This window comes from Hymenobacter metallilatus (assembly GCF_003944705.1).
Lineage (GTDB): Bacteria > Bacteroidota > Bacteroidia > Cytophagales > Hymenobacteraceae > Hymenobacter > Hymenobacter metallilatus.
Map to the genome: position 1 here is coordinate 1 of NZ_RWIS01000014.1, position 57317 is coordinate 57317.

A 57317-nucleotide genomic window follows, 5' to 3' on the forward strand; every position below is an offset into this window, starting at 1 on the left:
CCGCTGCAAGCACTACTGGCTCACCCCGGACGACTATCGCACCGAGCAAACCCTACGCGACAAGCTCGACTACCTCATGCCCAGAGTCGGAACTGAGTATACGGTTACTTTTAGCTGACCACTTAATCGACGCTTACCGCATTTCCGCTCGGCGCGCCTGCCGAGTCATTGGTTTGCAGCGCGCGAGCTTCGCCTATCAAGCACGTGGACGCGATGATACCGTTTTGCGCCAGCGCTTGCGGGAGTTGGCGCAAGTGCGAGTGCGCTACGGCAGTCAGCGCCTCTATATCCTGCTACGCCGGGAAGGCTGGCTAGACAATCATAAGCGCGTGCATCGTCTTTACTGCTTGGAAGGCTTGAACTTGCGTAGCAAGCGCCCACGGCGCAATCGGGCCGCGGCCCACCGGCTAGAACGTCTCCCACTGGGCCGCCTGCATCAGAGCTGGAGCATGGATTTTGTGGCCGATAACCTCTTCGATGGCCGCAAAATCCGCGCCTTAACGATAGTCGATAATTTTAGTCGCCAGTGCCTGGCCATTCACGTGGGGCAGTCGCTGAAAGGTGAAGATGTCGTGGCCGTGATGCAGCGCTTACAGCAGCAGTTAGGCGTAGTACCTGAGCGCATCCAAGTCGACAATGGCAGCGAGTTTATCAGCAAGGCCCTCGACCGCTGGGCCTACGACCAGCACGTGACGCTGGACTTCTCTCGGCCGGGCAAACCGACCGATAATCCGTACATTGAGTCGTTTAACGGCAGCTTCCGCGATGAATGCCTGAACGTGCATTGGTTTCTATCGCTGACCGATGCGCAAGATAAAATTGAGCAGTGGCGCCAAGAATACAATGGCTTCCGACCGCACAGCTCGCTACAGAATTTAACGCCCGATGAGGTAGTGGCTGCGGCTACTACTGTCGAGCTTCAGAATGACCTCCTCCCAATAAACTAGACCATGCTAAAGTAGAGAAATCAGGCCCTTGTCGTATCTTAAACCAAGAGACATGTGCCATGAAAAAGACGAAGTTTACCGAAGCCCAGATCGTGTTTGCGCTGCGCCAGGCCGACACGGGCGTGGCCGTCGCGGAGGTCTGCCGGAAGATGGGCATCAGCGAGGCCACGTATTACAACTGGAAGAAGAAGTATGGCGGGCTGGGCGTGCCCGAGTTGCGCCGCCTGAAGCAGCTGGAGGAGGAAAACCTGCACCTAAAGCAGCTCGTGGCCGACCTGAGCCTGGACAAGCAGATGCTGCAGGACGTGCTCAAAAAAAAGTTCTGAAGCCCGTGCAGCGTCGACACGCGGCTCACCACCTGATCGACGCCTACCGCATCTCGACCCGCCGGGCTTGCCAGGTCGTGTCGCTGCAGCGCTCAAGCTGGTACTACCGACCGCACGGGCGGGACGACACGGTGCTGCGCCAACGCCTGCGGGAGCTGGCCCAGGTGCGGGTGCGCTACGGTTGCCAACGCCTATTCACGCTGTTAAGACGAGAGGGCTGGCCCGACAATCACAAGCGCGTTCATCGGCTCTACTGCCTGGAAGGGCTGCATTTGCGCAGCAAGCGGCCCAAGCGCAACCGGGCCGCAGCTCACCGGCTGGAGCGGGTCGACCTGCAGCGGCCGCACCAGAGTTGGAGTATGGATTTCGTGGCCGATCAGCTCTTCGACGGGCGTAAGATTCGCGCCTTAACGATAGTCGATAACTTTAGCCGTCAGTGCTTGGCCATTCACGTGGGGCAGTCGCTGAAGGGAGACGACGTGGTGGCCGTGATAAGCCAATTGCAGCAGACGTTGGCCATCGTGCCCGAACGCATCCAGGTCGACAACGGCAGCGAGTTTATCAGCAAGGCATTGGACAAGTGGGCCTATGAGCAGCAGGTCACGCTGGACTTCTCGCGGCCCGGCAAACCGACTGATAACCCATATATTGAATCGTTCAACGGCAGCTTCCGGGACGAGTGTCTGAACGTGCACTGGTTCTTGTCGCTGACCGATGCGCAGGAAAAAATCGAGCAGTGGCGCCAGGAGTATAATGGCTTCCGACCGCACAGCTCGCTGCAGAATTTAACGCCCGACCAAGTGATGGCTGCTGCCACTACTGTCGAGCTTCAGAACGCCTGATTGCCTACTTCTGGCCGGTCCAGCAATTGGGAGGAGGTCAAGAATGCCTGATGCTCCACTTTCAACCGGCCCAGTAAATGGGAGCAGGTCAGTTGCCGAAGCGATACGCAACAGACTGCGTCGCCACCCGCGAACTGGAATGCGCTCGAGAATGCTCCTCATGACTGACATGTATGGACCGGGCCTTGTCACGCCGGTGATGCTCAGCACGAACTGGCCAGCCCGTTTAGCTTTTGTGCCAACCTTTTACCCAAGGCCAAGTTTCGGACGCGGTGCTCGATGCGCCGGGCTCACTTATCATTCAGGAAGCGGGCAACCGGACGTTCTCGATGCAGACCTCGCTGCACGAGCTGCTAAAATAGCCAGCCTACCTACTATATTAAAGCGCCTGTCAGGCTGAGCTGGCGCAGCATTTTTTCGCGTGAGAAATCATATTTCTAACGGAAGATGCTGCGCCAGCTCAACCTGACAGGCGCTTTGAGCTACCAGATATGGACGACGTGCTTAAAACTCCTGCACCGTGGGGCGTAGCACAATTTCGTTGATATCTACCTCGGCGGGCTGCTCGATGGCGAACGCAATGGCCCGGGCCACTGACGACGCTGGAATAGCCTGTTTGTAGAACTCTACCACGCCCTTGGCACTTTCCTCGTGCGAGCTGCCGTGCTGTAGCTCCGACTCTACCGCGCCGGGCTCGATGCTGGTGACGCGAATGCTGCCGCCTACTTCGTGGCGCAGCCCGTCGGATATGGCCCGCACGGCGTATTTGGTGCCGCTGTACACGGTGCCGCCGGGGCTGAACACTTTGATGCCCGCCACCGACGAGATATTGATAAAGTGCCCGGACTTTTGCTGCTCGAACACGGGCAAGGCGGCCGCGATACCGTAGAGCACGCCTTTGATGTTGATGTCAATCATGCTGTTCCACTCGTCCACCTTGGTGGCACTCATGGGCGCAATGGCCATCAGGCCGGCGTTGTTGATGATAACGTCGAGGCGACCAAACGCTTCTACAGCCTTATCAACCAAGGCTTTTACTTCTTCGGCTTTGGTTACGTCGGTTTGCAGAATCTCTACCTTTCCGCCTGCGGCGCGAATATCGGCAGCAATTTTTTCCAGGTTTTCGAGGCGGCGCGCGCCTAGCACTACGGCGGCACCTTTGCTGGCCAAATGGCGAGCCGTAGTTTCGCCCAGCCCGCTGCTAGCGCCCGTGATGACGACTACTTTATTTTCGATATTCTCCATGATGTTCCTCGTTTGGCCTCGCTTTACTTAAGGCGATGTAGGGGAGAACCGGTAGCTACAGCAGTTGTTTCTTGGGTGGTGGTCTAATTTAAGGTGGGAGTGTAGTTATCGATAACGATTTTAATGCGGGCAGTATGGATTGCCAAACTTTTGCTAAAGGAGCAGGATTTGCGCACCAGCATACCGCACCGCTGCCGTAAGGAGCAATTACTAGCTTCGACAATACTGGTTTGCCCTTCGCCTTTCAGATACGGGCGGTGTCGCCAGCGGGGCAGCACGTTTGTATAGGCATTCCAGCGGTCGGTAAAATACCAGCAGTGGCGGCGGTAGCGACGCGGCAAGGCTTGCCACAGCCGCTGCGCCGTTTGAGCACTGCGGTTGCCCAAAACCCACGCCACGATGCGCCGACTGGCGCGTTCGACCGCAAGCCAGAGCCAGACCTTATGCGCTTTACAGCGTTTTTTCTAAAACTTCTTCCGCCGCAGTCGGGGCAGCGGGGGCGAAGCTGCCCGCGCTTTTTTTAGCAGCTTAGCCACCGTCACGCGCGCCACGCCCGTGGCGTGCACAATGCTACGTTGGGAGTTGCGTTCTACGTAACAGTTTTTCCACCTGGGCATATTGGGCGGCTTTGGCGACAGCAGCGGGCGTAAAACGCGCTTGGTAGCCACAGGCTTTACACTGATATTCGGCATGCCCTTGGCTCGGACCATTGCGCCGAATAGGTTCGCTGCCACATTGGGCACATAGATGTTGCGTGTAAACCATAATCCCTCCTACGCTTTTCACCTCTTAATGGGGTTCTTTTGCCAAAAGGGCGGATTTACACGCTAAGCCCGGTTAGCAAAAAGGGTTATAGTACTGCCTGAGAAAGACTGATTCTACGCTGTAGAGCGGGTGCGTGCTGCCTATCAACAAGGAACTCCTTTTTGATAACCTCCGATGCCCGCCAACCCGACCGACCAGCCCACCCGCGTGGCGCTCTATGCCCGCGTCTCCCCCCTCGACAAAGGGCAGGCCCGGGAGACGCAGCTGCGCCCCCTGCGCGAGTACGCCCAGCGCCGCGGCTTTGCCGTTGTCGATGAATACGTGGACTAGGCCTCGGGTACCAGCGAGGAATGAACTCAGTACAAACGGATGATGGTGGCGGCCAAGAACCGGTAGCTCGACGCGGTGCTGGTCCGGCGCTACGACCGCTTTGCCCGCTCGACCCAGGCGCTGGTCAACGCGCCGAAGGAATTCCAGAGCCTAGGGGTGGACTTCGTCTCCTACCAGGAAAATATCGACACCACCACGCCCACGGGCGAGTTGGGGTTCCACGTCATGGCCTCGCTGGCCCTGCTTGAGAGCACGCTCATCAGCCAGCGCGTGCGCGCCGGCATGGCCCGGGCCAAAGCCCAGGGCAAACACGTGGCCCGCCCCCCGCTGGCGCAGGTTAGGCAGGAGGCCATTGCGCAGCTTCTGCGCGAAGGCTTATCTATGAATCAAGTCATCAAGCAGTTAGACCTGGCCTATGGCACCGTCTACAATTACGCCCAGAAGCTAAAAAGTGCTTAGCGTGTAAATCCGCCCTTTGGGAAGAAGAACCCCTGTTAGCCATGGACTCGGAGGTTTTACCCTATTTGTTTAACAACACCCATCTACCTGAATAGCTTCGGGCCGGCCGAGGTGAAAGCCTACTTTCATGCCGAGGGCTTTCTGGGCGTGGTGTGCGCCCCCGAGGTACTACCCGCCTGGTTTCAGCGGCAGTGCCCCGGCGTCACGCTGGGCCACTGCTTCGGCCGGGAACTGGAGCCCTACCAGCCCTCGCCGGCGCCGGTGGTTGGCGGCCCCGATGACTGGATACCCGACTATCCGCCGCAGGATGAAGAGTAGGCTGGGGCTAAGTGCCGCCCTCGGGCGGCACTGACCAGACGCTCCGGGCCAGGGGTATGGCTTTTTCCCTTTTGTTGCCATTGCGACGAGCCAGCGCGTGGCCCAAGCTACTTAACGTAGGCCCACCATCTTGAGAAACAGCCCGCCCGGGTTCTTATCGGCCTTCACTTTGCCGGTTTTGTGCTTGTAGCAGAAGGAAAAAAGGGCATTTAGCTTCTTGGCATCCCCCAGAATCTGGCTCACCAGCTTGGGGTCCCGGATTTCCAGCTCCTCCAGGTTCAGCAGGGCCCGGCGCTGCTTTTCTTCTTCAGCGCCATCCTCGAAGGGAATCGGCAGCTGCTGGGGCACCTGGCCGTTGACGAAGAAGCGGATGCTGTGGAAGGAGCGGCCCTTCTTGATCAACTCGTAGTTGATGCGCAAGTCGGTGTGCTCGTTGATTTGGGTGGTGGCCACGTCGAGCACGTACTTCTGCAGGGCCGAAATCTTCTCGTACTGCTCCGGCTCGTGGCCCTTTGGGTCCTTGAGCGAGAGCATGATTTTGAACTCGTCCAGCGTGAAGGTTTTCGTTTCCCCGATGTCCTTCCACTGCGAGGCAATCTGGTAGATGCGCTTGGCGTACTTGCTCGACAAGCTGAAAACCGACTGCAGGCGGTAGGAGGTGAAGTTGTTTTTCAGGTCAATCAGGTAGCGCCGCATGCGCTCCGAGATTTCCAGCTCGATGATGCCTTCCCCCTTCACGTACAGCGCCGAGGCCAGCAAACCTACCTGCAGCACGTGCTTGTTATCCTCAATTACGTACTCGCGGCTGCGCAGATTGGAGGTGGCCTCCAACAGGCGCTGGTAGTTCCAGGAGCGCCCCGTCATTTGCTCCAGCTCCTTCACCCGGATGCGGTAGATGGTACCTGGCTTGTCCTCCTTGCGCAGCACCGAAAGCAAGGAGAAGACAATATCCATCTCAACGGCGCTCATCTCATAGCGCGCGGTGGTAATGGCGTTGTGCTGCCGGATTTCTACCCCCGTGGAGGGAGTGCTGGCGGTTACGGGGGTACTCATGCTAGTGGGAATAGGTAGAGCGTATGATCAAAGATAAGAGAGTTACAGACATTAAGGTAAGCCTTCCTTCAAGCTCTATCCTTTCGCTTACAAAATCTATCCATTGGGCTTACCATCCCTATCCTTTCGCTTACCGTTCCTATCCTTTCGCTTACAAAACCTATCCGTTGTACTTACCATCCCTATCCTTTCGCTTACCATTCCTATCCTTTAAGTGGTATAAAACTCGCAAAGTCAGTGACTTACGAGCCCTGCAAATAGAGTAAATACTTGACAAATAAAAAAACTCACAAATTTGTTGATGACGTCCGAACGAAAGGCTTTTAAAGGGTACAAAACGCTGGAACGGGACAAGAAGACAACAAAGGGGTGGAGTATAAGCTAGCATAAAAGTTTTGTACTATTTCAAGAATTTTTATACTTTTATTTACCTTATTGGCCTTTCCAGGCAGGTTAATGCGACTTACAAGATTACGACGCCCTTTTTTCTTAAGCTCAATTTACCTCTAAAAACCTGCTGTGTCGAGCGGAGCTTTGCCAAGTTTATAGGCAGCTACCCGCACCACTGCTAAATCATCAGAAGTACCCTACACCCGAAAGGATAGAAATGATGAGCGGACGTGACCGACGCGGCCGAAAGGATAGAAATGGTAAGTCAGCGGGTATTGATTGATGGCTAAAGGATAGAAATGGTAAGCATTTACAGCGCTTGGAGGCTGTTTTTACCTTTTCGGAGGGTGACCTACGCAGCCCGTCCCTGCAGAGTTGACTTACAAAACCTATCCTTTCCTTGGCTGGCCATATCACCCCGGCCCGATTTCCTAAACCGTTAGTCATAAGCGGTCCAAGGCTAAGGAGTTACCCTTTACAACTCACCCAGCGGATAGCTGCTAAAAAGATTTTGGCCTTGCTCAGCAGCCACCAGAGAGAGCTATTGGATAACTTACCATTTCTATCCTTTTCACTAACCCGGAACTATCTGGCCGCTACTTCCACTGGCGCTAGCCGTGCCCACGAGGCCCATTCACCCGGTACTGAGTGACTCCCTTCGATGGCCACTCCAGCAAGCACTGGCCAAATCATAGATCAGAGCTGAGCCACTGGAAAAACCACTTTTAATAAGTGAATAACGAGGGGAAGGAAATCCGGGAGACTGTTACTTTTAAGATGCAGTAAAAGCGCTTATAAATAAGCTAAAAAAGCAACTTTATTGCCTGCGCTGCTGTTTATTAATAACACCCCAATCCGTTCATAAATACCTGTCAGTCATGGATAAACCTGCTCCTAATAACCCTGAAATCGTTGAGGAAGGCTACATCATCCTGTTGCAGTTAGGAGGACGTCGGTTTCTGGCTATGACCGGGGCCAACCAACTACTGGCTGCCGGTCGCACGGCCACCAACCCCAACCCCTGGCTGCGCATGAATCTGCGCCGCAATGAGGCCGGCGTGAATCGGCTGAAGATTACGCTGATGCCCACCGATACCTACACGGTCGAGTTCTACCACCAGCAGTTGGTCGACTGTGAGGCAGTTATTACTCGCAAGCAAACCTTCGACTTGGTGTATGGGGAGGACCTGCCGGGCCTGTTCACGTCGGTGACCGGCTATGATACCCACCTGTAATGGCCAAGCCAATGAAAGCCACAGAAGCCCCCACCATGTGCCATCCGGACTGGAACAGGTTCCGCAGCCGGGTAATTGCCGCCGTGACCGACGTGGAAGCACAGATGCAGCAGCTGGGCAAGAGTCTGAACTACGAGGGTCTGACCTGCGAGGTAGCCCCGCGACTTGGGCTTGAGGTTGATACGCCGGACGATTTTGCCGTGCTCGAAAAGCTGGTGCGGGCCGTTCGCCCCATCGCCGAGGATGCTCTGCGCTGCACCCGGGAGGAACAGGGCGGACAATTCGCCTTGCTGTTGTTGTAGCGGGACCAGCCGTAGAACTGGTATGCTGCTACCGAATTGGTCGTGAATTACGCCGGGCCGTAATAATGCCAATTTAGCAACCTTTTTTTACGGCATGAAAACTCCGAAGTCAACCCCGCCCAGCGTGCACGTGCAGCCGTTGGAGCGCGAGCAGCTGCCCGTTGCCCCCGTTGCCTGTAGCTCACTGGCCGAGCTGATTCACTCGCTGGGTACCCGCAAAGAAGTAGCCGAAGCCTGGAAAGTGGTGCCTCGCACCCTGGCCCTGCGGATGCAAAAGCCCGAAACCGCTACCCTGGAGGAGCTGCAACGCCTGGCCGTGCTCGCCCGCCTCGACCTGCCCACGGTATTTGAGCTGGCCTACTACCAAATGCAGCACCCCGTGGCCGTGCCGGCGCCGCAACTGGGGCGCCCCAAGCAGCAGCATTAGGTTGCGGCCTGGCCCATAGAGGCACTTGCGGCGGGTGTCCGCGGAACCGTTCGCGTAGTCGTGGTGCATTTCGCGGCTAACTTTTTACCATTCGTCCTTTTTTCGCCCCGGGCCTGCCCGCAGCTGGTAGCTTCGCAGTGTCCACCTGGTCGCGAAGGCACCAGAAATTGTAGACCGTCGGTCGGGTTTGGGTGCTGCACGAGCTGCCGCAGTGCCTACCCTGACCCGCCTAATCCTGAACCCGCATGGAAGTTGAATGCCCGGTAGTAGCCCCGCTGCCCTTCCCCGACTTACAGCTGACCGTGACCTACGCTGAGGCGCTTTGCTACGCGCAGGGGCGGCTGAAAATGCTGGGCAACGGGGGCTTGAAGCCCTTTTGCGCGGCGCATCAGCTTACGTACCCCAACATCATCAACCTGAAAAACGGCAAGCTCAAACGCGAGGAACCGCGCCTGCTTCAACGGCTGCTGGGTTGCTTGGCGGTACCCACCGAGCTGCTGCACTATCCGCTGGCCAGCAAGACACCGTGCTTCCTGCTGCCGGATGCCGAAGCCCTGGCCAAGTTCCGCGAGCAGCTCCATTTTCTGACAAACGCCGAATAGGCCTCTTTGGGGAGCCTTTCGGTCAGTAAAAACGTTACTTACAGTGTACTCACGCGCTTAACCCACTATGCAAGAGCCCATCACCTATTCTGAGCGAGAGAAAACCCCGGCCCAGCGGCAGGAACTCATCGACAATGCCCGGGCCTGGAGTGTGGCGCAGGGAGCCGTGCCCAGTGCCCGTGCGGAAGAGCTGTATGCCCGCTACGTGGCGGGGGAGCTGACCTTGCAAGGCGTCACCGAGGAACTGCGACGCCAGGATGCTCCCCGCGTGGCAGCGGCAGCCGCCCAGGCTGCTTCCGGGGCGAGTGGCACTCCGACTACCATCCCGCGCCGCGCGGAAATGCAGCCGGAGCAGGACTTTCTGACCTAAGGCCCGCCAAGAACATCGAAACCCGTCCGGGCTGAACCCGGACGGGTTATTTTTTACCAACTCACCAGCAGCTTGTGGCTATTCAGGACGGATTCTTCAACGCCCGCGACCAGGTTATCTACAATCGGCTGGGTATTACCAACGCTGAGCAGCTGCGCCAGGTAGAAGCTGACTACTCCATTCCGATCATGGCCCAATTGCTGGTGGGCACGTTGGAGATAGCCGGCCAGTTCAACGCCGCGCACCTGAAGCAGATCCACCGGACCCTGTTTCAGGACGTGTATGACTGGGGTGGCCAAACCCGTGCCCATGGACCACAGGGGCCTTTTCAGGGGCAGAAGCCGGCCTATGTGCTTAATCCGCAAGGCGACATGATGCGGTATGCGCCCTACGCGCAGCTCGATCAGCGGCTGGATGCTATTGGCGCCCAGCTCCAGCAGGAAAATACCCTACGGGGCCTGAACCCGGCGCAGTTCGCGGAACGGGTGGCGTACTACTTTGACCAATACAACCATGCGCACGCCTTCCGGGAGGGCAACGGGCGCACGATTCAGGGGGTACTGGCCGTGCTGGGCCGGCAGGCCGGGTACCAGGTTGAATTGAAGCCGGCCGCAGCCGCTCAACTCAACAACGCGCGCGATTTGGCTATTATCCGTCCCCATGGGCCCGGGCAGCCGGCGAAAAATCTGGAACCGCTGACTTTACTCCTACGCTCGGGTATTACCCCACTGCCGGGCCCGGAAGCTGCTCACTGGCGCGACCCCAGCCAAGCTCGGCCGTTGGCCGAGCCCACATCCGATATGCAGCGCATGGAAGCGCAGCGGGTACTGCAGGCCAGTGCCTACGTCATCGGGGCGGCCTTGCGCGACATTGACCGGGGCGACACCACCCGAGGCAATCAGCTGTTGCAGCAAATGACGCTGGTGCTGCACGACCCTGCCCGGGCCGGGGAGCAGAGTGCAAGCTTGCAGCAGGCCGCCTTGGAGGTTTCCAAGCACCCGGTGTTGCGGCAGGAGGCGCCCCTCATGCAACAGGCCGTAGCCTTAGCTCAAAGCGTGCAGCAGTTGGTGAAGCTTGAGCAGCTTACCCAGAAAAATACGCAACAACAGTCTGCTAAGGTAGCGCCAAAACGCCGGTCACCGAAGCTGTAATGGGGTTCTTTATCCGACTGGGTAGATGATATGTTAAGCCCGATTGCCAGAAAGGGTCATATCCTTTTGGAAGAAAAACCTTATGACATGCAGCAAAAGTTGTTACTACACTACCCTAGCCGGATAAAAAAATAGCTCGGAACACATCTTACGTATCAACCATGATTATAACCAACTTGGGAGGTTGCTTTACCTTCTCAGTCAGCAAAATCGTGTAAGTCTCCGGTGCGCGATAGATGGCGGGTGTATTTGTCAAGCAGGTTTTTAGCATAAGGCTCACGCAGTGCTTTAACGCGGCGAAGGCCAAATGAGAAAAGACTTCCTGTAAGCATTGTTTTGCCCAATTTGTCGTTTAGCGAGAGTTTAGGCAATAGACCTTGAATTAACTCTTTTGGTAAGGTGCCTGGGACCGCCCGCAGGGCCAGCTGACACTCTCCCACATGTTGGTGTATCTTTTCATGAAGACCCTTTAGCTTATCAAATCGCTTAGCTAGGCCAACGTGCAAGGCAGCTGGCAGCGCCGCTGAAACATCAAGGGCCACCTCCCCTGTGGAGCTAAACATGGCTAAGTCCAGCACATCCAGATTCGTGACATGGGCTTTGGTGAGGCTTACTAACCCTATGGTTTGAGGGTCATCCGCAATGTATTCGATGACTCCCCGTGTTTTCCAGAAGTTAAAATCGTGCAGCTTTTTAATGCTAGCTTTCTGAAGTTGCTCAGTCAACAGCGCTTCCAAGTCCTGCTTAGAGGTCGTTCTAATTTTAAGTAGATGCCCTACTTCTGCTGACCGGCTGCCGTTGCTGCGTATCATCAAGTCGCAGGGTTGAGCCAGCAGCACGTATAATCCTTTCCCAGTCCCATCCGTGACCTCGAAAATGTCGCCGTTCTCAATAGGCTTGAATAAGCCGTTCACGAGATTAGCAGAAGCATAGATTTCCTGTCGTCGCAAGCTATACCGTTTCGTGTACGCTTCTACTGCTGTAACAGGAACAGGAATTTGCGACAACTCGGTGGCTTGTACGAGCAGCTTATTTAATTCAGGGATTAGATTTCGTTGGAGCAGTAACTCCTTTATCTCATCCTTGTAAATAATGTCAATGATGCGAAAGAGCGTTTCAGGCGCCCAGATTCCTTCAGTTGATGATGACTGTAATACCGTACGATTAAAGTCGTAGGTATCAAGGGATAGCAGCTTGGCTTTTGTCGACTGCAAAGCCGACTCTCCCAGCGAAATCGCCTGCACCTTTATTTGTTCGCAAGGCTCGTTCAGCAGCAGTTTTTTAATGCCATCTACAAAGTGCGGCAATTCCTCCAGCCGCTTTTTGGTGAGCACGAACAGGTTACTTGCATCAAGGTCTTTGTCGGCTATCAGGGTGGCTCTTTCGTCTAACTCTTGGCCCTCTTCGGTAACCGTATAGGTGAGAATACCTGTCAGAAAGACGAGCTTGTGGGGTGAGGATACAATTTCCTTTACCAAGTCAATACCTCTGGTCACAGCAAAACGCTCACCTGAGCGTTCAAGACGCTGGTCAAAGAGCACCAATGCTCTTTTGCCCGTAGGAACTTTGCTTGCAATCTCATCCCGTTGGGCATCCCACTCCACAGGGGATAAGCTGACCAACTCAGGCTTTTTTAGGTGTTCATCCTCGCGCAACTGCTGCAGCACGCGGGCTATGTCCAAGTTGGTGGCCAAGTCCTCGTCTTCGCCACTTGGAGTTAGCTCACAGAGCTTGCGCACATAATGCAACTGCTTGTCCGGCGCTGCCGCCTCCCATAACCCGGCGCTGTACTCGTCAAGAGCCGGGGCATTATCTTCAAAATCCAAGCCTTCGTCTAAGCTGTTCAGTACTTCAAGACCGGAGGTGACTTCTACCTTTCGAATAAGGCCAATGAAGTGCTCATAGGTCACACTGCCATCACCAATTGCGTCATCCACTATGTAAACGCTGGACACGTTTGCCAGCTCTAACAACTGGTGTAGCTGTTCTTTCATCCGAACTACTTAATCTTAATGCAATGATATTGAATACGGCAAGTTGAGGCGGCCTACGATTGAATAGCGGCGTCCAGATTAAGTTGAAAAATGTAACGCCGGTGCAGTGCGTTGCGCGTTTGCAACAAGAAAATATCACCGCCCATGGACTCCAGAAGCTGCTGAACAATGAACAATCCCAGCCCGCGACCAACCTCAGCAGGCTTCGCCGTAATGAATGGCTGAAAAAGGGTGTCTTCTAGGTTTTCCGCTACCCCGTAGCCATTGTCGCTCACGCGCACGACCGGTTCGTTGATTTCAACTTTGATTTCGGGCGAGAAATTGGGCTCGCTCTTTTGACGTTCCCGTAGCCAGTACTCTGCATTCAGGAAAAGATTGTCGAATATCTGCGTCAGCTTTCCCTTGTTTGCCACCACCGTGAAGTCTTTCCGGGTTTCAATGATGAGTTTGATGCCCGCAGTAGAAAACCGGGCGGTGTAGTAGTCGCGCACGGTCTCTACAAACTCATTCATGGAAAGAGTTTCGCGTTTCTCCCGATTGAAGCGCAGCGAAGGAGCCAAGTGAGTAAGCTGCTTTCGCAAGTCGCGTGAAAAGGAGCGCACGTATTCCATGAACTCGTAAACCGAGGCCGGCACGGAAGCACGGCCCAACTGCTTGTTGAAGTTGTCAGTATATGTGTTGATGCGGTCGAGCAAGAAGTAGATATCGTGGGTCAGGGCCTCCGCCGTTAAGCCCAGGCCAGCCAACTCAGTAAACTGTACCAGTTGGCTTTCCAGGTTCGCGACCTGCGTGCTGACATACGTGGCCGACTCCTCCCACTTCTTGGCCTTGTCCAGAATGACGTTTATTTCGGCGAATAGTTTGGCGCCTTCGCTAACCATGCCTTCTACTTCCCGGAGCAGCGGCAGCGAGGCCGTTTCCCCAGCCGCCGCAAATAAGGGTTCGTTCTGCAGGCGGTCTACCTGTTTCTTAACCGTAAGCGACAAATCGTTGAACTTGCGCTCAGCCTGGCGGCTACGCGCGTCTACTGCCGTGGCCTGCTGAGAGGTCTGTTTCAGCAGTGCTACCGGCTCAGCAATAGATTTAAAGCCAGTTACCCGCTCAGCAACGGTCTTTTTATAATCCAGGTAACTGCGCCGGGTACGTTCCAAGACTTCGCTCACTTCTTTTACCACCCGCTGCATCACCAGCATAAAATTGCGTGAGTAGGGCGAGTCGGTAAAGCCTTCACGGCTGGTCAATTCCTTGAGTTGGGCGTTGCCCGCCATTGAAATGGACACAAAGCCAATGACGTTGTTGGGCCGCAGTCCATAGAAGGACCCGCCCGAGGTCTGGCCACCGCCCAGGTTCAGCCAATCCTGACCGTCGAACCCATAGGGTTTGATGCCAAATCCGTCGCGAAAAACGCGAATACCCACCTGATTCTTCACCAAGCTCTGGTATTGCTTTAAACCCGTAAAAACCTCCTCGGTTGATTCGGTCCCACGCAAGTCATATTCGTCAATTTCTCCAAAGAACTCGCCCGGGTTGGCAACTACTAGTTCTCCCGCAGCATCCGATGCAAGGCTCTTCCCTGGGAAATCTTTGTCGAAGGAAAGCTGCCGGTGAAAAGAGAAGAAAGACTTTTTTTGCGGCTTAATACCAGTGAGAAAGTAACGGCGGTTGGCGGTCGAATCAGTTAGAAAGCTGAAAAAGTCCTGTCCTTGGTCCAGCAAGACAAATTTTTCAAATTCTTCCTTGCTTGATTGCCCGCGGAGCTTGCCTAAGCTTATCTGCCCGTCCACGAGTAGTTGGCCACCAACAAAGCGGAACTGGTAGCGGCCAATGGCCTGTGTCTGTAGGTCCTCGCTGATTTCATCCAGGTCGTGCTTTTGACCGTTGATGGTCAGGTAAACGGAGAAGGGGCGGTGCTGCTTGTAGGGAAATATGAGTTGTGATAGTTGTCCGCGGAACCTGTCGGCAGCTTCCTTCTTCCAAATGTCTTGATTGGCCAGCCGGGTGATGACGAGCTGGGTTCCTTTCTGCTTGGCTTTTTTGGGCGTAATCCGTTGCTGAAGCCGCACTTTTGTCAGGGGGACATGCGATTCGAAATCAGCCCAGTCGAATGCTAAGTGGTTCCATTCCTCACGGTCCGCCACTCCACTTATTAGTTCCAACTGCCGCCCCAAGCGTTGCGTACTCAGCCGGCCAACGCCTTTATCGCCCAGCGGCACCCGTCCCTTAGGCGTTGTTTCGTTGCGGGCCTTCATGTCCCGCTTGCTTGACAGGGAGATAACCAGCCATTTCGTGAGGATATCTTGGTAGGTCATCCCAGAGCCGTTGTCCTCCAGGGTGATGTAGCCCGCCGTACCGGCGTATACCATTCCCTCTGGCACCTGCCCCTCGGTACTGATGGTGATTTTCACCCAGTCGGCATCCGCATCATAGGCGTTTTTTACCAACTCCATGATGGCACTCACCTCGTCGGAAATCAACTCTTCGCCTAGGCGCTTCACGACCGTGGCGTCAATGTCAAAGTGTGGGAGTTCTAGAGGTTCGTCCACCGTTGGGGCCGCTTATTTCTTGCGGAAAATGAGTATTTCTTCCTTCGTCATGGTCGTCGTGCTCCTATTCCGAGCGGCCATCCGCTTGCTCTGAATCGAACGCTCGATTTTGTACACCTGCACTATGTTGTAGTGTGCTAACAAGTCTGCTAAAATCAAATTGTTGTGTATTTCAAGCCCACCTACCTTGCGATTGCCGATGGTCCACACCAAGTAGCCATTCGGCTTTACCGCTTGGGCACAACGCTTCAATACTTCGTTAAGGTCGCGAACGAAACAGACTACCTTCTTTACCTCCTTGGGCTTGGTTTTCACCAGCTCTTGGATGTTGGCAGCAAAAGCCGGGGAAAGGCGGCAGAACCGCTTCTGGTCCCGCGTGGTAACAGTGTTGCGCTGGCCGCCTAGGCTTCGGTTATCGATTTCGTGGGTAGTCGACAGGCAATCCGGCGATACTGCCGAGTCAATGTCGACAAAATCAATCCACTGCAGCGGCAAATAAGCATGCTGCCCATAGGGTACCGTCGTCCGGTTATCACCGTACGGTGGCGACGAAACGACGAGGTCGAACCCTGCTACAGCATCAGCCGAGGCAGCGGAAAGAGGCGTTCGTGCTACCGGCAACTTGATGCGTTTCGATGAGTCCAGTACGCTTATGTTTACGCGGCCAGTGTAGGCCTCCTCACGCAAATACCCTTGGCTGGAAAGCTGTTCGGCGTAAAGGGCAATGTCCTCAGTGTTCTGAGCAAACAGCTGCTCAAAAGTCTTGAGTGGAGAAGGGTCGCGTTTGGCTATATCCTCGGCAGACCTTGCGTGGAGCTTGAAGGTACTGGTGCGGTCGTTGGACGTAAGACGGACGGTTTCAGCCAGTGTTACCCAAAACAGACGCCGAGTGCTCAACCGCCGCTCCTGCCGAATAGCCCGTACCAACTTGGACAATTCTTGCGCTACTTTTTTCTCAAACCACTTATCGAGGTTAGGGAAATTGGCTGTAACCTCGGTGGACGTATCGGCTTTCACGCGCTTTCGCAGCCGCTCCGCTGCGCGCAGGTAAGCAGGCTGATTGAAGGCTTCGGCTTTCACTTTCGCCAGTAGAACTGACATCGGGTTTATGTCTTGCCCGTAGCAGTCTAACCCATTCAGCATACCTGCTGCCAAGGCCGTTCCTGAGCCCATAAAGGGGTCTAACAATGTCTGAGTTCTAGGAGCAGCCGACTTTATCAGTTGGATTATCTTGCGCTGTACTACTGGGAGCATCATCGCCGGATACTGAAAGAACCGGTGGCCAGCCCCACGCCGGTCGTATTCGAGCGGTTGGCTCCAAAAATTCTTTTCCTGCTGTGTTATAGCTTCGATGGCCTGAATTAACGCTTGGTCAGTAGCTTCCGGGCCACGCTGCATCACGGGGGGCAGGGTAGAGGATGAGGAGTTAGCGTAAGATGCTGCGGTTACCAAACCAATCTGATGTAAGGAAAATATGTGGGATAGTGCCAAAAGTAACGTAAAACCCTTCAACTAAGCTAGCGCGCCTGCTCATAAGTTTAGTATAAGCAGCCAGCGAGGGAGGCTTGACTGTCCGTTTTTTGATGGATGATGCTGTTGAAGGTGGCTGGTTATCTCTATATCAGAACCTTTCATCCAAATGTAGTTCCCCATTGATGTAAATTCTGGTCAGGTGCCCCGATAACTTCAGCTGGTGTGCGAAATCAGCCCGCTCGTGAGCATTCTGCAATGACGTTCCGGGAACATCAAATTCTTCCTCAACAAATGGGACCGGGCGAAGCTCATCAGGCAAGTGGGGACCATCTTCGCCGGTAATACGGATGTGATAAATCTGATAACCCTCAGGCAGCTGGTCTGTGGCATAAATAGCCTGAGTGCCGCATTTTCGGCAACGGACCGCTATTTCAATCATACCACCCGCCTGGTCTACCACCCGCCCGGCTGAATGAGGAGTGATTGCTTGGTCATGGATGCAATAGAGCTGAACGAAAGTGCCTGCACGAAACCCAGTGCCGGTAACTGCCAAGGACCCGGATCGCTTCTTCATCGGCTAACAGATTTGTGTTCAGCAAAGATAGGTGCTCAGGTAATCCACGATTCCTGTTTGTGGCCTATGGAGGCAGGTGAGTATAACACAGCACCTAATCAGCTTTCTGAGCGTTTAGTGGGGTATGAGTGACGTTCACAGCACCGCTACCAGAAGTTTTAACATGTCCCGCATCCGCGGCAGGGATACCAAGCCGGAGCTGCTGGTGCGGCAGTACCTGCACGGCCGGGGGCTGCGTTACCGGTTGCATGCGAAGCATCTGCCCGGCAAGCCGGATATCGTTTTTCCCGGACTCAGAACCATCATTTTTGTGCACGGCTGCTTCTGGCACCGCCATGAAGGCTGCCGCTATTTCGTGGTTCCGAAGACACGAACCGAATTCTGGTTGACCAAGATCGGCCGCAACGTAGCCAATGATGAAAGACAACAGAACGAGTTACGCTCAGCGGGGTGGCGCGTGCTGACGGTATGGGAGTGCGAGCTTAAGCCGGCGTTACGGGAGCGGACGCTGGAGAGGCTTTATTACTCCCTGACAGCCCCCGAGCCGGATGAACTGGACTATAATCCTGTGGTGCCATGATCGGCTTATTGTGGCAGCCGGCTAGGCAGAGAAGCCCCGCTGTTTTGCGTTTTCGAGGATCCGTTTGGCATTACGGGCCTGCTTGATGCTGATGCCGGCCGACCGTCGGAGCAATGAGCCGACATTGTAAATCAGGCGGCGGTCGAACGGAGTGAGTTCATTATTGCGGGCAGCCCATGAGGAAATCGCCAAGAAAGTTTCGGGAGAGGTTGCTGTTATTTCATCAAGCAGGTCCGACTCAGCCGGCGACAGGTTAACCGGCCCTGAAGGGCCGTCTACCGAGATGCGCTGGCGTACTTCGTCAATCTCGGCCTGTATGCCGGAAAGGTCCAGCGGTTTATCCTTGAGGGATTTCCAGCATTCCTGCTTCTTACACCATTCGCCGATATTACGAACCGAGGAGGGCGGGTTTGTCAGGTGGTCCCACACAATGGGAGTCATCTGAGCAATCAGCTCCCGGACCTGCCCCGGGACTGCCTGCTCCGACCAGATGCGGTTCAGGTCTAAGTGGCCTTCCGTTTTATAAGAAAGCCAGGCAAGAATGTAGGTGACCATGTTGGCCTTGTAACCCCCCAGCTTTCTGGCGTGAACATCCCGGTCGATCTGCTTGAACAACAGCGCCCGGGCTATGAGCTGGTGGTAAGCCTCCGGTGTAAGCGTATCCGCCGAAGCTGCCACCTGCTTTTCAAACAGCAGGTAGTTCTTCTCCGCGCCGGTGCTCACCTCGTTTGGCTTCTGAAGCCAGCTCATCTCGTACTTGGCCACGTCCACTTTGGTGAACTTCTGGCTTTTAGGGTACGACTTGTTGAACTTACGGCGGGCAGCCAGCCCTTCCTGCCTGGCTTCCTCGTCAAGATACTGCCCCCGCGTACGCTCGTAGTACCATTTCATATCCGACTTAAGGCCGGTGGTGGATGGTACGGCTTCCGACCTGGAGATTTTCTCCAGGTTGACATGATAGGCGCTGTTAGAGCTGAAATCCGAAGATTTGATAGCCGTCTGCTTGTTGGCAAACTGCGATATTTTAGGAATAATCGCCTCTGCTTCTTCTGTGGCGAGTATTTCACAGATCTTTAGCTGGACAAAAGCTCTGGACAGGTCAATGCTGCGGTCGGACGAAGCAGAATACAGGGAGGCCGTCGTTTGTCCTCCGTTCACGATTTGCCAGTCCTCTATTCTGGCGATGAAAACCCGCCCGTCTTCCTCCTGCGTTTCAACCTTTGCAGCCGTCGTGGAAATACCGTTGTTGTAGGCAAAAAACATGTCCGGCGACTTGCTGGCCGTATCTCGGATTCCACGGTTCGTATCGACCTTGAATTGCAGGAAAGTCCGCACGTTCCGTTCCAGCAGGCCCTGCTTGTGCCGCTTGTAAATGCGGGCCAGAACGCCGGCCGGCAGGATTGCCAGGTAGGCGTTGTATTTACCACTCACGTCTGTTGAACGAAGGCATTCCAGACGAAAATTATAGTCGCGCAGCAGGTCGACGACAACAGTCTGTTTTCCTGCATTGATGCGGTACTGCTGATACAACCGCTCAATATCCCACAACTCGCACGTCAGGACGGGGCCGTCGGGGATGTGATAGCTTGGCAGCGACTCTGCGGCGCTGATGCGATTGGTCAGCAGAAACAGGCGGACGTGCTGAATCTGCTGGCCATCTTGGCGGATCAGGTTGATGAGCTCCTGCACCGGCCCGCTCTCGGTGGCTGTTATCTTGCCCCCTGAGGCCGCTACCCAGAACCCATACGTTCGCTTGATGGCTTCCTGTACTTCGGTGTTTGTGATCTTGTTCAGACCCGGCTCCGGACTGAATTCTGAGGTGAACAGATCAAGCGTCAGCGATTCATCATCAAAGTCAAAGGCATCTACCCTGGCGCCCCGGGCCCGGTAGGTACCGGTTACCGGCTCCACTACCTCGCCCGACAGGCGCAGGTAATCCAGCGCTTCCTCGGTAAAAATGTCTTCGGCAGGACGTTCTTCTTCCGCTGCCGTCAGTACAATGTTCTGGGTGAGCTCACCCGCAAATTCCTGAAGATCCATCAGTAGGACAAAAGTATTTAGCAATAATTGCCCGTTCTGATTCAGGCTTCAGCTGTGCTGGGCGCGAATCTGCCGGCAAATCCAAACGACGGATTAGTCAGTGAGCCGTGCAGCATACCCCGGTCGAGGAATCCGTTCATGGCCTCGCAGCTGGTTTCCGGCAGCAGGGAGCAGGCGTGGCACGCCGCCAAGTTCAGCGACTGGAACCCCTGACCGCGCGAATCCAGACACAATGGGTCGGAGGAACACCACTCTGAATTTCTCAGCGCCTTGCGTATAATAAGCTCTAGACTACCGGGCCGGCCCAGGGCCACAAGTCCTCCCATGGTTCCTTCGGCATCGGATGCTGCTGTATAGATCAGAATGCCATCCATCTGGTCTCCGGGATTCCCACAGTAGATGATCTCGCGCAGGGAAGCAGAGTTGTAGCCTGAATCCATTGCCAATTCGCGGATCAGCTGATGCGAAATAGTGTGCAGAAGTATGTACCGGGCTGATTTCGGGGTGAACCCTTCCAGCCATTCCTCTTCCGGCGCGCCGTTAAGTCGTTGCCGCTTCATGTAGGCGGTGCGGTGATTCTCGTAGATCATCTGGTAGCGCTCCCGTATCTCCGGTTCGGCTTCCCATTCCGCCAGCACGTCAGAGCGGAAACGAATGAAGATTCCTTCGCCCCGCACTTCCGAAGCTGGCAGGAAGTCACAGGTATCCGGATCACGACGTGGATCATTAATGCGGCCGTATTCCTGTAACAGGGCTCCCCGCAGGTTTGCGGGGCTGCTGAAGATCAGGTCCTGGGTCAGCAGAGGCATCACCCTGGTAAATCCGCGGAAAACACGCAGCTCGTTGAGCTTTTCCAGCAGAACCACCGTCTCAATATTATCCGCAATGGCACCCGAATACTTTTCACCCGGGATAATCATAGATTTATACCAGAAATCACCGGTGAAGGGGTATGGCTTCAGGAAGAAGTCGAATTCCTCCCTGCGCAGCTGGATTGCCTTGTCGGTTTCCGTTTCCTCTGCTTCGTTGCCGGAAGGCTCGGGCGAATAGGCAAGGGTTATTATTTCCCTAGCAAGTTCATTTGAAAGCTGACTGCCAGTGTATTTGTATCCCAGATGTAGCCGGTCTAATAAGGATTGCTTAAGTGTACCGGCTCCATGCTCAGGACCATTTATGATGTTATGGAAAAAATTTATGCTCTGATCTGCACTCATGGCCAGCCCTACCATAGAAGTAATTCCGTCCAGTATGGTCTTGATATCCGCAACGCGGTTAAAAAGTTCGTTGGCCAGTTCCGAGTAGCCCCCGCCCGCTGCCTGTTCAGGTAACCTGATGCTGCTCCAGATAATGGGGAAGTACACATTTCCTGCACCGCGCTGCAGGGCCCGCGGAGTCACCCCCATTGCAACATTGCTGCGCAGGAAGCCTCCCTGAGCATTTCTGCCCTGCCAGGGCTTGGGCATCAGATTGTCGACAAAATCCAGATACCTGTCATTCGGATTGTTGAACACAGTGGAGCGGCCGTCGTCATCCGTGCTGAATATTTCCGCCAGTGACTCCCGGCAGATCAAGGCTCCATTGTCGCCGAACTCGTGAAGCGATACGCTCAGGTCCGCAATAGAGGCCGAACGACCGGCAGCATCCAGACGAAGGACAAGCCCGGTTCTTTGCCGAAGCGTATCCCGGTCGGGCCGGTTACGGGTAACGAACCACAGCCAGGGAAAGTCGTCTATATGGCCTGCTGATGTGGCGATAATGAAACGGGAAGGTATGAGGTGGTTTTTTCTGGCAGCAGGATTCCGGCGGTGGCAGTCCGTGCAGAAAAAAGCCTCGTCCCGGTCATTCACATGCCGGCCGTGCGCATTCGTAAACACAGCCTGGCCATGAAACGCCCGGTTTTCGACGTGAATGGCTCTGCAAACCGGGCAGAACATCGAACCCGGAAAGCGATTCACAGGAATGCCGATGCCCGGCCCCTGGCCTGCCGGGGGGCGGACAAAATATTCGGTGTTATAAAAGTACCGGCTCAGGCGGCGGTCATAGACCCGATGATGCTCGTTTGCCAGCCCGCCCCAAACGTCCGGAGACTGCGCGCCGGGATCCGCACTCTGGTCAAGATAGTCCGGGGATAACGCCATCAGGGAGATACCCGGCACATCGATGATGCTGCCCGTGCCATAGGTGGTAATCGCCTGCGACTCCCGGACCTGGTTTTTGCGAATCATATCAGTAAGTAATGATCAGTGCGGAAGAAGATTCAACATTGCGGAGCGAACCAAGGACTGCGGGCCGTTCCCGCCGCTTTTGCTCGTCGTATTCGTGGTTGACAAACAGATCAAGGTCAATTTCCACATCCTTGGGCGAGGGGAAGAAATGGCTGTTCTTAGCAAATCGGAGGCCCGGACCCGGAGGAGTTGCGTCTGATCTTCCGTTCCAGACCTTTTTAAGCTGTTGGGCGACCTGGTCGATGTTGACCAGAAAATCAGAGACGTCTTCGTCGAGCAGAGTCACCCGTTCCTTGAGTTTCTCAACCAGGGCGGTGTAAAACTCATCTGTCGCCCGGCCCTCAGCGCCGGTTGGCCACCAAGCGTTGCCATCTTCCCGGAAATGAAGCAGCCTCATCAGCGCTATCAGGACAGAGGGAAGGGCTTTTTCCAGCGCAGGGAGTGAGTAAGGAGTGACCGAATTGGCCTCTACATGCTTGTAAAATGCTTGGTGGTAGTCCGTAAAACTTTCGTAGTGAGACCGGTCACGACTCTTGGCGTTGTTGTAGCTGGCAACCACAAGACCGGGGAATTCCCTGCCAGCCCGGGAGCTTGCCTGAATGTACTCTGCCGTCGACTTTGGCTGTCCGACCACCTGCATGATGTTCAGCCGGGCGATGTCAACGCCTACTGAAATCATGTTGGTGGCTGAAACGACATGGATAGGTTCCTCCCGGTTGTCGCCGAAAAGCTGCACAAGAAGGCCTTTCAGCGCCTGAAAAAGCGCTGTATTGTCCTTGCCCGCAACTGCTATCCCCAATGCTTCGAGTACAGGGTCCGTGAAGACCTGTCTCCAGGTCCTGTTTCCGTCCAGGTCCCGGGCCGAACGTACGCCCATCGCACGAAGCTGTGTCAGCCGGGCCTCTTCCGTGGGAGATGCAGGTGCGGGCTGCGGAAGTTTGCTGTTTTCCAGTCGGTTGAGGTACTGATATATCTGGTCAGCGGTCATGGCGCTTGACAGTTCAGCTACCCGGTCATCCTTGAACGGTATGTACAGCCCGGGCGCACCGAGGGTCTGGAATGTAGCATTCATGCCATAGCGGTGCGCGGCGATGTCATCTGTCAGCAGTGTCCGGAATTTCCCCAGTTCTTTAATGCTGTTGAAGTAGACCAGCATCGTATAATACCAGTCCAGCGTCGCGTTGCCATACGGCAGCCGCGGGAGCAGCTGCATGGCACGACCCGTCAGGTAGATGATATTGATCGTGGCCGTACGGCCGGCCGGCATGACCCCGAGGTAGCGCCGGCCCGGCGCGGATCTGTCAAGTCTGCTGAAAAAGGAGTCGTCCACGTCTATTCCCTGTGGAGGGAACTGAGCAAAGTGCTTACGGCCATAAAGCCGGCGGCATTGTGCTTCCGCATTACGCACGGTTGCGGAAGCGCCTACTACCTTGGGTCTGGCAGAACCGCCCCACTGGCAGAGCTCGTCGATAGCAAACTCATACACGCCGTACATGGTGCCGAGAGCGGAGCTGATGAGGTGCAGCTCGTCCTGGATTACAAGATCCGGGCTGGAGAAGTCACGGGTTATCCGTCCATCGGGCCCCCAGGAGAGATTGAAAAGACGCGCAGTCTCCGACTTCCACGCCAGCTGCGCAAATTTGTCGACTGTGGCGAAAAGCAGCGACGGGCGCCGGGCATAGATTACCTCATCCACATAGTAGACAGGCAGCTTACGGGACTCTACCAGTTCTGCGTCCAGATAATCATCAGGGCTGATGAAAAACCTGCACTCAGTATTGCGGCAGCTCAGAAAGACCGGTGAATCAGCTACCGGCACCCGCCGGCCGCCGGGCGGGGCACCGCCACCGCGGCGCAGCTGCTGCTTCTGAAAATAACCCCAGGAACCAACCACTGCATTATTGCGCCTGTCGGGAATTATCCGGGTGCCGCAGCAGGGGCAATGGCTGATGGGCGGAGAGAGAGCCGGTTTTTCGGTACCGCTATCGAGCCAGGCGTTGTACTTCGCAATTGCACCGGCCGCGCTTCGGTCGTCGCTTGCGGTGCCTGTTTTGTTGGGTGTCAGACTGCTCCCGACCCAGATGCCGGTGCTGATTTCCTGTTTGCCGTAGCGGTCGGGCATCTCGCGGCGCATGAGCTCGCATGCACAGATAAGAATGCCGGCTCTGTTGAACTGCTGGATATTGAGCAGACGAAGCGTGTAGCGCATCAATACAGATACACCAGCGCCTCGGTCAGGATCCTGCATATCGCGACCGGCCCGCAGGCGGCGGTAGAAGATGGTAAACGCGGTAAGCCCCAGGTAAGCTTCTGTCTTGCCGCCACCGGTTGAGAACCATATGAGGTCGACCGTTTCGCGATCTTCCGAGGAAGGGTCCAGAATACCTTCCACCTGAGCCAGCAGGAAAGCCAGCTGGAAGGGGCGCCAGCGACCCGCTTCCTCAGGGGCAGTGCTGAAGTCCGGAATAGGCTGATCGTCTGCACCGGGAAGCACGTCCTTTTTTACCCGCTTGTCGGCAAAGCCTTTCATGACACGTTGCATGAACATCGCTCTGTTTGCATCCTGAAACGCCTGCAGGGCGATATTGGAAGCAGTGTCAGGCCCCTGCTCGAACAGCAGGACTATACCGCGCTCCATACGGGCGAGCAGGTCAGCGCACTTCTGCAGGTTGCTTTGCGCGGCATCGTGATGCTCCGCCGGCAAAGCCGCTATGCGCTTCTGATGCTGGCCGATCCAATCTCCGTAGCGGCCGGCAAACGCCCGTAACCTGGTTTCCAGCTCACCGGCATTTTCGCCGGTCATGCCGGCGAGCCGTTTCATTGCCAAGATAGTCTGGTCAGCCGGCGTCAGGATGATGTCGGCCGGATCGTGCTTCGTGCTGAGATTAAAATCAACCGGCTTTACGTCGTACTGCGGAATGACTACTGCCTTGACCCGCCGGGCCCTCCCTTCGGCCAGATTTACATCTTTCTCATCCCACCAGGCGGCCGCCCCGTGGCCGGCCCCGTAGTTGCGGTAATTTCTGAAGAGGAGCTTCCTGACAGCATCTTCCTCGGACTGGCCATCCGGTGAGAGGGAGTCTTCGGGACCGGGAGTAAAGACGAATTCGTCGGAATGGACTTCGATTTCAGGCTGGAAAAAGTAATTCCGGCAGTCGCTGATAAACTGCTTTTCAGCTTCGCGGCCATTGATTTCCGAGCGACAGGAGTTAATCAGCGAAAGGGTGAAAATTGACCCGTGCGAACCGTGGGTGCTGCGACGGGTGATGCGTAGTGTCAGACGGCTATCTTCCAGCGAAAAGGTATGACTGGCTGCGCCCGGTGTCTCCGGTGTCTCCACGGGCTTTCCTTCCTTGTCAGTCAGGGTGAAGCCGGCAGCGGTGGCTGTCAGGGTGAATTCACGGACTACGGGGGTGCGGCGGTACAGTGACGGATTTCTGCCGTTTCCTGCTGCACCAGGGGCCGCAGTAGCCGCTCCGCCAAGTGATGCAGCGCCGGGAGAAGCGTTGTCGACAGTTGGAGCCGGCTCTTCAGGCGAAGAAGCCGGCATGTCTTTGCCCGGGGTTACCCGGTTGTAACGACCATAGCTTATACGGATGCTGAAAGCGGTTTCGCGGCTCTCAGTGATTACGGATAACCCGAAAGAGGCGGGTTTGAAATCCGTACTCAGGTTAAGCTCCCTGTCGGCTTCACCTTCATCCACGGTTGCGTCTGCGTACCGGAGCCCGGTACCGGCTGGCTGAGTCGCAGTGGCCCCCGTGTCGGCCTGTGCTTCTTCGGGAGCCTGCAGTCCTTCTTCTTCATCTACTACTGCCTCTGATGGAAGCACGCTCTCCCGTGGGCGGAACTGCTCAGGATACAGTACCCCGGTCACATAGAATCGCTGAGGGGGCTCGGCCAGGGTCTCATTGTCCCCACCGAACGGTCCGCACATGTATCGCTTTACAAGTTCCGCTGCTTCGTTGCGCAGCTGTAGTTTGGTATTGTCAGGCATTACAGGACGGGGTTATCCATGAAGTGTTGTTTCTTTCTGGCGGCCACCGTTTCCTTCAGGTCAGCGTGGAAAAAGGTGACAAAGCCGTAGGTAGCCCGGGTAGCAGCCAGATAGAGTTCTGTTTTCCGGTACACATCGTCTTCCGGAAACGAGTCAATGCCGGCAAGTATGACAATGGCGCTTTCAAGTCCTTTGTATGCGCCCGGGGTTGTGACCCTGACCCGTTTGGGATCCGGATGAGTTACGTTGGTATCGTTCAGGGACACGAAGAGCGCCGGGCTCCTCAGAGGCAGGCGGTCGGCCAGGTCACGGGAGGGAACCAGAACAATGACGTCTGCCGGGTCCACATGGTCAGCGACCAGCGCCTGAACGCGTCGGATCAACTGGTTTATCAGATCCGTTTCCGAGGCGTAGAAATGCTCCTCTATAAGTCCGTCCCCCGTTTTTGCAGCCTCCTGACACTGAATGCCTGTATAGAGGCCCGTGCTGCGAATGACCCGTGGGGTATTGCGGCAGTTCTTGCGCAGCTCGAGCACAACCGGGTTGTACAGGGTGATAAAATCAGCATAGAACCCGGAATCGAAACCGCGGAAAATATCCTGATTTTCCCGGTCTAGGAATATATACCAGTTGTTTGAATCCAGTCCGCCTTTCAGCAGCAGGTCAATGTTGCGAAAGTGACTTTCCCTGAAGATGTCCTGTGCTTCGTCGATTATGATTCTGTCGTACGGGACCTGATTGAGTGTGGGATACTCCAGGCTGAACTGCTTCGGGTACTCCTCGTTGAAGTACTGCGACCCTTTGCCGGAAGGACGGACAAACTCAGCGTAGAGGGCGTGAATATTCCGGACAGTAAGCAGCCTGCTCAGTTCCGGGTGTTCACGCTTGACTGTCTGCCTCAGCCAGGCAGCAAGATTTTTGTTGTAGCAGAGCAGCAGGGTCTTTTCTCCTTTGGCCACGCATTCCGCTGCCAGCCATAATGCCAGCACCGTCTTTCCGGTACCTGCGCTTCCGGATATCATGACGCCCGCCCGGTTTCCTACCGCCTGCGAGGCCATGATGACCCATTTCTGTTCCCGCGTGTACAGGAGCGTTTCCGCCGCATCTTGGCGGATAAGGCCGGCAAGTGGCGGGCGGAACATCAGATCGCGGGCAAAGAAATCCTTTATCCGCAGTTTGTCCTCCCGGCTCAGCCGGCCCTCATGCTGCCGGTACTTGCTGTGGTTCCGCCAGTACGCCTTCAACCGGCGTATGTAGGAGGCGAAGCTGTCAGGCACATCTCGGTCTTCGGCGGTGTAAATCAGGCGGGTATCGTAAGAAATCGAGCCCGTTTCGTAAGCGCTGAAACCCCGGGGTAACCCGGATTCGGGAAACATTACGCCATAGCCTATGATCAGGCTGTTCACCACGTTGCGGCCAACCCGCTCCGGCAGTACCCGGTCGCGGATAAAGAAGAGGTTACCTGTTACCTGTTTGAAAGGGTCCTGCAGCTTGGTTCCTCCCATCACCCCCCATTCCCGCGTGTCAGCCCGGAAGTAAACGACGCCGCCTTTGACTTCCAGAAATAGCAGAAACTCATCATCCAGATAGACGAAGTCTGTTTCGCCCCTTACCTGCCGGCCCACCTCGCTGAGAGACAGGGAGTGAAACAGGAAACAGCCGTCCCCCTGAAAATAGGGACTGGCCGCAGCCATGTAGTAGAGGTCACGTTCCCCTTTCGGAGTGTCACTTCCGAACTGCGGTTGGGCCGGAATCAGCGCCATAATGCGATAATTAGTAGGGATGCACCGGGATAATTTCCCTCACGCGTCTGATGTCAACCTCCTGTAGTATTGCTTCGAGCAGTTCCGGGCTGAGTTCGCCATAGGCATCAGTAAGCAGGTTCAGTCGGCCCGACCGGCGGTTGATGACGGCCGACCGCAGGGCTTTCGGGAGCATGCGTCTGACCCGGCTCAGCTGGTCCACGGCTTCGATGATCCCGGCTGACTCAGCTGCCGTAAACTGCGGAATGCCTTTGCCGGGCATCATCCTGCTGATGGCATTGATGGCCAGTAGAAGTTCATTTAAATGCAGGGGTTTAGTGGTGCTGCCATCCAGATAATTATCGAAGGTCTGGGGAGCACGTTCGAACCCCACGCGCTGGAATACCTCAGCTAGGTGGAGGTGTTGTCGTTTTACGGTATTGATTTGCCGGATCGCATCCCGCCACAGATTGCTTGTGTTCAGTGCGTTGCTGTAGCGTTCAACCTGGGCAAGCGACTCGTCAATCAGAGCATTCAGGTTTTCCCGGCTCTTCCTTCTGAACAGGACTATGTAGTCGCCCGGTTTGAGCTCTGATGCCGGAACAGTTGTGGCCTCACTGTCCTCCGGGCTGTCTTCTTCGATGCGGTAAAACTTCCGGGAGGCTGCTGCCTCCAGAATGCCGTCGTGATCTAAAAGCAGTATAAAGGCAGCAGCACGACCGGGTTCCCGGCGTATCCGGTTTCCTTCCTGGGTCGGGTCATGGCGCTCCTGTACCAGACGGCTGATGATGGACTCGATATCATCACTGAATTCCACCGCATCATCGGATGCAATGGCTGCAGCTGACGTCTCATTTACCGGCAACGGGATGCTGTAGTCGAAGCTGGGTACACCGTCGCTTAAGGGATTCTCATGAGGTTCGGTCAGATTGAGGGACCTCAGCAGGCCAGCATCCGATACATACTGATCAAAGATCTTCTTTACGGTCTGGTAAGAGCGGAAATAGGTCTTTTCATTTTCCTGATCGCATAGTACGATGCAGTTGCGTGCAAAGCGGTTGAAAAACAGTGATGTTACAAACGTTTTGGGAAGATTGAAGCACAACAGCAGCTTCAGGGGCGCAGCCTGCAGATCCAAAGGCGCTGGAAGATTCCAGGGGTCGAAGAACTCTGCTTTGACGGGCCTAGCAGTTCCCTGGGCTACGAACCTGCTCAGCGTATTGACGAGGTATTCATGATCAGTGCTGCTGGAATTATAGGACAGGATGCCAAGCCGGAATGACTTCTTATGACTGGATCCGGCTTCGGCCAGGAATTTTCCCGCGGCAGCAACAAGCGGGTGGCGCCCTGCATTCAGAAATGCGGACGTTCGTTCCAGAAGCGTAATTGTCTCTGTCCGGAACGAGTGGTATATCCCCCCGCCCACGTGTCTTTCCAGCGATTCCATACGGGTCAGGTAGGCGGCGGCATCCCTTTGAAATCTGGTCGGGTCACAAAAAGATATAAACCGGAAATACAGCTCCCGTAATGACGAGAGCTGAGCTAACTGGTTGGATCCGTGCAGCTCCCGGATGATGGATGTCAACCGGTTAAGAAGCGCCCGGAACTGCTGTTGGTATTCCTCGAACACTCCCGCCGTGACACGGTGTATACTATGGTCAAAATTTCCCGGAGCCGGCGCGCTGGCAAGGACGGCTGCCTGCTGTCGGCTTATGTGCCATACCTGAACGGGCACGTCTGCTCTGCCTGTACGCTCCCACTTATTGAGCAGGGCCGGCAGGGTCCCCAGCGCTGATGGCCTGACCAAGCATATCACATTCCGGATTTCGCCCAATGCAAGCTGATCCTTGATGGCGGAGATCTGAACGTTAGCTTCTTCCTCGGATTCGAAAGTGATGTCACAAATATCCAGCACTACCGTGTCCAGATAGTTGAGGCTGTTGTTAACCTGTCCGCCACTGGCAGTAACACCGCGTAGCTCCCGCACCCAGGACGCAAAATATCCGTTCGGTTCGTGCAGAACGATGAGCGGATGGCTGGTGTAGTCTCCCTGAACCTTGGTGAGTACAGGATGCCCGTGTCTGGGATGGACTATCTCCGCTACCCCGATTAGGGACGAGGCATTTCTCTGTGTAAGCAGGGGCCGGAAACAGGCTTTGAAAAGCGTTTTGCCGGTGAATACCAGTACCCCGTTATTCAGGCCGGCCTCCTTCAGCTCCGCGATTGCCGAAATTGAGGGCGCTGGTCGTTGAGCCTGGTTTCCTGCTGTTTTCTGCAGCAGTTCAATATCCCTGAATCTCACCTTAAACTCCTGCCACTTCTCCCCGATTTGCTTCAGGGTGGCTAGGTGCTCCCTGAGAAGTTCGTCGTTCTGTCGGAATTTGTTTACAAGGAACGACCGGCCCTGGGTCAGCAGCTCATACCGTATGCCCCTTTCTGGTACAGCATCAAGGTCTCTGAGTTTGATAACCGGCACCTTGGCCCCGGTGCTCACCGCAGTTATTTCATACCGACGCCCTCCTTCAACTATCGGAGCCGGAAAACGTGCACACAACCGGAGAATCTCGGACGAGAACCCCGCCCGCTCCTCTTCAAAGGCATCGCTTTTGTTATTCGTGACCTCGTAGGATCTGTTCAGGCAGGCAGTGGCGGCGCTGTACACAACCTGTTCAAACTCTTCCTCTGATTTCAAAGGAATGAACAATACACGCCCGCCCTGCTGACCAGCGGGGTACACGACAGCTGAATTCAGAAACTGCTCAGAATCAGCGAAAGCGCTGCTCAGAACGGCATGTTGGCCGCGGATGAAATCTGCAGCGTGGCGCGTAAGCATAAAAATAAAGTAGTAAAAATATACCTATGCAGTAGCCGTTTAAGGGAGTACGCTCAGTAGAAAAAGGTGCAGCAATGTATGCCTTCCGGTGTTAATCTGCAAGGGAGTAGTCCAGTTGCAGTTGTTTGCTTGCAGCTGGTTCAGAGGGAAGAAACTGTCCTTTCAGTTTGCCCTGCAAGGCAGCTTTTACCCGTCGGGCAATTCGCTCCGCCATCAGCGGCGGAACAGCATTGCCTATCTGCTTATATGCTGAACCCCTGGGCCCTTCAAAATAATAGTTGTCCGGGAACGACTGCAGCCGTGCTGCCTCCCTTACACTAAGCGAGCGGCATTGGCCGGCGTCCGGATGGATGTAGTAGTGTCCGTCCTTGTGGATGTGGGCCACTACTGTCTGGGAAAATGGTTTCTCGCCGGCTACAACCTTAAAGCGGTCTTTAAAACCGGTTACATTCTTGTGGCTGATCTGATGAGCGTCCAGATCATCGGGGTAGCGAAGCTGGCGCGCCTCTCTGTCCCACACTTGAATGGCTTTGGCATAGATCTCAAGGTCAACAGGACGATGGGCCCTTGACTCGTGCCAGGTCAGGATCTGATTTTCGTCCCGGAGGCCAAAGCGTTGCAGGTAGGGCGTTGGGGCGGACTTGTACCGGCGGTTATCTTTCTCGCCCGGACGAAGCGGGGGCAGGTCCCGCAGCAGGTCCCAGACCCGGAAATTATGCTTGTAGTCGGGTTGCAGATCCGGGTAGCCAAGCTCTTGGTGCTGGTCATGGCGCCAGCCTATGATGATAAGCCTTTCCCGGCTTTGCAGCACCCCAAAATCCCGGGCGTTCCATTTGTGCACGGCCATGTCATAGCCGGCCTCGCGGAAAGTATCACGGATATGGTCAAGCTGGTTTCTTTGACGGAAGCTCTGAAGGCCCAGGACGTTTTCGAATACAAACATCCGGGGTTGGTAGTGGGCCAAGAACCCGGCGTATTGAATGTACAGCCTGCTGCGTGGATCATCTTCCATTGCTTGGCGGCCCAGTCGTGCGCGACCTGCGACAGAAAAGGTCTGGCAGGGAGGTCCACCTACTATCAGGTCGACTCTCTCATCAGGGCCAAGCTTCTGATCAATCAGTTGGAAAATTCCGGGTGTGGTCTTCTCACTGATTTCCGCGTGAATAACTGAATTGGTAATTTCAGGAGGAACCAGTGCATACAGTTCCTCCGGGGATTTTCCGCTCCGCAGGTACTCATCGTATAGATGGCGTAACCCTTTATTTTTCAAATAATACCATGCCTGCCGTGTCTTTAGTGTGTTACAGGCGTGGTAATCTATTTCAACGTGTGCAACCGCTTCAAACCCAGCGCGGGAAAAGCCCTCCGACAACCCGCCGGCACCCGCGAAAAGGTCAATATACTTCATTGATTTAATGTGTTCTTTTCTGCAGGAAGCAGTTTCAATCCCTGCAAGTACGTCAGGAATGGCAACAAATCATAGCAGCCGGTTTGTCCGGCAGATGAGCTTGGAACCTGTATTAATGCTATCTGCCTTGTGTCTGCATAAGGCTGAATCAGCCTGCACTGACTCAACGGCTGGAGCTCACTTTGCTGAAGCTACAGGATCGATGTACAACTGATAAGTGACCGGAATACATCAACTGAAATCAAGATAGTATTCCAGCAAATCCAGATCCAGTGTAATGTCTGAATTATGAGTGTAATAGAAATTCTCCTCCTCAAGGATGCTATTATTCTGGCAGACGGTCAGCAATAGTGAAGAGCCTTCTCCTCTGCCGGTATCACGCATCTCTTCTTTGTAAAATTCTGCCTCGGGATAAAGTTTAGCTATTCGTTTTACATACTCGGACAGAGCTGAGTTGATCAGTGCCGGTTGGTCAGCCGAGGTGTGTCGTGTCATCATTCTAAGTTGGTTTAGGCAAACTGAACAGCTTGACGTTGCAGCAGATGCGTCCGATAGACAATATGTCATCAGAGGCCCAGGTTCTGGGCGGCGTTAAAGGTAACGACATCATCCAAGCGGGAGTAGCGGTCAATCATGGCATCGGTTTTCTGCTTGGTCTGGTTTTTAATAAAGCGATTTGACTGGCCCCTCAACACTGACACTGTTATAAAGGAAACGCGCAAGGAGTGGGCCGAGTAGTTCTTCTCCGGGATCTTATAGCCTTCCTCGTCGTGGTTCAAGTGCAGCTGCACCAGTCCGTTGACGCGCAGGGCAGACAGGCGCTTTTGTGTGGGTAGCGCCTCGCCCTTCACCTTACCGCGCTTGAGCGAAACGAACAGTGGCCCCGTGCTGCGGCCCAGCTGCTGCACCCAGGCCCGGGTACTGCGCACCGGGCAGAAGCTCGCCGTCGACGCGTAGAACACCGCCTTGTCCTCGGCCTCGCCGGCCTGGTTGGTTTTGCTTTTGGGCAGGTGCACAATCAGGGCTCGTTCGGTAAACTCTAGGTGCTCCACATTCAGGGCCACCAACTCCGAGCGGCGGAAGGCCCCGGCAAAGCCCAGCAGCAGCAGCGCCCGGTCGCGCAGGCCGGCCGTGGTGGTGACGTCCAAGCGGCGGATGCTTTCCTTAAGCTCGGCGACGGTGAATGCCGGCGCCTGCTTCTGGCGCTTGCCCAGCGCGCGGGTAATGCCGTCCAATACGATGGCCAGCTCATCGGCGTGCACCGGCGACGGGTAGCCGCGCAGCTGGTGGTGCTTGTGGATGGCCGCCAGGTGGCGCTTGATGGTCGAGAGCTTGCGTGGGATGTCGGCCAGGTCCGCAGCGTAACGGGCCACAGTGGCCACGTCGGCCGGCAGCGGGCATAGGCCGTGGAGCGCGCAGTACTCCCCGAAGCTTTTCAGGTCGGCCGAGTACGCGAGCACCGTGTTGTCGGCGCCTTCCAGGCCGAGCTTGAGGTAGCGGGCAACGTTGTCGGCCGCGGTGGCGAGTTGCGAGCCGAGAGCTTGTGGCTGGTCGGGGATTCGGGCGAGTTCGGTGCTCATGCGGGCAAAAGTAATTGGAAATACTTTAGGTATCATAATTAACAGTTATGATGCCTAAGTTTCGATAGCCTTTGTGAACCCTTGCGTCGACAACACTGCCGCATTCACATTTGCCTCTACTAAAGCAGGTGACCAAAAAAAAGAAAGCAATAGCGGCTGTACCACCCGCTTTGTTCTTTAAGGGAATTGTCCAGTCTATTTTGAATGTTGTGTCTCGGGTTACACTCATTTCTCCCCGACACTCTTATGAACATTGCTACCCTCGAAGAATTAGCCGCGCTGCTTGAGCATCACTCTCAAAGTTGGACGCACACTCACCGAAGTGAACTACTGCCACTGCTTGAAGAAGCCACCGTACCGGATTCGTTACTCGACCAGCGTCGGTGGGAGCGCATTGCGCTGGGCTTCTGGTTTAAAGAAGGCAAAGCGCAGCGTGAACAGGAGTTTACTACTGACGCTGACGAAAAAGTGGGCTCGATACGGGTGGAAGAATTGCCGTCCGCTGCATTTGCATACTATCTGCAGCGCTATGAGCAGTCCACCAATGTGTACCTGAAGGCCCGCTACGCACTGGTGCTTTGGAATGCGCCCAAACCCAATGCCTACGGCCGTATGGGCAATTTGGCGCATACCCATCTGCTGGAGGCGCTGGCTACAGCCGATTGTACGGGCCGCGATAAACGTAGGGACTGCATTCAGATGCTGGGTGCCTGCTGCGACTTGGCGTTGCTGCTGCGGCACCGCCAGCCCGATACCGTCGAGGCCGTGCTGGACCGCTTCACCGGTGCGGTGCCCTTCGAGGCTGAGGGTCGTATTCCGCTGCTGCGGCTGATAGCGGACACGGGCAAGTTGTTTAAGCCGGACGTGCTGACAGATGAAGTGAGTTTGGCGTGTGAAGCACTGTTTGATGACTTTTTTGCGGCCGGCGAGTACGATGCGTGCGAGGCCCTGTGCCCGCTGGCCCGCACTGTGGCGCAGCGCCGGGGACGGGCCGTGGCGGAATGGTCTGACCGCTTGGGGCGGACCCACGAAGCCATGGCTGAAAGACGCCTTTCGGACCCCAGCGGGCTGGCTCCTTACGAGTTTTACCGCCGGGCAACCGAGGATTATCGTGCTGCTGGCAATACAGCCGCTTATGACCAAGCATTCCAGCGCCTGAACGAACTGAAATCTAAGATTCGGCTGGGAGCCACCAGCTTCCAACTCAAGCCGGAAGATGCTCAGGCCATGCAAGCCGACATCGACGACCGCATCCAGCGCCTGACGCAGTACAGCCCCCACGACCTGCTCGAATATCTCACCGTTCACCCGGAAGTGCTCCCTGACTATGCCAGCGTGCGCGCATTTGCGGAGCAGCACAAAGGCTCGTTCTTCTTTGCCTCGGTGCCGACTTCCCAACTCGATGAAAACAAGAACACCCGTCGGGTGCAGTCCGACGAGGAAGTAGACAAACTGACTGCTGATTTTTACGAGTGGATGCTTCAATTCCGGCTTGCCTCTTTGGTACCCCTTCTGGCAGCGTGCTACCGGGCGGGCAATTTCAGCTACGATTCCTTCTGCGCCTTTCTGGAGAAATCCAGTTGGATTGCCCAGCCACTGGGCGAAACTGCGGTCAACGGTCAGGAGGTAGTGTACACCTGGAAAGACTTGATTTACCCCATTCTACGTGACTTTTTTCAGCAGCTGGCCGTCGGCATAGACGGTGGCCGCGAAAACTTTGTCTTGTCAATTGATTCGCTAACCGTGAAGCTGGAAGGCCTGCTGCGCGACCTGCTGCAGCGTTCCGGCGCGAACACCACCGCCAACGACAAGCACCAAGACCTGCGGGAAGTATTCATCGAATCCTTACTGAACCACGCCGTGGCGCAGGAATTGTTCGATGAAAGCACGCGCTACTTCCTGCGCTACCTGCTGCTCGCGCCCGGGATGAACCTGCGTAATAACGTCGCCCACTGCTATTACCGCTATCAGGACCAGTATTCATTCGACAAAATCATTCTGCTGTTGTGTGGCCTGCTGCGCATTGCCAACTTTCGCTTTGAGCCTTTAGACCCGCCGGCCGCTGCTCCAACCGATGAATCGGCTCCAGCCTAGCTGGGGCTGCTATTAGCTACTCAGGCCCACGCGGAAAAGGTGGATAGCCATGTGATAGAAAAGGGGCCTCACCAATTAGGTGAGGCCCCTTTTAATATGCCAGCACGTAGCAATGACCGGCGCGGCAGTTATTTCAGCTTCTCGCGCATTGTGTTGTCGAAGAGATAGGTTGGCTTCTTGGTGTCGTAAACTCCGGCTCGCCCGTACAGGATATCTTCGTAAGGCATGCCATCCTTCGCGTACTCTACATAGAGCGATGGGTAGCCCGAATACGGGTCTGTTTCCATGTCCAGTTTGACAATGTAGTCGTAAGGGATTCGGTAGAACGGATGGTAAGTGATGACGGTGTAGGCTGGGTTGTTTTTTCTGGTTTCATCGTCCCAGTTCAGCAGGTCCCATTTTCCGCTCTTATCGAAAATGGCCTTGCCGCCCATGCCGATGAACTCAATGCCGTTGTCGTAAAAGTCCCAGAACTGCATTTTGAACCAAGAACTGATTTGGCCGGCGGGGGTAGGGCGAACTTCAGGATAGGAGCGGTCATCCACCGAGCGCACGATGACACTGTCGTACCGAAACTTGACCCACGGCTCGTAGTAGGCGTGCTCCCAATACTCGTGGTCGAGGTTTTTCAACAGGGCCTTCTTCATCCTATCCCGCAGGGCCAGGTTCTTCTTAAGCTTGGCCGCACTACTTTGCCTCGGAGCTGACTTGGTGCCGCTTTGGTTTTCGTAGAGTAGAATCTTGGCTATTTCCTCGATTTTGGGTGTGGGCAGCGAATTGATTTTATTTAGCAGCCCGTGAAAATCAATGATATTCTGGTCGCTGGTGAAGGCAAAGTGCTGCTGGGTATCGAAGTCTGGGTAGCTCTTCTGCTTTTTGCCCAATATCAGCACAAAAAGCTGGTCGTAGGCCTGATAAAGGCCATTGGCCAGGAAACTATCGATGGTATACTGAATTTTCTTGGTGGCCTTGGTGGTCGTCACCTGCACCGCTACCCGGTTAAAATTGTCGGCCAGGTCAATGGCAGGGAAGTTGTTCTGCACCAGATTGATGTTGTGCAGATTGTAGCCATACACGCTGTTGAGCAGGCGGCAGATGGTATGCTCCGAAAAGAGGTTGGCATCATACAGGTTGAGGGCATTTCGGTTTGATAGCTCTACTTCCCAGCGGGTCAACTCGCGCACGATTTTCTTTAGTTCTTCTTCTCGCTTTATCATCTGCTAGGTATCAGGGCTCTTCAAGGGTATCGAACGGCACGAAAGTAGACGATGCGTTAGATCTCCAATAGTATGTTTTAAGCTAAGTTGGGGATTCTAGCAGGAATCGAATGGTGGGCTGTTAGCCGGGTTACAGCCCATCGTAGACCCGCAACTGCTGTGCAATGCGCTGCATAACCTGTAGCACTTGGTCAAACGCGGGTAGCGGGCTGTGCAGCAGGCTTGGCAACTCTTGCTCGTATGACTGCTGAAGCTGGCGTAAGTTCACCGTTTCCTCGGTGTAGGCCCAACAGGCCGTCAGAGGCCTGGTTTTCCACTCCAGGGTCGGGCCAATGACGCCCGCACGCGCATCATCGCGCTGCACGGCTGCGAGCTGCTGGGCCAGGCCGTGACCGGCTAGCAGGGCGGCCACCTCGGGCTGGCTGGCCAGCTGGTGCAAGTCGTAGAGGTGGCGCACTTTGCGGCCCGTTGCCGCGAGCGGGTCTTCTTCGTATGACGCGCGCACCAGGGCCATGATTTTCTCGGCAAACGTGCGTGAAAGGCTCAGTACGTTGAAATCGAAAGCTTCCAGGCCGTATTCCTGCACGGCGTCCGGCTGCCCATGGTCGAGTAGGTACTGGCCAAGGTAGGAAATCAAGGGACGCTTACTGTGCGGCTCGGGTTCTCCAAAGGCCGTTATTTCCAGCAGAATGTGCTCAGTAGCCGTCGGCACCGGGTCGGTGAACAGGTGGGGGTACTGGTGGTGCACTAGCCGGTTGTGGCCGCGCTTGCTGGTGGAGCCCGGCACGTCTACTTCGGGCAAGTCGCCAGCGGCGATTTTATGGATGTCGCGGATGAGCCGTTTCAGCGCGCCGTCGCTTTGCTGCTCCTGCAGGATAACGGCCAGGTCCACATCCTCCGAAAACCGCTCAATAAGCCCGTAGCCCTTGGAGAGCGAGGTGCCTCCCTTGAACACGACGTGGTCGGCCACAGCCGAGTCGGCCAGGTTGCGCAGCACCCAGGTTACCCAGTAGTCTTTCTCGATAAAGCTTTGCCGCATCCCCCGGGCCGTCGCAGTGATGGTAATCAGGTTGCGAAAGTCCTGCTCGTGGGTGTGCAGGGTCATCGGATTTGCCACTGCGCGCGGTTGGGTAAGGCCTGCTCGGACAAACCAAGCTTATAAGTGGATAAGGGATTCAGGCTGGCTTTCAGCGTAGTGGCTAACTTGACTTCACCCAGCCCTTCCAGCAGGGCCCCCAGCAGGGCGCGCGTGGCCGGATTGTAGTCCTGCGCCAAGCGAACCAGAGCGGCCTGCTCAGCCGGTGGTAGCTGCTTTACCTGCTCGCGCAGGCGCAGCAGAGCCGCGGCTGGCGAAGTGTCGGGCAGGCGCTTAATCTGCCGCAGGGCATCCAGCAGCTGGCAGAGCTTTACCTGCTCCGGCTTGACATCGGCCCGGCTGCGCACGAAGCGCACGCGCACGTTGCCGACTTTCTTGGGCCGTCCCGGCCGGGACGTGGCAATCTGAATTTCCTGCGGTACCTGCGTGGTCAGGCCCAGCCGGTTGAAGGCCGCTACGCCGGTGGGGTAGCCCAGCAGTTTTTTGCTGGGCGTTTGCAGCAGCACCTGCAGCACCTGCTGCTCGGAGACCGGTACCGGGCCGAACCGACTCTGCATGGGGAGGCGGTAGGTGCCTTTGGTGACCTGCTGCACCACGCCTTCCTGGCGCAGCCGGCTCAGGTTCACGGCCACCGTGCCCGGCGCGATGTCCAGGTTGGCAAAGTCCTGGTAGCGCACGAGGGCGCCCGGCTCCAGCTTTTGCAGGCGGTTGAGGATTTTCTGGCGGGCGGTCGTGGTTTTAGTCGCTTTTTCCATCTGCTTCGGCCAGTAAAGATACGCTAATTGTAAAGTTTTTTTACTGCAAAACATTACAAAGTACACGTTGTGTTCCGGTGAGTAGCGGATTCAGATAATACCAGGCGGGAAACATAAACACCCTCCTGCTACCTTGTTACAGGCAACAGGAGGGTGTTTGCGAAGTGCCACGCGGTGTAGTGCTGCTAGTGGTTGTACGGGTCGTAGCGGTCCTGGGGGCTGCGGGAAGCCCGGTGCATGACGGAGCTGGAAAGGCGAAAGAACTTGAAGCCGAAATAGAGGAGCAGGCCCCAGGTGGCCACCTGCGCCCCCCAACTCGGAGCCCAGGATGAGTAGAGAAAGATAACCAGCGCGATAAGCAGCGGAATACGCATAGCAATAGGGGTTGGAATGAGTGGTAAGCTGGTCGCTTGCCCTGCCTTCTTCTACCGGGTAAACAACCTGACGCTGATTTGGTGCATTTCAGTTGCTACGTAGCAAGGTGCAGGGTATTGATAGGGGCTAGCGGAAGCCGCGGGCCCGGAGTAGGTCGCTGTTGGAAAGCTTAAGCTTGATATTACGCCCGCCCCCCTTCTCATACACCTCGATAACCAGGTTTTTCTGGTCGGGGATGGTGAACTTTTTGAATACAAATACCTGCTGGAGCTTGCCGGCGGCTTCAATCTTTTTCAGGTTGCCGTTGTAGACGTAGGTAGGCGTGAGTTCAATGGCCTGTTCGGCCGTGCGCTTGACCAGCTTCTTGTCCTGGATGTAAAACTTGACGAAATCCACGTCATACGTCACGTTGGAGCGGTTACGCAGGTGCAGTGGGAAAAACAAGGTTTCCTGCTGGTAGCCCACGCTGCCCGCGCGTACGCTAAGCTGATTTTTCGTGTCGCTGGCCGCCGAGCCGCCGCGCGCCAGGGCCTGCTTAGAATAGGCATCCAGGTTGCCCTGGGGAATGGGCGTGTTCGACAGGATGGCCTCGCTGCCACTGCCGGCCTGGGCGGTGGAACCGGTCATCGTGCTCAGGTCCAGGCTCAGCACCTTGGGGTCGTGCTGGTAGTTCACGACGAACATATACAGCTTGCCCCCGGAGGTAAGCACGGTCATGTTGGTTTCGGTCAGGCGGTTGCTGGCCGCCTTCACGCGCACGATGTTGTCGGCGCCCGTGGCTTTGGCGGCCAGAATGCCGGAGTTACCCAGGTCGACGTAGGTGACCGGGTAGGGAAACACGAGGTGCGTGGTTTTCTGGTCTGAGACGTAGAGCGGGAGGACGGGCAGCTTGGCGGAGCCCGCGCTGGCTGCGCCCAGGTCCAGGCCCAGTTGGCGCGGGTTGCGCTGGTAGCCCACCACGAAGGAGTAGAGCTTGCCGCTGGCCGTGAGCACGGTCATGTTGGTTTCGCTGAAGCCGCTGCCGGCCGCCTTGACCCGCACGATGTTCTCGGAGCCCGTAGCCTTGGCCGCAATCAGCCCGGCGCTGCCCAAATCAACATACGTGACCGGGGACGGGAAAACCAGGTGGGTGGTTTTTTGCTCCGACACGAACAGCGGATACGTCGCCAGCTTTGCGGCGGCTGGGGCCACGGGTCGGGTGCTGGCCAGCGTCGTGGATTGGGCCAGGGCGGGCGCAGCGGCCAGGCTGAGGGGCAGGGTGCAGAGGGCAAGGGCGATTCTCATAGCGTAGCTTATTTATCAATCTTCAACATGACCTGGTAGCCGGCTTTCAGGCGCACCTTGACCAGGCGGATTTTCTTCTGGCCGAGCCCCTTGACGGCAGTAACCGCGACGCCGGCCGCGGCCAGGGTGGGGTCGGCGCTCATGGTCATGGCATCGGCGGCATTCAGGCCGTCGGCGCCGGCCTGCTTGGCCGCGTCCCGGGTAATGGCGCCCGGGATGTGCAGGCCTTCCAGCCCGTCCACGTCGTAGACTTCCAGGGCCACCGGGAAGACCCGATTACCGGTTTTCAGCGTTTCGATGCTGATGTTCAGCCGCTCCCCGGCTAAGCTGCACTTGCCATAGATGAAGGTGTTGGCCGGCAGGGCGCGGCCGTTGACCACGGCCGATTCCGTCAGGCGCATTTTCACCAGCGAGCCGCTGACGACTTCCTGCGATTCGTGAATGACGGCCGGCAGGGTGTTGGCATCCTCATTCGCCGCCCGTCCGTCATCCAGACCAGTGAACGAGGCCGTGCGCCGTGTGCCCGCGCCGCTAGAGCCCAGACGAGAAACGACGGCGTCGTCATCGACTACTTTGGCGCGGGTGCTGGCTTTTTTCTTCGGCTTGGCCACCGCCGGCGCGGCCGGGCGGGCTACCCCTCCCCCGCCGCTGTTGCTCTGCGCCAGCAGCTGGGCCATCTGTAGCTGAGCGTCTTTCTCGGCCAGCTCCCGCTCATGCTGGCTGCGCATCAGCTCCAGCTGCTCCTGGGGCGTGAGGGTGCCGGGTGCTGCTGCAGTTGGAGTGGCTGCAGCGCCGGGCGCGGCCCCACCGTTCAGCTGCGCCTGCTGGGCGGCAATGAGCTGCTGCTGGGCTTCCACCACGGATTTGTCAACCGACCCATTGGGCCCGGGCTTGCCATCGGCGCCGATGGAGTACGACAGACCCGAGCCGGCCGCCGTATCGAGACGGGCATCGACCAGCCCCCGGTTGCGTAGGGTATCTACCGGGCTGGCGTAGGCTTCGAGCTTGCTGGCGGTGATGGAGCCCTTCTCGGCCGTGGGCAGGGTGGTGTTAAAGCCGGACGGTACGTTCTGGGCCTCGGCGGGCGCGCCCTGCCCGCCGCCGCCCAGATAAAACATGACGGCCAGGAAGGGGACGCCCACCACCGGCAGGAAGGTGGCCATTTTGCGGGTGCGCAGAAATTGCGCGTCGTGCGGTTTGGTTTCCATCGGGTGGGGCTTAGCGGGGCTGGGTGCTGAGGTCTTCGTTGCGCAGAACCCGCCAGTTCTCCATCAGGAAGCCGTGCGGGTTGTTCTCCGAGCGCGTCACGTCGCGCAGGGAGCATTCCGAGAGGAAGTTGCGGGTGGTCACCGAGGTGGCCCGAATCACCCGCTGGTGCCCGTAGCACCGCGCCACCAGTGGGCGCGCGTTGGTTATCACCACGCTGTCCACACTCATTTCCAGGCTGATGTTGGCGGCAATCAGGTCGTTGTAGAAGCCCTTCTCCTTGAAGTTCTCGTACTGCCGCTTCGCGGAGTTATCGGCCAGGTACAGCGCCTTATTCACGTTGCTGTCGATGGCTTTCTGATCGGGGTCCAGGGTGAAAAACAGCTCGTGGAAGCGCGTAACGTGGGCGCGGGCCTCCACCGGCCGGTTGGCCCGCGCATCCCGGGCGCCGGCCGTGAGCAGCTGCCCGCCTTCCAGCACGTAGATGCGGTTGGCGGCCGCCGTGGTGGTCTGGAATGCGAAGTAGGCAATGGCGCCGGCCAGCACCAGCACCGCCACGATAAAGAGCAGGGCCAGAGTCTTGACCTGCTGGAAGGCGGAATCAATAGTTTTCAGGGATGCGAACATGGCTAGGGAGGGCTAGTGAGGAATAAGTGAGCCCGGGCTTAGGCGGAGCGGCGGCCGAAGACTCGCTCCCGGAGGGCCGTGCCGGCGCGGTGGCCCAACTGCTCGCCCCAGGACCGGTTGTCGGTGGCCGATTGCCCCGTGGCGGCTGCCACAGCGGCCGGGGCCGCACCCAGACGCGTAGCCGCGCCAGCCGCGGCGCCCGCCGTGGCCGCAGTGCCCACCAGCGCCCCCTGCATGGCGCGGGCCACGCCACTCACGCCCGAGGCCGCCAGCATCATATCCGTGATGAAGGGAATGACCAGGTAGCCGGCAATGGCAATGCAGAGAAAGACCAAGTAGCCAAAATCGGCGGAGTCGACGCCAGCGCCGGTGTTGAGGCGGCCGATGTCGGCTTCCAGCATCATCACCTGAAACTGGCCCATGATGGCCCCGAATATGTTGGCCACCGGCACCCACAGGCTGATGGTGACAAACTGCCCCAGCCACTTGGCAATGGAGCCGGTGAAGCCGGGAAAAATGGCAATGCCGAAGGTCAGCGGCCCCAGCACCGACAGCACGATGAGCAGAAAGGTGGCCAGCACGTTGACAAGCAGGCGGGCGGCGATGTGGAAGATCTCCAGGGTGTTTTTCATCCATTCCCGGAAGTCCTGCTTGACTTCGTACTTGAGCTTATCAAAGCCCAGCGCCGCCTGCTGGCCCATATTGCTCATGCCCGTGGCCCCGCCCAGCTCCTCCAGGCGCTTCTCGTAGGCCTCATCCGTGGCGAAGTACTCGTTGCCCGGCTGACGGGCCAGCAACGCCTTTTTCTGCTGCTGCAGCTGGTCGATGCGGGCGGTCTGATCGGTGCGCACCGAATCAGTGCTGGTAGCCAGCGCGCCCGTGATGCCGCGCAGGCCGCCGAGCAGCTGCGGAAACAGCAGGATAGCCAGACCAATCAGAAAGGGGCGCAGCAGCGGGTACAGGTCAATGGGCTCGGCCCGGGCGATGTGGCCCCATACCCGGGAGCTGATGAAAACCAGGGCGGCGATACCGCCCACGGCGCGGCCCAGGGTCACGAACTGCGCGACCAGCGGCAGCATCGAATCGTAGAGCCGGCCCAGCATCTGCTCCATCTGGAGCATCTGCATGGTAATTGAGTTCATGTCCATAGCGGCGGGAAATACGGTGGGAGAAAAGCGGCGGCGCGCTAGCGGGCGGCGTCTTCGGCCCCAATCAGGGCCAGTACCGAGGCCCGGTCCTGCCGGGCCTGCTGCTGCTGGTAGGCCACAGCCCGGCACTTGTTGGTGTAGTAAGTCATCAGGTGCTGCTGCTGCTGCATCCGGTCGGCAATGCGGTTGATGAACTTGAGGCGCTGGGCGTCCGTCATCTGGGCCCGGTTGGTGGTCATGATGGTGGCCAGCTCGGTGATGAGCGACACGTTTTCCTGCAGCAACACCTGGTACATGGTGGAGGCCTCGCTGACCTGCGCGGGCGTGAGGCCCCGGGTGCGCAGCTCGGTCACGCCGCTGGAAAACTGGGTAATCATGGCCGCCTGGGCGTCGTAGATTTCCCGCACCCGGCGGTAGTTGCGCACGCCGGCGCTGATTTGCAGCAGCGAGCTAAACCACTGCGCGTGCAGGACCTGGGTTTGGTCGGTGATGCCTTTGATGGCCGTGCTGAGCTGTTTGATGTCGCCGGCCAGCACCTTGGCCCGGCCTTTCAGCGTGGTCGATACACCCTGGTGGAGAATCTGCTTGCGCGAGATTTGCTCGGAGATGGGCGCCGATATCACCGTTTGGGCCCGCGCCGGCCGGGCCACTAGGCCCAGCAGCGCCAGCAGCACGAATGTGGAGGCAGTTTTCATCGGCAGCGGGTGGGGTTAGCGGGCAGTGGCGCCCATGAAGGATAGCAGGGTCTGGCGGTCCTGTTCGATTTGCTGGGCCGCCCGCAACTGCAGCATGTTGCGCCGGGTGAAGTAGCTGACCAGGCCCAGCTGGTCGGTGATTTTGGCGTCCAGCTGGTCAATGAATTCCATGCGCTCGGCATCGGTCATCTTGAGCATGGCCGGGCTGACCACCGTGCGCAGGTCGGCCACGGTGTTGGCTCCTTCCGTCAGTAGCTGAGCGTACACGCTGGTCATCTGCGTGAGCTGCTGGGGGCTGATGTAGGGCGAGGCGCGCAGCACGTTGATGGCATCTGAGTACTGCTGGATAATCTGGGTTTGCTTGGCGTAGATGGAGCGCACCCGGCGGTAGTCGCGCACGGCGGCGCTGACTTTGAGCAAACCGTCGTACCATTCTTTGTGCTGCTCCAGGTTCTTGCGGGCAAAGGTTTTGGTCAGTTCCTGCTCCTTCACCCCGAAGGCCACCAGCTTATTGGCCGCGGCTTCCAGGCCCTTCATGGTCTTTTGCAGGCCGGTCTGCACCGCGCTTTGCCCTTCCAGCAGCGGGGCCGATACCACCAGCTGAGCCGAGGCCCGGGTAGCACTCAGTCCCAGCAAGGCCAGGCTGAGGAGGATGATTTTCTTCTGCATGGGCGGCACGTTTGGGTGGTGGAAAGCTTATTGATTCCGGGTTTGCGGGTGCAGGAGGTACTTCATATGCCGCTCGGCCGCGAAGCGGGCCTGGCCGGTACCGCCCTCAAAGCCCAGCAGCGTGGGCAAGGCCTGCGTTGCCGTCACGTTGGGCTCCTTGGTCAGGGCCAGCAGCATCATGGCCACCGTCTCACAGCGGCCGGCCAGGCCGTTCCAGGTGGCCACGTCTTCGGGCTGCACCCGGGGCAGGCCCCGCGAGCGGGCCACTGTGCGCAGCACGTAGCGGTAGCGGGCCCAGCCGCTGCGTACCACCGGGTGCTCCTTCACCGAGGCGTCCAGGTCGCTGCCCTGCCAGGCTGCCACGAACTGAGCGTAGTTGCGGGCCGCAGCCTTGTCGGCTTGCTCGGCGGTGGACAAAGCCACCAGGCTGTCGGCCAGGGCCTGCGCGGCGGCTACTTCAGCCGAGGCGGGAGCAGGTGCACCAGCTGCCGGGGCTGCCGCAACCGGTGAGTCGGCCGGGGAGTTATCAGCGCCGCAGCTGCTGAGCAGCGCCAGCGGCAGGGCCAGGTGAAGCAATAAATTGCGCATCGTTTTTTCCCTTTTGTTGATGATGGTTAGCTCCCCTACCCTTCGCGCAGCTCGGCGGCGAAGAGCTTGATGGCCGTGGGCATGTCGCCGGTCTGGCGCAGCTTTTCGAACAGCCGCACTTTCTCGGTTTCCTCGGTGGTGTAGGTCACATATTCTTCCTTCGACACCTCGATGGCGTACACCTTCGACACCACCCCGCCCAGCGAGATGAATACCTCGGTGTAGCGGCCGCGCGCGGGCTGGTTGTCGCGGTTGATGCTCAGTACCAGGTCCTTTTCCTTGGGCGTGAGCGAGAGCAGGGCCTGAATCTCCTCGAAGCGGTTGATGAACTTGCGCTGGTCGAGCAGAATCTTGCAGTCGGAGTTGTTGATGATGGCGTCCTTGACAATCTCGTTGCCGATGATGTCGTCGATTTCCTGCGTCACCACGATGGCCTCGCCGAAAAACTTGCGCACCGTCTTGAACAGGTACTTGATGTAGGCGGCCATGCCGGGCGTGGTCAGCGCCTTCCAGGCCTCCTCAATCAGAATCATCTTCCGCACCCCCTTGAGCTTGCGCATCTTGGAGATGAAGGTTTCCATGATGATGAGTGTGACCACCGGAAACAGGATGGGATGGTCCTTGATGTTGTCCAGCTCGAAGACGATGAACGGGGCCTGCACCAGGTCCAGCTCCTTATCGGAGTTGAGCAGATAATCGTACTCGCCGCCCCGGTAGTAGGGCCCCAGCACGTAGAGAAAATTGTCGATGTCGAAGTCCTTTTCGCGCACCTTCTCCTCTTCCAGCACCTTGCGGTAGGTGCCCTTCACAAACTCGTAGAACGTGTTGAAACTGGGCTGAATAGCCGGGTTGGCTTCGAGCATCACGTAATACAGGCTTACGGCCGTGGAAAGCGACACGTACTCAGACTGGCTGACCGCTTCATCGTCCTTTTTCCAGAGCGCCTGCAGCAGCGTTTTGATGCTTTCCTTCTTCTCCACGTCGAGCTTGCCCGAAATCAGGAAGGGGTTGAAGGCGATAGGCGCATCCTCCTCGTAGGTGAAGTACACCCCGCCTACCAGCTCACACAGGCCTTTGTAGGAGTTGCCCGTGTCCACCAGCAGCACGTGGGCGCCCTGCTCGTAGTACTGGCGCACCATGTGGTTGGTGAAAAACGACTTACCCGAGCCCGAGGGGCCGAGCACGAACTTGTTGCGGTTGAAGATGACCTGCCGCTTCATGGGCTCGTCGGAGATGTCCACCAGCACGGGCTTGCCGGTTAGGCGGTCGGAGAGCTTGATGCCTTTGGTGGCGCCGGTGCTGCGGTAGTTGGTTTCCGAGGCCCAAAAGCAGACGGCCTGCTCGATGAAGGTGTAGAAGGTTTCCTCGCTGGGAAAGTCGCCGGCGTTGCCCGGAATGCCGCCCCAGTAGAGCGCGGCAATGTCCACCGTGTTCTGCCGGGGCTTGCAGTTCATCTGGTTAAAGGCGGCATTGACCAGCTTGCGCACCTCCGTCATCTCCTGCTCGCTGCGGCCCCAGGCCAGCACGTTGCAGTGCACCCGCACCGGGCGGCGCTTATGAGTTAGCAGCTCGTTGAGAAAGGCGTGGTAGTACTCCACGTTGATGGCGTTCTGCCGGGAGTAGAGCGAGAGGGAGGTGAGCCGGTCCTTCTTCTGCTCGAAGGTTTTCACCGTTTTCTGAGTGTTATCCAGAAACACGTACTGGTTCAGGATGTGGCTGGTGCCCAGCAGCAGCCCCAGCGGGGCGGCAAACGAGATAGGGAAGTCGGAGTACTCGGTGCTGTAGGCCTCGTAGCGGATGTCGGTTTCCACCGAGGTGGGCAGGTCATCGAGGTTGGCCACCGAGAACATCTGGCAGAATTCCTGGCCTACTTTCAGCCCGCCCGTCAGGTCCAGGTCCACCTGCAGGGCCTGGTCGGACAAGTCCAGCGAGAGGTACTTTTCCAGCAGCCCGGCCTTCTGCTGGGTACCGGCCAGCTCATCCGACGTAAGCCGATGCGAGCGGATGAACGGCGCGTTGGTCGGCCCCACCCCTTCCAGCGTGCGCACGAACTGGCCCACGCTGTCGAAGAAGCTTTCCAGCACCTTCGTGTCGAGCAGGTCCTTGGGCACGATGTGGCGGCGGGCCAGCAGCCCCGAGGTGCTGCCCCAGTTGGGCCGCTCCGACGAGGTTTTGGTGATGAAGAGGTAGCAGAAGTGGTTGAGGAACGGCCGCTCGTTGAAGTGCCGCTCGTAGGCGGCGGAGAGCAACGTACGCTCGGCCTCGAAGCCCGGGGCGTACTTGTCCTCCACGTACCAGTCCTGCTTGTGCACCACGCAGTGGTCGGGCAGCAGGCGCACGGCCTTCACGAAGGCGGCCTGCAGCTGGGCGTAGTCCTCGCGCGAGAGGGTGAAGATTTCCGGCAGCTCCAAGCGGAAGGCCACCGTCACGTCCGCGTTCTTCGAGACGAGGCAGTCCTTTTCCACCTTGTAGATGGGCTGCTTGGATTCCAGGGAAACGGAGGGCAGAACCTTGTTGCTCATAGGCAGGGAAAGTACCCGCCCCAGCCGCTACGCGCGGCCGGGCGGGTCCTGGTTGAGGCGTTGGAAAAGGCGGCTGTGCCGGTTGGTGATGTAGCGGGGCGAGGAGCGGCGGGCGGCGGCTTTCATCAACCCATGCTCGCCGAAGCGGCGGTTCAGGGCGAAGACCCCGGCCCACATGCCGCCCCCGGCCAGGAAGGTGAGCAGCACGGTGAGTACCAGGGGCACGCCCGCCAGGTAGCAGGTCACGAACAGGGCAAACACCAGCCCGATGCCGGCCACCAGAAAGTAGATGTTGCTGCCCACCAGCCCCTTGAATTCGACGGGCTTGTTGATGCCCCGGTTCAGGTCGTAGACGGGCATGGTCGGCCGGCTTACAGGAAGAACGAGCGCACCACCGTGGCCACGATAACCAGGAAAATCATCGAGCCAAACCACGACACGGCCGTTTTCTGGGTGTCCTGGTCACCGGAGTTCCACTTGCTGTATACTTTGATGGCGCCCACCAGGCCCAGTACCGCCCCGATGGCGTACATGAGCTTGGTGAGCGGGTCGAAGTAGCTGGTGACCTGCGTAGTGGCATCCTGAATGCCGGCCGTGCCGTTGCCGGCCCCGGTCTGGGCGTAGAGCAAGTGCGAACTAAGGAGCAGGGCCAGGATAGCCAGCGAGGTACTAAAACGCTTCTGGTTCATACGAATGGGAAAGAATGAGACGTGTGGGTATGGGTGGGCCGGGCGCTACAGCTCGTCGGCCCCGAACAGGGCGGCCAGCTCGGCCTGGTATTCTTCCAGGTGCTGGGCCATTTGCTCGGCCAGGCAGCTGCCCTGCAGGCCGGCCGGGGCGGGCGGGTTCTGGCCCGCCTGCAGCAGGGCGATGTATTCGCTGACCGACTCGGCGGCCACCAGCCGCGGCGCGGGCCCGGCGGTGATAATGTCCAGCGGGGAGGCCACCGGCTCCTCGAATGAAGCCAGCGGCTCGTAGCCCTCCGGCAGCCGCTGCTGAAGCGCGGGCTCGGCGTCGAGTAGTTCAGCGGGTTGGTCAGCGGCGGCTGGCGGGTCAGCCCCCGTATGGGCTTCGCGCCGCACCAGTTCGGCCAAGCGTTCATCGGCCTGGTCGGGGGCTTCGGTGCGGGTCTGGTCCTGGGCTGCGGCCTGCTCCTCGGCCGAGGTCGAAGCGGCGTCCATCGGCGTGCTGTCGTCGGCACTCTGGTCCTGGCCGGTGGCCGTGGCGGTGGAGGCCGGCAACTGGACTTCCACAATTGATTCAGTGGTAGAGGGCAGGTTCTCAGCGGCTCCCTCCTCTTCTACTCTAGCTTCCGGTGCTGCCTCCGTGGCAGCGGGTTGCGGCGCCGCAAAGGCTGAGGTCGGGCGTACTAGGGTGGGCGGAGCCGTGGTGGGGGACGGAGTGCTGCCCGCGCCGCGCTTACCGAGTGCGAGCAGCGGGGCGAGTTCGGCGCGGTAGTAGAGTAACCCGACTACCAGGTAGTAGAGCAGAACCACGACCAGCATAAACAGGCCAAACTGGCTCCAGGAATAAGCACTGAGCATCGGCAGGAATCAAGCGTGGCACCTCGGGTCGGCCGACCTGAGCGTGAACGTGCCAAACTCTCAGGTTTGACTTGTGCAAACCTATCCGTCCCCGAAACCCGATTAGTAGAAAGTTGACGAACGGTTAAAATCGGGTGGTGAGGTGCACCGGCTCTACACGAATAGCAGTTAAATAGAACGCATAAAGCGGCTCCTAAACCTGAAAATGGGCTTTGTGTCCACGATTAAGTCTTGTCAACAGCGGGTGGTTAATTGCTGTTCAGTAGGTACGCAGAACGCTGCAAGCGGAGAATTGAAAAGAAAATAATGCCTAAGACGTATACATACGTCATTTAATGTCGTATAATTGCGACATACTACATAGTTGCCATGACGTACGCCAAGACCGCCGCCTTTACCGAGGAGCAACAGCAACTCGCCCGCATAGCCAAAGCGTTGGCCCATCCGGCCCGGGTGGCCATTATTCAGCTACTGGCGTCCAAGAAGACTTGCATTTCCGGCGACATCGCCGCCGAGCTGCCGCTTTCCCGCACAACCGTCTCGCAGCACCTGCAGGAGCTGAAGGCGCTGGATCTGATTCGGGGGGAGATTGACGGGCTGACCGTCTGCTACTGCCTGAACACGGAGCTGCTGCGCCAAGTGCACCAGCAGTTCACGGCCTTCTTCGTCGAATCGACGGCCAACGAGGTCTGCGCCCCCGGTGGCTCCTGCTGCTAATCCATTCCATCACTTTAACCCGCCTTTCGCATGGAAACCTCGGTATTTCCCCGGATGCACGTCTCGCTATACGTCTCCGACCTGACTTCCACGGTCAACTTCTACTCGGCCTTCTTCGGACAGCCGGCCGCCAAGATCAAGCCGGGCTACGCCAAGTACGTGCTCGACAAGCCCTCGCTGATTATCTCCTTCGTGCAGAACCCCGAGCGCGTGGCCAGCAACTTCGGCCACTTGGGCTTCCAGGTCGAGACGGTGCAGGAAATGGAGCAGCGCCTGGAAGTAGCGCGTAGCGCTGGCCTGGTAGCGCGCGAAGAAATGGGCACGAGCTGCTGCTACGCCAAGCAAGACAAGTTCTGGGTAAATGACCCGGACGGCGTGGAGTGGGAAGTGTACTACTTCCACGAAGACGCCGAGTTCAACGACCCGCGCTACCAGGCCGAGTACGAGCAGGCCAGCGGCAACAGCCAATGCTGCATCGCCCCGGCGGCCCAGCCGGTGCTGGCTGCCGATGAAGTCCTGACGACGGCGCCGATGGCCTTCACGCTGGTCGATGCGACGCCGGCTACCCCGACGGCCAACGCCTGCACGCCCGGCGGTGGGTGCTGCTAGCCGCGCCTGCTCTCCTTCCGCGCTTCTTCCTCCTTCTCATCAACCGAACATGACCCTGCAGTCCTTTGCGCCGGCGCACTGGCCGGCCGCCAAAGCCATTTACGAGGCCGGCATTGCGACCGGCAACGCCACGTTTGCCACGGCAGCTCCCAGCTGGGAGGAATGGGACCGGGGGCACCTGCCGCACAGCCGTCTTGTCGCCCTCGATGACGACGGGCAGATGCTCGGCTGGGCCGCCCTCTCCCCCGTGTCGAGCCGCTGCGTGTACGGCGGCGTGGGAGAAGTAAGCGTATATGTGGCCGACTCGGCCCGTGGCCGTGGCGTAGGCCGGCAGCTGCTGGCCGCGCTGGTGCGAGAGTCTGAGCAGCACGACATGTGGACGCTGCAGGCTGGCATCTTCCCCGAAAACGAGGCCAGCTTGCGCCTGCACGAAGCTGCTGGCTTCCGGCTGGTCGGCCGCCGCGAACGAATCGGCAAGATGGGTGACCAATGGCGCGATACGCTCCTGCTGGAGCGTCGGAGCCCCGAGGTGGGGCTGACTTAACCACTATGACGAATCTCACTCCTACGGCCCCGGCCGTTGTCCGCAAGAAGCTCTCCGGCCTCGACCGGGGCTTGACCTTGTGGATCTTCCTGGCTATGGGTGCCGGTGTGGCGCTGGGCTACTTCGTGCCCGGCATGGAGCAGGCAGTCAACTACTTCTCGGTGGGTACCGTGAACGTGCCGCTGGCCGTGGGGCTCATCCTGATGATGTACCCGCCGCTGGCCAAGGTCAAGTACGAGCAGCTGCCCAAGGTTTTCCGCAACACGCGCATCATCGGCCTCTCGCTCCTGCTGAACTGGGTGGTCGGCCCGGTGCTGATGTTTCTGCTGGCTATCTGGCTGCTGCCCGACAAACCGGAGTACATGATGGGGCTGATCCTGATCGGCATTGCCCGCTGCATTGCCATGGTGCTGGTGTGGAACGACCTGGCGGACGGCAGCCGGGAATACGCCGCCGGACTGGTGGCGCTGAACTCGATTTTCCAGGTACTGTTTTACTCGGTGCTGGCGTGGCTGTTCATCACCGTGCTGCCGCCCTACTTCGGGCTGCGGGGGTACACCGTCCACATTGGTATTGGTGACATTGCCCAGAGCGTGCTTGTGTACCTGGGCATCCCGTTCGCGGCCGGCTTTCTCTCCCGCCTGGTGCTGCGGCGGCTAAAGGGCGACGAATGGTACGAGCAGGTATTCCTGCCGGCAATCAGCCCCATTACGCTGATTGCCCTGCTGTTGACCATCGTGGTCATGTTCAGCCTAAAGGGCGAGCTGATTGTGCGCATTCCCTTCGACGTGTTGCGGATTGCCCTGCCGCTAGCCCTGTATTTCGGCGTTATGTTCGTGCTCAGCTTCGTGGCCGGCAAGTACCTGGGAGCGAGCTACGCCGAAAACACGAGCATTGCCTTCACCGCGACCGGCAACAACTTCGAGCTGGCCATTGCCGTGGCTATCGGGGTGTTCGGCTTGAACTCCGGCCAAGCCTTTGCCGGCGTTATCGGGCCCCTCATTGAGGTGCCCGCGCTCATTGCGCTGGTTAATCTGGCCTTCTGGTTTCGCCGCCGTTACTACAGCGACTCGGCACCTTCCCCTCGCTAATCACTTATGCTGTCCATGTCTGACAAGAAAAATGTGCTGGTGCTGTGCACCGGCAACTCCTGCCGCAGCCAGCTGCTACACGGCTACCTCCACCAGCTGCTCGGCGATGCGGTGACGGTGTACAGCGCTGGGGTCGAAACCCACGGGCTGAACCCGCGGGCGGTGCAAGTCATGCGCGAAGACGGCGTGGACATTTCGCACCACACCAGCAACCACGTCGATGAGTACGCCCACGTGCCCTTCGACTACGTCCTGACCGTCTGCGACCACGCCAATGAGGTCTGCCCGGTGTTTCCCTCAACGGCCAAGAAGCTGCACCATAACTTCCCTGACCCGGCCAAAGCCACGGGCACCGAAGAAGAGGTGCTGCAGCAATTTCGCGCTGTACGCGACCAGGTGAAGGCCTACGCGCAGGAATTTGTAGAGCGGGAGTTCGTTTCGGCCTAACCACCTCTTTCGCATGCAGCCTGCTTTGGTAGACGTGTTGGTGATTGGGGCCGGTCAGAGTGGCTTGGCAGTCGGCTATTTCCTGCGTCGCTCGGGCTTGTCCTTCGTCTTGCTCGATGCGCAACCGGCACCGGGCGGGGCGTGGCAGCACGGCTGGGACTCTCTCCGCCTCTTCTCCCCGGCCGACGCCAGCTCGCTGCCTGGTTGGCTGATGCCGCGGCCCACTGGCGACCCGTACCCCACGCGCGACGCCGTGGTTGAGTACCTGCGTCACTACGAGCAGCGCTACCAGTTACCCGTGGAGCGCCCGGTGCGGGTAGCAAGCGTGCAACAGGCCGACAGCGGCTTCCTAGTCCGTACCGACCAAGGTGAATGGCAAGCCCGCGCCGTGGTTAGCGCAACGGGTACTTGGAGCCAGCCCTACCTGCCTGCTTATCCGGGGCAAGCGGACTTCCAGGGCATCCAACTGCACTCGGCCGAGTACCGCAACGCCGCTCCCTTTGCCGGGCAGCAGGTGTTGATTGTGGGCGGCGGCAACTCCGGAGCGCAGATTCTGGCCGATGTGTCGCGCGTAGCCCACACGACGTGGGTCACGGAGCAGGAGCCTCGCTTCCTGCCCGATGACGTGGACGGCCGGGTGCTCTTTACCCAGGCTACTCAACTCTACCACGCTGGCCACACTGCGCCCGCCGCTTCGCTGGGCGACATCGTCATGGTGGACACCGTGAAAGATGCCCGCCAGCGCGGGGTATTGCGCAGTGTCCGCCCTTTTGGGCGCTTCACCTCGACCGGCGTGCGGTGGCCTGATGGGCATGAGCAGCCGGTAGATGCCGTAATCTGGTGTACCGGCTTCCGCCCCGCTCTGAGTCATCTACGCCCGCTCGGCGTGGTGCAGCCTGAGGGCCGCGTACCAACTGAGGGTACCCGCGCTACCAGCCTACCCGGCCTGTGGCTGGTCGGCTACGGCAGTTGGACGGGCTTTGCTTCCGCGACTCTCATTGGCGTGGGACGCTCGGCCAAGAGTACGGTTTCCGAAATACAGACTTATCTCGGCTTAACCGACTAAGTGAATGCGGCTCTTGAGCTCATCCTTGCAGGAGCGGCTCACCGGCACGTATTCGGTACCCAGCAGCACACTGCTTTCCTCATAGGCCTGCACGTGGTCCAGGTTCACGATGTGGGAGCGGTGGGTCTTGAAAAACTGGTCGGGCAGCTTTTGCTCCAGCTCCTTAAGGGTGGAGTCAAACACAAACCGCTCCCGCACCGTGTGCAGGCGCACGTAGTTCTGCAGGGCCTCGAAGTAGAGGATGTCGCTGAGCAGCACTTTGACGTGGCCCGAACCTTTGCGCACGAACAGGTAGTCCTTGAACTTGGGGCAGCGCTCGGCGGGACCCAGCACCTCCGTGCCGGCGTCGGCCGTGTCCAGCACTGGCCCCACCGGCCCGGCCTCGTAGGCGTTGAACAGGGCCAGCTCAATCTGTACCCGCAGCGAATCATCGGTGAAGGGTTTGACCAGAAAGCCGTAGGGCTGGGCCAGCTTGGCCCGGTTCAGGGTGGCCGAGTCGGAGCGGGCCGTCAGAAACACCACCGGCACGGCAAACTGCCGCCGCACAAGCAGCGCGGCCGCAATGCCGTCGCAGTCGCCGGCAATGTTGATGTCCATCAGTACCAGCTCCACGGGCTGGGCGGCCAGTACACTCAGCGCTTCGTCGCTGTTGTCCACGGGCGGCAGGGGCGTGTGGCCCAGCCGGACCAGGGCGCGTTCAATCTCGGCGGCAATCAGCAGTTCGTCTTCAACAATGAGGATGGTAGCCATAGAGTGGAATAAGGGACGAGGCGAGGGGCCGGCATCAAACGCTGGCCACGGTAACCTGGGTGCCCGTGGGAAGAATGGGAGCGGTCGACACGCTGGCTTTTAGCTGTCGAGCTAGGGTATTCACCAACTGCAAGCCCAGCGAATGAGTTTCGGGCACAGTTCCCGCCGCTGGTAAGCCCGCCCCGTCATCCTGCACCGTAAGCTGGAAGCCGGCAGCAGTCTGTGCCAGCGCCACGTGCAGATGACCACGGTCCCGGTCCTGGAACGCGTGCTTGTAGGCGTTGGTCACCAACTCATTCACCACCAGGCCCAGGGCGCTGGCTTCTTTGGGGTCCATGACCAGGGGCGTCAGGCTGCTGCTCAGCTGAATGCGCTGCTGGGGCGTGGTAAGCGAGCGGTGCAGGGATTCCAGCAACTCGCCCAGATACTCGTTCATGCGCACCTGCGAGAGGTTGTCGGCCCGGTACAGAAACTCGTGCACCAGGGCCATGCTCTGGATGCGGGCTTGCGAACTGGCCAGGGCCTGCTGCAGTACGGGGTCGGGCAGGGTGCTGCGCTGCCAGGCCAGCAGGCTGCTGACCAGCTGCAGGTTGTTTTTGACTCGGTGGTGAATTTCCTGCAGCAACACTTCCTTCTCGGCCACGGCCCGGCAGTTGGCCTGGTTGGCCAGGGCCAACAGGGCTTTCTGCCGCCGCAGCCGCCAGTACAGGCCCCCACCCACGCCCACGGTCGTGGCAAGGCCGCCCAGCAGCAGCCAGAGTGAGTGCAGCTGGGCCCGCTGGCTGCGCTGTTCAAACTCAGCCGCCTTTTTCTGCTCGGTGAGCAGCTGCACGTCGTAGCGCACCTGCAGCTGGGCCAGGGCCTGCGCCTTATTGCCGTTGAAGAGCGAATCGCGCAGATCCTCAGCCCGGGCGTCGAGCTCATCCGCACGAGCGGGACGCTTCTGGTCGGCATAGGCCCAGGCCAGGCTGGAGAGGGCATCCGCTTCGTACTCGGGCATTTTCTCCGCGCGGGCCAGGGCCAAGGCCAGCTCCGCCGTCCGCTGGGCGGCCCGGGGCCGACCCTGCAGGCGGTACACGCGCGCCAGCGAAAGCGCCGAGCTGGCTGCCTGCGGCTGGTAGCGGTAGTGCTGCATGATGCGCAGGGCCCGCTGCATGTTCGTGGCCGCGGCCGCCAGGCTGGCCCGCGAGCGGGGCATCAGCTTGGCATACACTTCGCCCCGAAACTGGTACACGTAACCCAGGCCCCGGGCGTCGGCCGCGCGCTGCATGTAAGGCAAAGCCCGCGTGGCGTAGTGAAGCACCGAATCGTAGCGCTGCAGCACCAGGAAGGTATTGGCCAGGTTCAGCAGCAGGCCACCCCGCTCGCGGGGCCCTACCGAGAGGGTAGCGGCCTGCTGCCGGTAAGCCTGGCGCAGGTAGCGCAGGCCACCGGCCGCATCCTTGGTATCCACGGCCACCAGGCCCAGGCATTGGGTGAAGCGCCACTGGTCGCGGGGTCGGTGCGCACGAGTGAGTTCCACGCCCTGCTGGCTGTAGTGCATGGCGGCCACGTAGTCGGCAGCCCGCTCACAGTTCACCACCAGCTGGTACAAGGCGTCGGCTGCCCCTGACCAGTCAAGCCGGCGCCGGGCAAACGTTACTGCCTGCTTCCCTACCCGGCGACCTTCGGCCACATCCTGGGCAAATAGCTTATCGCTTAATGCCAACAGCGCCTGAAAGCGAGCGGAATCTGGCAGCGGGGCGTGGCGCACCAAGGCCCGCAGCGAGTCGATGGTCTGCGGCGTCTTAGGCGTCCTACTGGAAGATGGCGTCCGGGTATTGGCCAGGGCGCCGGAGCTGACGAGTAGCAGGCCGAGCACGGCCCAGATAGCACCGCCCTTCACGCGGTAACGGATTGTGAGTAAGGTAATGACGGATATAAGGTTTGTGTAGACATAGCGGGGTGGTAGTAGAGCCTCTCCCCTCCCCCACCATTAAGTGGAGCATTGGGAAAAGGCCAGAGCGGGAAACGGAACGGCCAGCTCAACCACGGAAGGTGAGCCGGCCGCTATACGTATGGAATAGCCCTGGGATACCAGTGCTGCCCTATTTTTTGGGTGCCATCATCTGGCGGATCTGCTTTTTCATCGCCTTCTGCAGCTGCGCTTCGTGCTCCTGCCGAAAGCGATTCAGAATGTTATGAATGATATCCGGGGCCGACGCGCCCCCGCCCAGGATAAAGCCGAGCTGGGTGAAATACTGCTGGTGGTCGGCCGTGATGCGGAGGGTGGTCGTTTTCTTCTCCGCCGAAGGCACGAACAGCTGCGCCAAGTCAAGCTCCCCACCTGCCGTGACCGGTGTGGCAACGGGCAACTCCTCGGCTTCCTCCCCGTCTTCTTCTTCCGGCGCGCTGGCCGGAGCTGGCGAAGGCAGTGGTGCGGGGGCGGCCGCGCGGGGCTCCTCCCCTACTGGTGCCGGCGCCGCTGCTGCGGGTTCTACCGCCTGAACGGGTGCCGCGGGTACGGCCGCCACCTCTGGCGCAGG

Annotated in this window: 53 protein-coding genes and 1 pseudogene (1 of these 54 running past the window's edge); 20 read left to right on the plus strand and 34 right to left on the minus strand. The window is 58.1% G+C overall.

Features of this window, described 5'->3' with window-relative positions; translation table 11 throughout:
- Positions 1-116: 116 nt before the first annotated feature.
- The 3 genes and pseudogenes from EI290_RS17940 to EI290_RS22890 form a co-directional block, all read left to right on the plus strand.
- A pseudogene (locus tag EI290_RS17940) lies at positions 117-947 on the plus strand (IS3 family transposase); the annotation flags it as partial.
- Between the two features lie 59 nt (positions 948-1006).
- Positions 1007-2115, plus strand: a protein-coding gene (locus tag EI290_RS17945; protein WP_394343535.1) for an IS3 family transposase whose coding sequence is annotated in 2 segments (ribosomal slippage) — positions 1007-1268 and positions 1268-2115 — 1110 coding nt in all. Because the reading frame shifts where the segments join, the coding sequence is not laid out codon by codon here.
- A 233-nt stretch (positions 2116-2348) separates the two neighbouring features.
- The gene (locus EI290_RS22890; RefSeq protein WP_262706471.1) at positions 2349-2477 is read left to right on the plus strand and encodes a hypothetical protein; all 129 of its coding nucleotides are present in this window, start codon (positions 2349-2351) and stop codon (positions 2475-2477) included.
- 142 nt (positions 2478-2619) lie between these two features.
- Here EI290_RS22890 and EI290_RS17955 read toward each other — a convergent pair whose 3' ends face one another.
- The 3 genes from EI290_RS17955 to EI290_RS23100 form a co-directional block, all read right to left on the minus strand.
- A complete protein-coding gene (locus EI290_RS17955) occupies positions 2620-3360 on the minus strand; it encodes an SDR family oxidoreductase (protein WP_089334418.1) in 741 nt (246 codons plus the stop codon).
- Positions 3361-3443: 83 nt separating this feature from the next.
- Positions 3444-3758, minus strand: coding sequence for an IS1 family transposase (locus tag EI290_RS23055; RefSeq protein WP_449404932.1), 315 nt, complete (start codon positions 3756-3758; stop codon positions 3444-3446).
- A 172-nt stretch (positions 3759-3930) separates the two neighbouring features.
- Positions 3931-4125 (minus strand): transposase-like zinc-binding domain-containing protein, encoded by a 195-nt coding sequence (locus EI290_RS23100; RefSeq protein WP_425486519.1) that lies wholly within the window; start codon positions 4123-4125, stop codon positions 3931-3933.
- 174 nt (positions 4126-4299) lie between these two features.
- On the opposite strand from EI290_RS23100, the gene EI290_RS23060 reads away from it, so the two are divergent.
- The 3 genes from EI290_RS23060 (at position 4300) to EI290_RS17970 (ending at position 5232) form a co-directional block, all read left to right on the plus strand.
- On the plus strand, positions 4300-4455 hold the full coding sequence (locus EI290_RS23060) for a hypothetical protein (RefSeq protein ID WP_394340167.1): 156 nt from the start codon (positions 4300-4302) through the stop codon (positions 4453-4455).
- Between the two features lie 75 nt (positions 4456-4530).
- Positions 4531-4914: a recombinase family protein gene (locus EI290_RS23065; RefSeq protein WP_394343536.1), complete on the plus strand. Its 384-nt coding sequence runs from the start codon at positions 4531-4533 to the stop codon at positions 4912-4914.
- Between the two features lie 111 nt (positions 4915-5025).
- Entirely contained in the window at positions 5026-5232 is a 207-nt protein-coding gene (locus EI290_RS17970; RefSeq protein ID WP_125433053.1) for a hypothetical protein, read from the plus strand.
- 111 nt (positions 5233-5343) lie between these two features.
- On the opposite strand, the gene EI290_RS17975 is transcribed toward EI290_RS17970, so the two are convergent.
- Entirely contained in the window at positions 5344-6285 is a 942-nt protein-coding gene (locus EI290_RS17975) for a replication initiation protein (protein ID WP_119446561.1), read from the minus strand.
- A gap of 1268 nt (positions 6286-7553) precedes the next feature.
- Between EI290_RS17975 and EI290_RS17980 the strand changes: the two genes are divergently transcribed.
- The 6 genes from EI290_RS17980 to EI290_RS18005 all read left to right on the plus strand — a co-directional run bounded on the left by EI290_RS17980 (position 7554) and on the right by EI290_RS18005 (position 10762).
- On the plus strand, positions 7554-7910 hold the full coding sequence (locus EI290_RS17980; protein WP_125433054.1) for a hypothetical protein: 357 nt from the start codon (positions 7554-7556) through the stop codon (positions 7908-7910).
- An 11-nt stretch (positions 7911-7921) separates the two neighbouring features.
- Positions 7922-8212, plus strand: coding sequence for a hypothetical protein (locus EI290_RS17985; protein ID WP_125433055.1), 291 nt, complete (start codon positions 7922-7924; stop codon positions 8210-8212).
- A 94-nt stretch (positions 8213-8306) separates the two neighbouring features.
- Positions 8307-8639: a hypothetical protein gene (locus tag EI290_RS17990; RefSeq protein ID WP_125433056.1), complete on the plus strand. Its 333-nt coding sequence runs from the start codon at positions 8307-8309 to the stop codon at positions 8637-8639.
- Between the two features lie 245 nt (positions 8640-8884).
- Positions 8885-9241 (plus strand): hypothetical protein, encoded by a 357-nt coding sequence (locus EI290_RS17995; RefSeq protein WP_125433057.1) that lies wholly within the window; start codon positions 8885-8887, stop codon positions 9239-9241.
- Positions 9242-9308: 67 nt separating this feature from the next.
- Entirely contained in the window at positions 9309-9611 is a 303-nt protein-coding gene (locus EI290_RS18000; protein ID WP_125433058.1) for an antitoxin VbhA family protein, read from the plus strand.
- Between the two features lie 74 nt (positions 9612-9685).
- The gene (locus EI290_RS18005) at positions 9686-10762 is read left to right on the plus strand and encodes a Fic/DOC family protein (protein WP_125433059.1); all 1077 of its coding nucleotides are present in this window, start codon (positions 9686-9688) and stop codon (positions 10760-10762) included.
- Between the two features lie 197 nt (positions 10763-10959).
- On the opposite strand, the gene EI290_RS18010 is transcribed toward EI290_RS18005, so the two are convergent.
- The 4 genes from EI290_RS18010 to EI290_RS18025 form a co-directional block, all read right to left on the minus strand.
- Positions 10960-12756, minus strand: a complete 1797-nt coding sequence (locus EI290_RS18010) for a hypothetical protein (RefSeq protein ID WP_125433060.1) — start codon at positions 12754-12756, stop codon at positions 10960-10962.
- 53 nt (positions 12757-12809) lie between these two features.
- On the minus strand, positions 12810-15299 hold the full coding sequence (locus tag EI290_RS18015; RefSeq protein WP_125433061.1) for a sensor histidine kinase: 2490 nt from the start codon (positions 15297-15299) through the stop codon (positions 12810-12812).
- Positions 15300-15311: 12 nt separating this feature from the next.
- Positions 15312-16697, minus strand: coding sequence for a DNA adenine methylase (locus EI290_RS18020; protein ID WP_246009000.1), 1386 nt, complete (start codon positions 16695-16697; stop codon positions 15312-15314).
- 223 nt (positions 16698-16920) lie between these two features.
- Positions 16921-17346, minus strand: coding sequence for a hypothetical protein (locus EI290_RS18025; RefSeq protein WP_125433063.1), 426 nt, complete (start codon positions 17344-17346; stop codon positions 16921-16923).
- Positions 17347-17470: 124 nt separating this feature from the next.
- Between EI290_RS18025 and EI290_RS18030 the strand changes: the two genes are divergently transcribed.
- Positions 17471-17926, plus strand: a complete 456-nt coding sequence (locus EI290_RS18030; protein ID WP_125433064.1) for a very short patch repair endonuclease — start codon at positions 17471-17473, stop codon at positions 17924-17926.
- A 21-nt stretch (positions 17927-17947) separates the two neighbouring features.
- Here the strand turns inward: EI290_RS18030 and EI290_RS18035 are convergent, their stop codons facing one another.
- From EI290_RS18035 to EI290_RS18070, 8 genes are all read right to left on the minus strand, one after another.
- Positions 17948-19966 (minus strand): AIPR family protein, encoded by a 2019-nt coding sequence (locus EI290_RS18035; RefSeq protein WP_125433065.1) that lies wholly within the window; start codon positions 19964-19966, stop codon positions 17948-17950.
- 41 nt (positions 19967-20007) lie between these two features.
- Entirely contained in the window at positions 20008-22191 is a 2184-nt protein-coding gene (gene drmB / locus EI290_RS18040; protein WP_125433066.1) for a DUF1998 domain-containing protein, read from the minus strand.
- A gap of 1 nt (position 22192) precedes the next feature.
- Positions 22193-26185 (minus strand): helicase-related protein, encoded by a 3993-nt coding sequence (locus EI290_RS18045; RefSeq protein ID WP_221766279.1) that lies wholly within the window; start codon positions 26183-26185, stop codon positions 22193-22195.
- The gene (locus tag EI290_RS18050; protein ID WP_125433067.1) at positions 26185-27948 is read right to left on the minus strand and encodes a nuclease-related domain-containing DEAD/DEAH box helicase; all 1764 of its coding nucleotides are present in this window, start codon (positions 27946-27948) and stop codon (positions 26185-26187) included. The genes EI290_RS18045 and EI290_RS18050 overlap by 1 nt, the downstream gene beginning before the upstream one ends.
- Before the next feature lie 10 nt (positions 27949-27958).
- Positions 27959-30760 carry a hypothetical protein gene (locus EI290_RS18055; RefSeq protein ID WP_125433068.1) on the minus strand — a complete coding sequence of 934 codons (2802 nt, stop codon included), beginning with the start codon at positions 30758-30760 and terminating at the stop codon, positions 27959-27961.
- Between the two features lie 91 nt (positions 30761-30851).
- Entirely contained in the window at positions 30852-32168 is a 1317-nt protein-coding gene (locus EI290_RS18060; protein ID WP_125433069.1) for a DNA cytosine methyltransferase, read from the minus strand.
- A 231-nt stretch (positions 32169-32399) separates the two neighbouring features.
- The gene (locus tag EI290_RS18065; protein WP_125433070.1) at positions 32400-32666 is read right to left on the minus strand and encodes a hypothetical protein; all 267 of its coding nucleotides are present in this window, start codon (positions 32664-32666) and stop codon (positions 32400-32402) included.
- 68 nt (positions 32667-32734) lie between these two features.
- A complete protein-coding gene (locus EI290_RS18070; RefSeq protein ID WP_125433071.1) occupies positions 32735-33748 on the minus strand; it encodes a tyrosine-type recombinase/integrase in 1014 nt (337 codons plus the stop codon).
- A gap of 246 nt (positions 33749-33994) precedes the next feature.
- On the opposite strand from EI290_RS18070, the gene EI290_RS18075 reads away from it, so the two are divergent.
- Positions 33995-35842, plus strand: coding sequence for a DUF4209 domain-containing protein (locus EI290_RS18075; RefSeq protein WP_185817067.1), 1848 nt, complete (start codon positions 33995-33997; stop codon positions 35840-35842).
- A 128-nt stretch (positions 35843-35970) separates the two neighbouring features.
- On the opposite strand, the gene EI290_RS18080 is transcribed toward EI290_RS18075, so the two are convergent.
- From EI290_RS18080 to EI290_RS22255, 15 genes are all read right to left on the minus strand, one after another.
- The gene (locus tag EI290_RS18080) at positions 35971-37059 is read right to left on the minus strand and encodes an SMEK domain-containing protein (protein WP_125433073.1); all 1089 of its coding nucleotides are present in this window, start codon (positions 37057-37059) and stop codon (positions 35971-35973) included.
- A 130-nt stretch (positions 37060-37189) separates the two neighbouring features.
- Entirely contained in the window at positions 37190-38176 is a 987-nt protein-coding gene (locus EI290_RS18085) for a nucleotidyl transferase AbiEii/AbiGii toxin family protein (RefSeq protein ID WP_125433074.1), read from the minus strand.
- A complete protein-coding gene (locus EI290_RS18090) occupies positions 38161-38910 on the minus strand; it encodes a type IV toxin-antitoxin system AbiEi family antitoxin domain-containing protein (protein ID WP_125433075.1) in 750 nt (249 codons plus the stop codon). Before EI290_RS18090 ends, EI290_RS18085 begins: the two co-directional genes overlap by 16 nt.
- A 185-nt stretch (positions 38911-39095) precedes the next feature.
- Positions 39096-39284, minus strand: coding sequence for a hypothetical protein (locus EI290_RS18095; RefSeq protein ID WP_125433076.1), 189 nt, complete (start codon positions 39282-39284; stop codon positions 39096-39098).
- A gap of 127 nt (positions 39285-39411) precedes the next feature.
- Positions 39412-40569, minus strand: coding sequence for a conjugative transposon protein TraN (gene traN / locus EI290_RS18100; protein ID WP_125433077.1), 1158 nt, complete (start codon positions 40567-40569; stop codon positions 39412-39414).
- Between the two features lie 8 nt (positions 40570-40577).
- A complete protein-coding gene (gene traM / locus EI290_RS18105) occupies positions 40578-41777 on the minus strand; it encodes a conjugative transposon protein TraM (protein ID WP_125433078.1) in 1200 nt (399 codons plus the stop codon).
- A 10-nt stretch (positions 41778-41787) separates the two neighbouring features.
- On the minus strand, positions 41788-42402 hold the full coding sequence (traK, locus tag EI290_RS18110; protein WP_125433079.1) for a conjugative transposon protein TraK: 615 nt from the start codon (positions 42400-42402) through the stop codon (positions 41788-41790).
- 38 nt (positions 42403-42440) lie between these two features.
- Positions 42441-43550 carry a hypothetical protein gene (locus EI290_RS22510; RefSeq protein WP_221766280.1) on the minus strand — a complete coding sequence of 370 codons (1110 nt, stop codon included), beginning with the start codon at positions 43548-43550 and terminating at the stop codon, positions 42441-42443.
- A gap of 38 nt (positions 43551-43588) precedes the next feature.
- Positions 43589-44245 (minus strand): hypothetical protein, encoded by a 657-nt coding sequence (locus EI290_RS18120; RefSeq protein ID WP_125433080.1) that lies wholly within the window; start codon positions 44243-44245, stop codon positions 43589-43591.
- A 15-nt stretch (positions 44246-44260) separates the two neighbouring features.
- Complete coding sequence (locus EI290_RS18125; protein WP_125433081.1) at positions 44261-44914, minus strand: hypothetical protein; 654 nt, start codon at positions 44912-44914, stop codon at positions 44261-44263.
- 27 nt (positions 44915-44941) lie between these two features.
- Positions 44942-45502, minus strand: coding sequence for a hypothetical protein (locus EI290_RS18130; RefSeq protein ID WP_125433082.1), 561 nt, complete (start codon positions 45500-45502; stop codon positions 44942-44944).
- A 35-nt stretch (positions 45503-45537) separates the two neighbouring features.
- The gene (locus EI290_RS18135; protein WP_125433083.1) at positions 45538-48024 is read right to left on the minus strand and encodes a TraG family conjugative transposon ATPase; all 2487 of its coding nucleotides are present in this window, start codon (positions 48022-48024) and stop codon (positions 45538-45540) included.
- Positions 48025-48051: 27 nt separating this feature from the next.
- Positions 48052-48384: a DUF4133 domain-containing protein gene (locus EI290_RS18140; protein ID WP_125423216.1), complete on the minus strand. Its 333-nt coding sequence runs from the start codon at positions 48382-48384 to the stop codon at positions 48052-48054.
- 11 nt (positions 48385-48395) lie between these two features.
- Entirely contained in the window at positions 48396-48713 is a 318-nt protein-coding gene (locus EI290_RS18145; protein ID WP_125433084.1) for a DUF4134 domain-containing protein, read from the minus strand.
- Positions 48714-48758: 45 nt separating this feature from the next.
- Positions 48759-49568 carry a hypothetical protein gene (locus EI290_RS22255; RefSeq protein ID WP_148103650.1) on the minus strand — a complete coding sequence of 270 codons (810 nt, stop codon included), beginning with the start codon at positions 49566-49568 and terminating at the stop codon, positions 48759-48761.
- Positions 49569-49937: 369 nt separating this feature from the next.
- Here EI290_RS22255 and EI290_RS18155 point away from each other — a divergent pair, with 369 nt between their 5' ends.
- Genes EI290_RS18155 through EI290_RS18180 form a run of 6 tightly spaced genes read left to right on the plus strand, consistent with a single transcriptional unit; the run spans position 49938 to position 54042 of the window.
- Positions 49938-50285, plus strand: coding sequence for an ArsR/SmtB family transcription factor (locus EI290_RS18155; RefSeq protein ID WP_125433086.1), 348 nt, complete (start codon positions 49938-49940; stop codon positions 50283-50285).
- Between the two features lie 30 nt (positions 50286-50315).
- Entirely contained in the window at positions 50316-50894 is a 579-nt protein-coding gene (locus EI290_RS18160) for an ArsI/CadI family heavy metal resistance metalloenzyme (RefSeq protein WP_125433087.1), read from the plus strand.
- A gap of 49 nt (positions 50895-50943) precedes the next feature.
- Positions 50944-51438 (plus strand): GNAT family N-acetyltransferase, encoded by a 495-nt coding sequence (locus tag EI290_RS18165; protein WP_125433088.1) that lies wholly within the window; start codon positions 50944-50946, stop codon positions 51436-51438.
- A gap of 5 nt (positions 51439-51443) precedes the next feature.
- Positions 51444-52529: an ACR3 family arsenite efflux transporter gene (gene arsB / locus EI290_RS18170; protein ID WP_125433089.1), complete on the plus strand. Its 1086-nt coding sequence runs from the start codon at positions 51444-51446 to the stop codon at positions 52527-52529.
- Positions 52530-52544: 15 nt separating this feature from the next.
- Positions 52545-52976, plus strand: a complete 432-nt coding sequence (locus tag EI290_RS18175; protein WP_125433090.1) for an arsenate reductase ArsC — start codon at positions 52545-52547, stop codon at positions 52974-52976.
- Positions 52977-52989: 13 nt separating this feature from the next.
- Complete coding sequence (locus EI290_RS18180) at positions 52990-54042, plus strand: ArsO family NAD(P)H-dependent flavin-containing monooxygenase (protein WP_125433091.1); 1053 nt, start codon at positions 52990-52992, stop codon at positions 54040-54042.
- Here EI290_RS18180 and EI290_RS18185 read toward each other — a convergent pair.
- The 3 genes from EI290_RS18185 to EI290_RS18195 all read right to left on the minus strand — a co-directional run.
- Positions 54031-54792 (minus strand): LytR/AlgR family response regulator transcription factor, encoded by a 762-nt coding sequence (locus EI290_RS18185; RefSeq protein WP_125433092.1) that lies wholly within the window; start codon positions 54790-54792, stop codon positions 54031-54033. The two genes, EI290_RS18180 and EI290_RS18185, sit on opposite strands and share 12 nt — an antisense overlap.
- A 34-nt stretch (positions 54793-54826) precedes the next feature.
- Positions 54827-56677 (minus strand): sensor histidine kinase, encoded by a 1851-nt coding sequence (locus tag EI290_RS18190; RefSeq protein WP_125433093.1) that lies wholly within the window; start codon positions 56675-56677, stop codon positions 54827-54829.
- Between the two features lie 202 nt (positions 56678-56879).
- Positions 56880-57317, minus strand: partial view of a hypothetical protein gene (locus EI290_RS18195; RefSeq protein WP_125433094.1) — the 3' portion only. The gene runs 252 nt beyond the window's last position; 438 of the gene's 690 nt are visible here — the last part of the coding sequence; its start codon lies off the right edge, out of view; its stop codon occupies positions 56880-56882.

Bases quoted from the DNA above. Each gene is read 5' to 3' on its own strand.
- EI290_RS17955 (WP_089334418.1), bottom strand. From the start codon at position 3,360: ATGGAGAATATCGAAAATAAAGTAGTCGTCATCACGGGCGCTAGCAGC.
- EI290_RS23100 (WP_425486519.1), bottom strand. From the start codon at position 4,125: ATGGTTTACACGCAACATCTATGTGCCCAATGTGGCAGCGAACCTATT.
- EI290_RS23060 (WP_394340167.1), top strand. From the start codon at position 4,300: ATGCCCGCCAACCCGACCGACCAGCCCACCCGCGTGGCGCTCTATGCC.
- EI290_RS17975 (WP_119446561.1), bottom strand. From the start codon at position 6,285: ATGAGTACCCCCGTAACCGCCAGCACTCCCTCCACGGGGGTAGAAATC.
- EI290_RS17980 (WP_125433054.1), top strand. From the start codon at position 7,554: ATGGATAAACCTGCTCCTAATAACCCTGAAATCGTTGAGGAAGGCTAC.
- EI290_RS17985 (WP_125433055.1), top strand. From the start codon at position 7,922: ATGAAAGCCACAGAAGCCCCCACCATGTGCCATCCGGACTGGAACAGG.
- EI290_RS17990 (WP_125433056.1), top strand. From the start codon at position 8,307: ATGAAAACTCCGAAGTCAACCCCGCCCAGCGTGCACGTGCAGCCGTTG.
- EI290_RS17995 (WP_125433057.1), top strand. From the start codon at position 8,885: ATGGAAGTTGAATGCCCGGTAGTAGCCCCGCTGCCCTTCCCCGACTTA.
- EI290_RS18000 (WP_125433058.1), top strand. From the start codon at position 9,309: ATGCAAGAGCCCATCACCTATTCTGAGCGAGAGAAAACCCCGGCCCAG.
- EI290_RS18010 (WP_125433060.1), bottom strand. From the start codon at position 12,756: ATGAAAGAACAGCTACACCAGTTGTTAGAGCTGGCAAACGTGTCCAGC.
- EI290_RS18020 (WP_246009000.1), bottom strand. From the start codon at position 16,697: ATGCAGCGTGGCCCGGAAGCTACTGACCAAGCGTTAATTCAGGCCATC.
- EI290_RS18025 (WP_125433063.1), bottom strand. From the start codon at position 17,346: ATGAAGAAGCGATCCGGGTCCTTGGCAGTTACCGGCACTGGGTTTCGT.
- EI290_RS18030 (WP_125433064.1), top strand. From the start codon at position 17,471: ATGAGTGACGTTCACAGCACCGCTACCAGAAGTTTTAACATGTCCCGC.
- EI290_RS18035 (WP_125433065.1), bottom strand. From the start codon at position 19,966: ATGGATCTTCAGGAATTTGCGGGTGAGCTCACCCAGAACATTGTACTG.
- drmB (WP_125433066.1), bottom strand. From the start codon at position 22,191: ATGATTCGCAAAAACCAGGTCCGGGAGTCGCAGGCGATTACCACCTAT.
- EI290_RS18045 (WP_221766279.1), bottom strand. From the start codon at position 26,185: ATGCCTGACAATACCAAACTACAGCTGCGCAACGAAGCAGCGGAACTT.
- EI290_RS18050 (WP_125433067.1), bottom strand. From the start codon at position 27,948: ATGGCGCTGATTCCGGCCCAACCGCAGTTCGGAAGTGACACTCCGAAA.
- EI290_RS18055 (WP_125433068.1), bottom strand. From the start codon at position 30,760: ATGCTTACGCGCCACGCTGCAGATTTCATCCGCGGCCAACATGCCGTT.
- EI290_RS18060 (WP_125433069.1), bottom strand. From the start codon at position 32,168: ATGAAGTATATTGACCTTTTCGCGGGTGCCGGCGGGTTGTCGGAGGGC.
- EI290_RS18065 (WP_125433070.1), bottom strand. From the start codon at position 32,666: ATGATGACACGACACACCTCGGCTGACCAACCGGCACTGATCAACTCA.
- EI290_RS18070 (WP_125433071.1), bottom strand. From the start codon at position 33,748: ATGAGCACCGAACTCGCCCGAATCCCCGACCAGCCACAAGCTCTCGGC.
- EI290_RS18075 (WP_185817067.1), top strand. From the start codon at position 33,995: ATGAACATTGCTACCCTCGAAGAATTAGCCGCGCTGCTTGAGCATCAC.
- EI290_RS18080 (WP_125433073.1), bottom strand. From the start codon at position 37,059: ATGATAAAGCGAGAAGAAGAACTAAAGAAAATCGTGCGCGAGTTGACC.
- EI290_RS18090 (WP_125433075.1), bottom strand. From the start codon at position 38,910: ATGGAAAAAGCGACTAAAACCACGACCGCCCGCCAGAAAATCCTCAAC.
- EI290_RS18095 (WP_125433076.1), bottom strand. From the start codon at position 39,284: ATGCGTATTCCGCTGCTTATCGCGCTGGTTATCTTTCTCTACTCATCC.
- traN (WP_125433077.1), bottom strand. From the start codon at position 40,569: ATGAGAATCGCCCTTGCCCTCTGCACCCTGCCCCTCAGCCTGGCCGCT.
- traM (WP_125433078.1), bottom strand. From the start codon at position 41,777: ATGGAAACCAAACCGCACGACGCGCAATTTCTGCGCACCCGCAAAATG.
- traK (WP_125433079.1), bottom strand. From the start codon at position 42,402: ATGTTCGCATCCCTGAAAACTATTGATTCCGCCTTCCAGCAGGTCAAG.
- EI290_RS22510 (WP_221766280.1), bottom strand. From the start codon at position 43,550: ATGGACATGAACTCAATTACCATGCAGATGCTCCAGATGGAGCAGATG.
- EI290_RS18120 (WP_125433080.1), bottom strand. From the start codon at position 44,245: ATGAAAACTGCCTCCACATTCGTGCTGCTGGCGCTGCTGGGCCTAGTG.
- EI290_RS18125 (WP_125433081.1), bottom strand. From the start codon at position 44,914: ATGCAGAAGAAAATCATCCTCCTCAGCCTGGCCTTGCTGGGACTGAGT.
- EI290_RS18130 (WP_125433082.1), bottom strand. From the start codon at position 45,502: ATGCGCAATTTATTGCTTCACCTGGCCCTGCCGCTGGCGCTGCTCAGC.
- EI290_RS18135 (WP_125433083.1), bottom strand. From the start codon at position 48,024: ATGAGCAACAAGGTTCTGCCCTCCGTTTCCCTGGAATCCAAGCAGCCC.
- EI290_RS18140 (WP_125423216.1), bottom strand. From the start codon at position 48,384: ATGCCCGTCTACGACCTGAACCGGGGCATCAACAAGCCCGTCGAATTC.
- EI290_RS18145 (WP_125433084.1), bottom strand. From the start codon at position 48,713: ATGAACCAGAAGCGTTTTAGTACCTCGCTGGCTATCCTGGCCCTGCTC.
- EI290_RS22255 (WP_148103650.1), bottom strand. From the start codon at position 49,568: ATGCTCAGTGCTTATTCCTGGAGCCAGTTTGGCCTGTTTATGCTGGTC.
- EI290_RS18155 (WP_125433086.1), top strand. From the start codon at position 49,938: ATGACGTACGCCAAGACCGCCGCCTTTACCGAGGAGCAACAGCAACTC.
- EI290_RS18160 (WP_125433087.1), top strand. From the start codon at position 50,316: ATGGAAACCTCGGTATTTCCCCGGATGCACGTCTCGCTATACGTCTCC.
- EI290_RS18165 (WP_125433088.1), top strand. From the start codon at position 50,944: ATGACCCTGCAGTCCTTTGCGCCGGCGCACTGGCCGGCCGCCAAAGCC.
- arsB (WP_125433089.1), top strand. From the start codon at position 51,444: ATGACGAATCTCACTCCTACGGCCCCGGCCGTTGTCCGCAAGAAGCTC.
- EI290_RS18175 (WP_125433090.1), top strand. From the start codon at position 52,545: ATGTCTGACAAGAAAAATGTGCTGGTGCTGTGCACCGGCAACTCCTGC.
- EI290_RS18180 (WP_125433091.1), top strand. From the start codon at position 52,990: ATGCAGCCTGCTTTGGTAGACGTGTTGGTGATTGGGGCCGGTCAGAGT.
- EI290_RS18185 (WP_125433092.1), bottom strand. From the start codon at position 54,792: ATGGCTACCATCCTCATTGTTGAAGACGAACTGCTGATTGCCGCCGAG.